General features: G+C 73.2%; 53 protein-coding genes and 2 pseudogenes (1 of these 55 running past the window's edge). 29 read left to right on the forward strand and 26 right to left on the reverse strand.

Going from position 1 to position 55,238, the window contains the following annotated elements; translation table 11 throughout:
* Window positions 1-1,231: NAD-dependent epimerase/dehydratase family protein (locus tag QCN29_RS27655; protein ID WP_279931568.1), on the forward strand; the 1,231-nt coding region annotated here is incomplete at its 5' end.
* A 102-nt stretch (window positions 1,232-1,333) separates the two neighbouring features.
* On the opposite strand, the gene QCN29_RS27660 is transcribed toward QCN29_RS27655, so the two are convergent.
* The gene (locus tag QCN29_RS27660; protein ID WP_279931569.1) at window positions 1,334-1,714 is read right to left on the reverse strand and encodes a winged helix-turn-helix transcriptional regulator; all 381 of its coding nucleotides are present in this window, start codon (window positions 1,712-1,714) and stop codon (window positions 1,334-1,336) included.
* A gap of 109 nt (window positions 1,715-1,823) precedes the next feature.
* Between QCN29_RS27660 and QCN29_RS27665 the strand changes: the two genes are divergently transcribed.
* Both QCN29_RS27665 and QCN29_RS27670 read left to right on the forward strand, forming a co-directional pair.
* The gene (locus tag QCN29_RS27665; RefSeq protein ID WP_279931571.1) at window positions 1,824-2,231 is read left to right on the forward strand and encodes a RidA family protein; all 408 of its coding nucleotides are present in this window, start codon (window positions 1,824-1,826) and stop codon (window positions 2,229-2,231) included.
* A gap of 36 nt (window positions 2,232-2,267) precedes the next feature.
* Complete coding sequence (locus tag QCN29_RS27670) at window positions 2,268-3,392, forward strand: M20 family metallopeptidase (protein WP_279931572.1); 1,125 nt, start codon at window positions 2,268-2,270, stop codon at window positions 3,390-3,392.
* Here the strand turns inward: QCN29_RS27670 and QCN29_RS27675 are convergent.
* Window positions 3,366-4,652 (reverse strand): ankyrin repeat domain-containing protein, encoded by a 1,287-nt coding sequence (locus tag QCN29_RS27675; RefSeq protein WP_279931574.1) that lies wholly within the window; start codon window positions 4,650-4,652, stop codon window positions 3,366-3,368. The genes QCN29_RS27670 and QCN29_RS27675 overlap by 27 nt on opposite strands.
* Window positions 4,653-4,787: 135 nt before the next feature.
* On the opposite strand from QCN29_RS27675, the gene QCN29_RS27680 reads away from it, so the two are divergent.
* Entirely contained in the window at window positions 4,788-5,450 is a 663-nt protein-coding gene (locus QCN29_RS27680; RefSeq protein ID WP_279931576.1) for a lysophospholipid acyltransferase family protein, read from the forward strand.
* 31 nt (window positions 5,451-5,481) lie between these two features.
* Here QCN29_RS27680 and QCN29_RS37205 read toward each other — a convergent pair whose 3' ends face one another.
* Window positions 5,482-5,556, reverse strand: coding sequence for a 50S ribosomal protein bL37 (locus tag QCN29_RS37205; RefSeq protein WP_099048249.1), 75 nt, complete (start codon window positions 5,554-5,556; stop codon window positions 5,482-5,484).
* A gap of 168 nt (window positions 5,557-5,724) precedes the next feature.
* Here QCN29_RS37205 and QCN29_RS27685 point away from each other — a divergent pair, with 168 nt between their 5' ends.
* Window positions 5,725-6,009: a hypothetical protein gene (locus QCN29_RS27685; RefSeq protein ID WP_279931577.1), complete on the forward strand. Its 285-nt coding sequence runs from the start codon at window positions 5,725-5,727 to the stop codon at window positions 6,007-6,009.
* A 21-nt stretch (window positions 6,010-6,030) separates the two neighbouring features.
* Here the strand turns inward: QCN29_RS27685 and QCN29_RS27690 are convergent, their stop codons facing one another.
* Window positions 6,031-7,920, reverse strand: a complete 1,890-nt coding sequence (locus QCN29_RS27690) for a serine/threonine-protein kinase (protein WP_279931578.1) — start codon at window positions 7,918-7,920, stop codon at window positions 6,031-6,033.
* A gap of 68 nt (window positions 7,921-7,988) precedes the next feature.
* Window positions 7,989-8,660 (reverse strand): cyclase, encoded by a 672-nt coding sequence (locus QCN29_RS27695; protein ID WP_279931579.1) that lies wholly within the window; start codon window positions 8,658-8,660, stop codon window positions 7,989-7,991.
* Between the two features lie 172 nt (window positions 8,661-8,832).
* Between QCN29_RS27695 and QCN29_RS27700 the strand changes: the two genes are divergently transcribed.
* The 5 genes from QCN29_RS27700 (at window position 8,833) to QCN29_RS27720 (ending at window position 12,857) form a co-directional block, all read left to right on the forward strand.
* A complete protein-coding gene (locus tag QCN29_RS27700; RefSeq protein ID WP_279931581.1) occupies window positions 8,833-9,324 on the forward strand; it encodes a Gmad2 immunoglobulin-like domain-containing protein in 492 nt (163 codons plus the stop codon).
* A 132-nt stretch (window positions 9,325-9,456) separates the two neighbouring features.
* Window positions 9,457-10,050 (forward strand): exonuclease domain-containing protein, encoded by a 594-nt coding sequence (locus tag QCN29_RS27705; RefSeq protein WP_279931582.1) that lies wholly within the window; start codon window positions 9,457-9,459, stop codon window positions 10,048-10,050.
* 44 nt (window positions 10,051-10,094) lie between these two features.
* Window positions 10,095-10,328, forward strand: a complete 234-nt coding sequence (locus QCN29_RS27710; RefSeq protein ID WP_279931583.1) for a hypothetical protein — start codon at window positions 10,095-10,097, stop codon at window positions 10,326-10,328.
* A 165-nt stretch (window positions 10,329-10,493) separates the two neighbouring features.
* A complete protein-coding gene (locus QCN29_RS27715) occupies window positions 10,494-11,309 on the forward strand; it encodes a class I SAM-dependent methyltransferase (protein ID WP_279931647.1) in 816 nt (271 codons plus the stop codon).
* A 138-nt stretch (window positions 11,310-11,447) separates the two neighbouring features.
* The gene (locus QCN29_RS27720) at window positions 11,448-12,857 is read left to right on the forward strand and encodes a pyridoxal phosphate-dependent decarboxylase family protein (protein ID WP_279931585.1); all 1,410 of its coding nucleotides are present in this window, start codon (window positions 11,448-11,450) and stop codon (window positions 12,855-12,857) included.
* 90 nt (window positions 12,858-12,947) lie between these two features.
* Here the strand turns inward: QCN29_RS27720 and QCN29_RS27725 are convergent, their stop codons facing one another.
* Window positions 12,948-13,121 (reverse strand): hypothetical protein, encoded by a 174-nt coding sequence (locus tag QCN29_RS27725; protein ID WP_279931586.1) that lies wholly within the window; start codon window positions 13,119-13,121, stop codon window positions 12,948-12,950.
* A gap of 369 nt (window positions 13,122-13,490) precedes the next feature.
* Between QCN29_RS27725 and QCN29_RS27730 the strand changes: the two are divergent.
* The 6 genes and pseudogenes from QCN29_RS27730 (at window position 13,491) to QCN29_RS27755 (ending at window position 19,369) form a co-directional block, all read left to right on the forward strand.
* Window positions 13,491-13,563: pseudogene (locus QCN29_RS27730) on the forward strand.
* Window positions 13,564-13,626: 63 nt separating this feature from the next.
* Entirely contained in the window at window positions 13,627-14,766 is a 1,140-nt protein-coding gene (locus QCN29_RS27735) for a leucine-rich repeat domain-containing protein (RefSeq protein ID WP_279931587.1), read from the forward strand.
* A complete protein-coding gene (locus QCN29_RS27740) occupies window positions 14,763-16,556 on the forward strand; it encodes an ankyrin repeat domain-containing protein (protein WP_279931589.1) in 1,794 nt (597 codons plus the stop codon). The genes QCN29_RS27735 and QCN29_RS27740 overlap by 4 nt, the downstream gene beginning before the upstream one ends.
* On the forward strand, window positions 16,553-17,749 hold the full coding sequence (locus QCN29_RS27745; protein WP_279931591.1) for an AAA family ATPase: 1,197 nt from the start codon (window positions 16,553-16,555) through the stop codon (window positions 17,747-17,749). The genes QCN29_RS27740 and QCN29_RS27745 overlap by 4 nt, the downstream gene beginning before the upstream one ends.
* A 101-nt stretch (window positions 17,750-17,850) precedes the next feature.
* Window positions 17,851-19,011 carry a vWA domain-containing protein gene (locus QCN29_RS27750; RefSeq protein WP_279931592.1) on the forward strand — a complete coding sequence of 387 codons (1,161 nt, stop codon included), beginning with the start codon at window positions 17,851-17,853 and terminating at the stop codon, window positions 19,009-19,011.
* 148 nt (window positions 19,012-19,159) lie between these two features.
* A complete protein-coding gene (locus QCN29_RS27755; protein ID WP_279931593.1) occupies window positions 19,160-19,369 on the forward strand; it encodes a DUF2180 family protein in 210 nt (69 codons plus the stop codon).
* Between the two features lie 26 nt (window positions 19,370-19,395).
* Here the strand turns inward: QCN29_RS27755 and QCN29_RS27760 are convergent, their stop codons facing one another.
* Entirely contained in the window at window positions 19,396-20,280 is an 885-nt protein-coding gene (locus QCN29_RS27760; RefSeq protein ID WP_279931594.1) for a LysR family transcriptional regulator, read from the reverse strand.
* An 83-nt stretch (window positions 20,281-20,363) separates the two neighbouring features.
* Between QCN29_RS27760 and QCN29_RS27765 the strand changes: the two genes are divergently transcribed.
* Window positions 20,364-21,338 carry a threonine ammonia-lyase gene (locus QCN29_RS27765; protein ID WP_279931596.1) on the forward strand — a complete coding sequence of 325 codons (975 nt, stop codon included), beginning with the start codon at window positions 20,364-20,366 and terminating at the stop codon, window positions 21,336-21,338.
* A gap of 9 nt (window positions 21,339-21,347) precedes the next feature.
* Here the strand turns inward: QCN29_RS27765 and QCN29_RS27770 are convergent, their stop codons facing one another.
* Window positions 21,348-21,764, reverse strand: a complete 417-nt coding sequence (locus QCN29_RS27770) for a MarR family winged helix-turn-helix transcriptional regulator (RefSeq protein ID WP_279931597.1) — start codon at window positions 21,762-21,764, stop codon at window positions 21,348-21,350.
* Window positions 21,765-21,919: 155 nt separating this feature from the next.
* Between QCN29_RS27770 and QCN29_RS27775 the strand changes: the two genes are divergently transcribed.
* Together QCN29_RS27775 and QCN29_RS27780 are read left to right on the forward strand one after the other, a co-directional pair.
* Window positions 21,920-23,428, forward strand: coding sequence for an MFS transporter (locus tag QCN29_RS27775; RefSeq protein WP_279931599.1), 1,509 nt, complete (start codon window positions 21,920-21,922; stop codon window positions 23,426-23,428).
* A 77-nt stretch (window positions 23,429-23,505) separates the two neighbouring features.
* Window positions 23,506-23,994 (forward strand): cupin domain-containing protein, encoded by a 489-nt coding sequence (locus tag QCN29_RS27780; protein WP_279931601.1) that lies wholly within the window; start codon window positions 23,506-23,508, stop codon window positions 23,992-23,994.
* Between the two features lie 152 nt (window positions 23,995-24,146).
* Here the strand turns inward: QCN29_RS27780 and QCN29_RS27785 are convergent, their stop codons facing one another.
* From QCN29_RS27785 to QCN29_RS27795, 3 genes are all read right to left on the reverse strand, one after another.
* Window positions 24,147-24,536, reverse strand: a complete 390-nt coding sequence (locus tag QCN29_RS27785) for a DUF2267 domain-containing protein (RefSeq protein WP_398860103.1) — start codon at window positions 24,534-24,536, stop codon at window positions 24,147-24,149.
* A gap of 117 nt (window positions 24,537-24,653) precedes the next feature.
* Entirely contained in the window at window positions 24,654-25,970 is a 1,317-nt protein-coding gene (locus tag QCN29_RS27790) for a chloride channel protein (RefSeq protein ID WP_279931605.1), read from the reverse strand.
* 49 nt (window positions 25,971-26,019) lie between these two features.
* A complete protein-coding gene (locus QCN29_RS27795; protein ID WP_279931606.1) occupies window positions 26,020-28,440 on the reverse strand; it encodes a phosphoketolase family protein in 2,421 nt (806 codons plus the stop codon).
* 160 nt (window positions 28,441-28,600) lie between these two features.
* On the opposite strand from QCN29_RS27795, the gene QCN29_RS27800 reads away from it, so the two are divergent.
* Window positions 28,601-29,581, forward strand: a complete 981-nt coding sequence (locus tag QCN29_RS27800; RefSeq protein ID WP_279931607.1) for a DUF3048 domain-containing protein — start codon at window positions 28,601-28,603, stop codon at window positions 29,579-29,581.
* Window positions 29,582-29,654: 73 nt separating this feature from the next.
* Here QCN29_RS27800 and QCN29_RS27805 read toward each other — a convergent pair whose 3' ends face one another.
* From QCN29_RS27805 to QCN29_RS27815, 3 genes and pseudogenes are all read right to left on the reverse strand, one after another.
* Entirely contained in the window at window positions 29,655-30,341 is a 687-nt protein-coding gene (locus tag QCN29_RS27805; RefSeq protein WP_279931608.1) for a DUF2278 family protein, read from the reverse strand.
* A gap of 382 nt (window positions 30,342-30,723) precedes the next feature.
* A pseudogene (locus QCN29_RS27810) lies at window positions 30,724-32,172 on the reverse strand (APC family permease); the annotation flags it as partial.
* A gap of 630 nt (window positions 32,173-32,802) precedes the next feature.
* Window positions 32,803-33,081: a hypothetical protein gene (locus QCN29_RS27815; RefSeq protein ID WP_279931610.1), complete on the reverse strand. Its 279-nt coding sequence runs from the start codon at window positions 33,079-33,081 to the stop codon at window positions 32,803-32,805.
* Between the two features lie 183 nt (window positions 33,082-33,264).
* On the opposite strand from QCN29_RS27815, the gene QCN29_RS27820 reads away from it, so the two are divergent.
* Window positions 33,265-35,865: an NACHT domain-containing protein gene (locus QCN29_RS27820; RefSeq protein ID WP_279931612.1), complete on the forward strand. Its 2,601-nt coding sequence runs from the start codon at window positions 33,265-33,267 to the stop codon at window positions 35,863-35,865.
* A gap of 17 nt (window positions 35,866-35,882) precedes the next feature.
* On the opposite strand, the gene QCN29_RS27825 is transcribed toward QCN29_RS27820, so the two are convergent.
* From QCN29_RS27825 to QCN29_RS27835, 3 genes are all read right to left on the reverse strand, one after another.
* Entirely contained in the window at window positions 35,883-36,581 is a 699-nt protein-coding gene (locus QCN29_RS27825) for an NADPH-dependent F420 reductase (protein ID WP_279931614.1), read from the reverse strand.
* Window positions 36,582-36,691: 110 nt separating this feature from the next.
* A complete protein-coding gene (locus tag QCN29_RS27830; RefSeq protein ID WP_279931615.1) occupies window positions 36,692-37,267 on the reverse strand; it encodes a YbaK/EbsC family protein in 576 nt (191 codons plus the stop codon).
* Window positions 37,268-37,311: 44 nt separating this feature from the next.
* Window positions 37,312-39,099 carry a hypothetical protein gene (locus QCN29_RS27835; RefSeq protein WP_279931616.1) on the reverse strand — a complete coding sequence of 596 codons (1,788 nt, stop codon included), beginning with the start codon at window positions 39,097-39,099 and terminating at the stop codon, window positions 37,312-37,314.
* Between the two features lie 351 nt (window positions 39,100-39,450).
* Between QCN29_RS27835 and QCN29_RS27840 the strand changes: the two genes are divergently transcribed.
* Window positions 39,451-40,491: an NAD(P)/FAD-dependent oxidoreductase gene (locus QCN29_RS27840; RefSeq protein ID WP_279931618.1), complete on the forward strand. Its 1,041-nt coding sequence runs from the start codon at window positions 39,451-39,453 to the stop codon at window positions 40,489-40,491.
* 121 nt (window positions 40,492-40,612) lie between these two features.
* On the opposite strand, the gene QCN29_RS27845 is transcribed toward QCN29_RS27840, so the two are convergent.
* The 3 genes from QCN29_RS27845 to QCN29_RS27855 all read right to left on the reverse strand — a co-directional run bounded on the left by QCN29_RS27845 (window position 40,613) and on the right by QCN29_RS27855 (window position 43,741).
* A complete protein-coding gene (locus QCN29_RS27845; protein WP_279931619.1) occupies window positions 40,613-41,419 on the reverse strand; it encodes a slipin family protein in 807 nt (268 codons plus the stop codon).
* A complete protein-coding gene (locus QCN29_RS27850) occupies window positions 41,416-42,795 on the reverse strand; it encodes an NfeD family protein (protein ID WP_279931620.1) in 1,380 nt (459 codons plus the stop codon). The genes QCN29_RS27845 and QCN29_RS27850 overlap by 4 nt, the downstream gene beginning before the upstream one ends.
* Window positions 42,796-42,997: 202 nt before the next feature.
* On the reverse strand, window positions 42,998-43,741 hold the full coding sequence (locus tag QCN29_RS27855) for a YoaK family protein (RefSeq protein WP_279931621.1): 744 nt from the start codon (window positions 43,739-43,741) through the stop codon (window positions 42,998-43,000).
* Window positions 43,742-43,847: 106 nt separating this feature from the next.
* On the opposite strand from QCN29_RS27855, the gene QCN29_RS27860 reads away from it, so the two are divergent.
* The 4 genes from QCN29_RS27860 (at window position 43,848) to QCN29_RS27875 (ending at window position 46,966) form a co-directional block, all read left to right on the forward strand.
* Window positions 43,848-44,579 (forward strand): class E sortase, encoded by a 732-nt coding sequence (locus tag QCN29_RS27860; protein WP_279931622.1) that lies wholly within the window; start codon window positions 43,848-43,850, stop codon window positions 44,577-44,579.
* Window positions 44,580-44,588: 9 nt separating this feature from the next.
* A complete protein-coding gene (locus tag QCN29_RS27865) occupies window positions 44,589-45,746 on the forward strand; it encodes a CapA family protein (protein ID WP_279931623.1) in 1,158 nt (385 codons plus the stop codon).
* A 51-nt stretch (window positions 45,747-45,797) separates the two neighbouring features.
* Window positions 45,798-46,196 (forward strand): hypothetical protein, encoded by a 399-nt coding sequence (locus QCN29_RS27870; RefSeq protein ID WP_279931624.1) that lies wholly within the window; start codon window positions 45,798-45,800, stop codon window positions 46,194-46,196.
* A 71-nt stretch (window positions 46,197-46,267) separates the two neighbouring features.
* The gene (locus QCN29_RS27875) at window positions 46,268-46,966 is read left to right on the forward strand and encodes an ester cyclase (RefSeq protein ID WP_279931625.1); all 699 of its coding nucleotides are present in this window, start codon (window positions 46,268-46,270) and stop codon (window positions 46,964-46,966) included.
* Window positions 46,967-47,338: 372 nt separating this feature from the next.
* On the opposite strand, the gene QCN29_RS27880 is transcribed toward QCN29_RS27875, so the two are convergent.
* Both QCN29_RS27880 and QCN29_RS27885 read right to left on the reverse strand, forming a co-directional pair.
* Window positions 47,339-48,262: a MurR/RpiR family transcriptional regulator gene (locus tag QCN29_RS27880; protein WP_279931627.1), complete on the reverse strand. Its 924-nt coding sequence runs from the start codon at window positions 48,260-48,262 to the stop codon at window positions 47,339-47,341.
* Window positions 48,263-48,581: 319 nt separating this feature from the next.
* A complete protein-coding gene (locus QCN29_RS27885; RefSeq protein WP_279931628.1) occupies window positions 48,582-49,010 on the reverse strand; it encodes an SPW repeat protein in 429 nt (142 codons plus the stop codon).
* Between the two features lie 189 nt (window positions 49,011-49,199).
* On the opposite strand from QCN29_RS27885, the gene QCN29_RS27890 reads away from it, so the two are divergent.
* A complete protein-coding gene (locus tag QCN29_RS27890; protein WP_279931629.1) occupies window positions 49,200-50,156 on the forward strand; it encodes an endonuclease/exonuclease/phosphatase family protein in 957 nt (318 codons plus the stop codon).
* A 1-nt stretch (window position 50,157) separates the two neighbouring features.
* Here QCN29_RS27890 and QCN29_RS27895 read toward each other — a convergent pair whose 3' ends face one another.
* Window positions 50,158-50,607 (reverse strand): DUF6224 family protein, encoded by a 450-nt coding sequence (locus tag QCN29_RS27895; protein ID WP_279931630.1) that lies wholly within the window; start codon window positions 50,605-50,607, stop codon window positions 50,158-50,160.
* Between the two features lie 156 nt (window positions 50,608-50,763).
* On the opposite strand from QCN29_RS27895, the gene QCN29_RS27900 reads away from it, so the two are divergent.
* Together QCN29_RS27900 and QCN29_RS27905 are read left to right on the forward strand one after the other, a co-directional pair.
* Window positions 50,764-50,919, forward strand: coding sequence for a hypothetical protein (locus QCN29_RS27900; RefSeq protein WP_398860095.1), 156 nt, complete (start codon window positions 50,764-50,766; stop codon window positions 50,917-50,919).
* Window positions 50,920-51,318: 399 nt separating this feature from the next.
* Entirely contained in the window at window positions 51,319-51,750 is a 432-nt protein-coding gene (locus tag QCN29_RS27905) for a subtilase-type protease inhibitor (RefSeq protein WP_279931632.1), read from the forward strand.
* Between the two features lie 211 nt (window positions 51,751-51,961).
* Here the strand turns inward: QCN29_RS27905 and QCN29_RS27910 are convergent, their stop codons facing one another.
* From QCN29_RS27910 to QCN29_RS27920, 3 genes are all read right to left on the reverse strand, one after another.
* A complete protein-coding gene (locus QCN29_RS27910) occupies window positions 51,962-52,993 on the reverse strand; it encodes a DUF4037 domain-containing protein (RefSeq protein ID WP_279931634.1) in 1,032 nt (343 codons plus the stop codon).
* 686 nt (window positions 52,994-53,679) lie between these two features.
* Window positions 53,680-54,594, reverse strand: a complete 915-nt coding sequence (locus QCN29_RS27915) for a LysR family transcriptional regulator (protein ID WP_279931636.1) — start codon at window positions 54,592-54,594, stop codon at window positions 53,680-53,682.
* Window positions 54,595-54,630: 36 nt separating this feature from the next.
* Window positions 54,631-55,238: the 3' portion of a glycine C-acetyltransferase gene (locus QCN29_RS27920; protein ID WP_279931637.1), read on the reverse strand. Its footprint extends 586 nt past the window's final position; the window shows 608 of its 1,194 coding nt (coding positions 587-1,194); its start codon lies off the right edge, out of view; its stop codon occupies window positions 54,631-54,633.

Raw genomic sequence — 55,238 nt, forward strand, 5'->3', positions numbered from 1 at the left:
CGGGCGGGCCGGGCAGGCCCGGCAGCCCGGTCCGGCCGGGGCGGCGGACCCGGCCGCGCGGCCGGACGGCGGGCGGACGGCCGCGGTGCAGGCGGTCTTCGGCGAGCTGCTGGGCGAGCGGACGGGCCCCGACGGGGACTTCTTCGTCCTCGGCGGGCACTCCCTGCTGGCCGTCCGGCTCGCCGAGACGCTGCGTGAGCGACTGCGGCTGCCGCTGACCGGCCTGGATGTGATGGAGCACCGCACGCCCCGTGCGCTGGCGGCGCTGCTGGACCAGCGGGCACGACAGCGCACGGCCACGGGCACGGCCACGGCCACGGCGCCCGCGCCGACACGGCGGGCCGCCGCACGCCCTGGCGGCGCGGTCCTGGTCACCGGAGGCACCGGCGGCGTCGGGGCGTTCGTGATGAAGGAGCTGGCCGCGCGAGGCCGCCCGGTGCGCGCGCTGGCCCGCCCGGAGTCGGCGCACCTGGTCGCGGCCGAGGGGGTCGAGGTGGTGGAGGGCGATCTAGCCGACCCCGACAGCCTGCGCGCGGCCGCCGAGGGCACCGCAGGAATCATCCACGCCGCCTGCACCTTCACCGCTCCGGATGTGGACCGCGCCGCGATGCAGGCGCTCCTCGACGGCTGGCGGCGGGGGAACTTCGTCTTCGTCAGCAGCATCGACGCATACGGACGGCCGACGGTCGAGGAGGTCGCCGAGGGCGCCGTGTCGCAGGAGCCGCTGAGCCCGTACGGCAGGGGGAAGCTGGACTGCGAGCGGATGCTGGCCCAGGCGGCGGGCGCAGGGGGGCGCGGCGGTGCGAGCTCCGTGCGGGCGCCCGTGGTGTGGGGCGCGCACGACCGGCTGCGTGACCAGCTGCGCTGGGGTGCGACCGGTGAGCTGTTCCAGGCGGCGCGGGCGGGCGAGCCGATCCCGCTTCCGCAGGGCGGCTGGTACGGGACTCCATGGGTGCATGCCGCCGCCCTGGCCCGCACCCTGGTCACCTGCGCGGAGACCCCGGCGCACGGAGTGGTCAACGCCATCGGCGGCCATGTGAGCTGGGCGGAGGCGGCGACCGAGCTGGCCCGGCTGCTGGGGGGCGCGGGCCGCGTCGTCCCCGCGGCGGACCCCGCCTCCTCGCCGTTCCGCCAGCGCTGGCGCTACCGGGCCGAGGCCCTGGCCGAGGAGCTGGTGGAGCGGCCGGGCGAAGACTGGCGCTCGGTGCTGGCGGCGATGCTCGCCGGCTGAGAGCGCGCGATCCCGTCCGGCGGTCCGGCCGGGCGGGATCGGGCGCTCTCCTCGGGCCGGCCGTTCATTCACCGTCCCCTCAAGGGGCGGGCGGTCTGCCCGTCAGTCGTCGAAGCGGCTGCGGGAGGCCTCGATGTGGCCCAGGTAGCGGTGGGTCCAGTCGCACAGCCCGTCGATCGTCGCCCGCAGCGCCCGGCCCGGCTCGGTGAGGGTGTACTCGACCCGTGGCGGCACGGTGGGGTGCACGGTTCGCCCGACGAGGCCGTTGCGCTCCAGCATGCGCAGGTTCTGGGTGAGCATCTTGTGGCTGATGCCCCCGATCTCGTTCCGCAGTTCGCTGAAGCGCAGGGTGCGCTCACCGAGGAACTCGATGATCAGGAGCGCCCACTTGTTGGCGACGTCCGAGAAGATCTCCCGCGCCAGCGAGTCCGCGCGCATCAGGTCCGCGTCGTCGGGCGAGCCGCTGAACTGCTTGGTCACCATTGGGTTCCCCAGTCACTGAAAAGTGCGTTCTTCCATGTCAGCGTTCACTCTCCTACGGTTTCCGAGTAACCACAAGAGAGCGACTCTGATCGCAACGGAGGCGGACAGCATGGCCATCACCCTGATCAACCCCAGCGGACTCCCGGAAGTCGACGCATACCGGCAGGTGTCGGTCGCGACCGGTTCAAAGCTGGTCTTCATCGCCGGGCAGGTCTCCTGGGGCGCCAACGGCGTCACGATCGGCAAAGGCGACCTCGCCGCCCAGGTCGAGCAGTGCTACCTCAACATCGGCACCGCCCTCGCAGCGGCCGGCGCTTCCTTCGAGGACGTGGCGAAACTGAACGTCCACGTCGTCGACTGGACCCCGGACAAGATGCCTCTGCTGATGGAGGGGATCACCCGGGCGGTCGCGAAGCTGGGCGTGACCCCGGTGCCGCCGGCCACGCTGCTGGGCGTCGCGGCACTGGACGTACCCGACCACCTGGTGGAGGTGGAGGCCATCGCGGTCCTCGACTGACCGGGCTCCGCCGCGGCAGGCCGGTACGGTTGCGGCATGACCATGGACACGGCCGTCGCCGTGAGCGTCGACGCGATGCTCGAGGACCTCAGGACGCTGGTGGAGATCGAGTCTCCCTCGCGGGAACTCGACGCTCTGACGGCATCGGCCAAAGCCGTCGCCGCCGTCATGGAGAGCCGCCTCGGCGGGCAGGCCGTCCTCGTGGAGAGCGAGGCCGGGCCGCACGTCCACTGGTCGGCCGGCGGCGATCCCAAAGTGCTGATCCTCGGTCACCATGACACCGTTTTCCCCCTCGGCACCCTGGAACGCCGTCCGTTCACGGTCGAGGACGGGCATGCGACCGGCCCCGGGGTCTTCGACATGCTCGGCGGTCTGGTCCAGGCCGTTCACGGTGTGGCGGCCCTCGACGACCGGTCGGGCGTCGAGATCCTGGTGACCGCCGACGAGGAGGTCGGCTCCCGATCCTCACGGGCCCTCATCGAGGAACGGGCCCTCGCCTGCGGCGCTGTGCTGGTGTGCGAGGGGGCCGCTGACGGCGGAGCGCTGAAGACCGGCCGCAAAGGCTGCGGGACGTTCCGCGTGACCGTCGCGGGCCGGGCGTCGCACGCGGGCCTGGAGCCCGCAGCCGGGGTCAACGCCCTGATCGAGGCGGCGCATCAGGTGTTGGACATCGCGGCGCTGGCCCGCCCCGACGCTGGCACGACCGTCACGCCGACGGTCGCCTCTGCGGGAACTCTGGACAACGTCGTTCCAGCGGAGGCGACGGTCGTCGTCGACGTCCGGGTCGAGTCGGCCGACGAGAAGGAGCGCGTCGAGTCCGCCTTCGCGTCGCTGGCCCCGCATCTCGACGACGCGGAGGTCGCCGTCGAGGGAGCCGTCGGCCGGCCCCCGATGCCCGAGTCGGCATCGGCCGGGCTCTTCGCGGCGGCACGGCGACTCCTGCCCGGCATCGGGGGCAAGGCGGTCGGCGGCGGCAGCGACGGCAACTTCACGGCCGCTCTGGGGGTGCCGACGCTCGACGGCCTGGGAGCGGTCGGGGGCGGCGCCCACGCCGACCACGAGTACCTGGTGGTCGGCGCCATGGCCGAGCGGGCGGAACTCGTGGCCGGACTGGTGAACGCGATTCGGCGGGGGTCAGTGCCCACCCACGCCCGTCGGTGACGCTCCGTCGCCCGGCGCGGAGGGGCGTGCCGTTGCGAGCAGCGCGCGGATCTGCTCCGCCCGTGCGCCCTTGGCGTACTGCTGCGCAGTGCGGCCGCCGCGGACCGCGGTCGGATCGGCGCCGGCCTCGAGCAGGGCCCGCACCATCGCCGTCAGCCCTCGGCCGGCCGCCCTCATCAGCGGTGTGGGGCCGGATCCCGTGCCGCCCGCATCGGCGCCGGCGGCGAGCAGCCTGCGGACGACGGCGGCGGAGCCCTCCACACAGGCGGTCTGCAGGGCCGCGTCGGCGTCGCGCTGGGCGCCCGCGGCGAGCAGCAGGTCGACGATCTCCACCCGGCCGCCCCGTACGGCCGATTGGAGCACGCACCGGCGTGTGACGGTCTCGGTGCCGTCCGCGAGCACCACCGGGGCGCTGTTCCACTGTGCCAGCGGGTCCGCACCGGCCCGGAGGAGCGCCCGCACCGTCTCCGCATGCCCGTTGGCGGCGGCGTTGGACAACGGCGGCTGCCCGTACTGGTCTACGGCGTTCACCGGAGCGCCGCGGCGGAGGAGGTCCTCGACCACGTCGGTGCAGCCGAAGAAGGCGGCCCACCCCAGTGCCGACTGGCCTCCGGTCGCACGGCGGGCCTTTGCGTCGGCCCCTGCCTGGAGCAGCGCGAGAGCGACCGCGGCCTGGCCGCTTCTGAGCGCGACGAGCAGCAACGGGTCTGAGTCGTGCGTGATGTGCGGGCTCACCCCTCCGGCCAGGAGTCGCCGGACGTCCTCCAGTCGGCCGGTCTTCGCGGCTTCTGCCAGCGCGGCTTCGGGGTCCTCCGGCAGCGGGTGCGCCGCAGCGGGCAGTCCGGCCTCCGGCTGCGGCTGCGGCTGCGGCTGCGCGTCGAGGCTGAGCCCGAGCCGGGCGAGCGTCTCCTCCACGGCGCGGTGCAGGGCCTCCCGGTCGCTGAAGTAGCGGGACTGCCGATCCGCGTGCTCCTCGTCCAGGTGGCCGAGAGCCCCGATCTTCACTATGTCGATCCAGTCGTCCTTCCAGTGTCCGGTCAGCGGAGCGCGCAGCACGTCCCGCAGCACCTCGTCCGCCGCAGGGTGGCTCCGGCCCGCGAGGAGGTCGGCCACCAGCACCCTGGAGATCCAGTCCGGCAGCGTCCAGTAGAGCCCGGCCAGCTGGGGCACATGGTCGGGGCCCACCTCGCTGCGGGCCGACTCGATGCCGGCCATGTCATGGGCACGCGCCAAACGTTCGAATTCCGCCATCGTTGACATGCCCTGCAGCGTAGGGGCGGGGTCTGACAGCGCCCCGCGCGGAAGCCGGTACGAGGTGAGTACGCGCACTCAGGCCGAACCCGCCGTCTGCCGCGACGATATGGATCACCACGTCGCCGATCTCCGGGGTCCGCCATGCTCAGCCGTATCGCCGCCACCGCCGTCCCCGCACTGGGGCGGCTGACCGTCAGCTCCGACTACCGGGCGGCGCCCGGTCCGGGAACGGTCATCGTCGCCAACCACACATCCCTGACCGACCCCGGCGTCGTCCTGGCCGCCCTGCGCCGGGTGGGCATCGAGCCGGTCGTCCTCGCCACGGCGGGGCTGTGGCGCATTCCCGTGCTGCGGGCGCTGCTGACCCGTGAGGGGCATGTGCCCGTGCACCGCAGGACCAGCCGGGCCGCCGAGGCGCTGGACGCCGCGGCGAGCGCTCTCGCCGCCGGGCGGCATGTGCTCGTCTACGGCGAGGGCCGCCTCCCGAGCCGCAGAGACGCCGCCGAGGCCGCTCCCGAGGCGTTCCGCAGCGGACCGGCCAGGCTCGCGGCCGCGGCCGGGACGCAGATCGTCCCTCTCGGCCAGGCCGGCGCCCGGCGGATCACGTCCGGCAGCGGCCTCAAGCAGATCGCCGGACTCGTCACCGCTCCGGTGCGGCGGCCCCGTCTCCATGTCCACCTCGGCGCGCCGCTGCGACTCCCCGACGACGTGCCGGCCGCGACCGCGGCCGCCCACCGGGCGGTCACCGCTGCCTGGCGCACTGCCGCGCGGCGTCTCGGCGAGCCCGCCGGACTCCACGGCTGAGCGCCGGCGCGGTCACCCGCTCATCGGCCGATCAGGCGTTGGGGCGCTTGCCGTGGTTGGCCTTCTTTCCCTTGCGGGCGCGCCGCTTGTTTCCACGCTTGGACATTTTCTGTCCCCCTTTGCAGGGATATGGATGTGCTGCTCAGTCTAGATCGCTTGCTTCGCGGGCGCACCGTCCGTCTACGGCCCGGCGGGGGGGGCGTCGCCGATCGACCGGATCGCCGCACTACCGGCCTGACCTGCGGACTCCGCGGGGCTCGACACCATCGCGGTCGTGCGGCCCGTCGACTGTGCTCAGCCCCATGACCTGCGGGTGTTCGCTCAGACGTCGGTGGACCGGACGTTCCCGGGAAGGAAGGAGGTGGACAACGGGGGCGACTACGCGGAGGAGGAGTGCGGACGCGCGTACGCCCGGGCGCCGGAGGAGTGGCTGCGCGACGGCCGTCCGAAGGGGTCGTTCATGTCCACCGGACCGACGGAAGTGGTCTACTCCGTGGGCGTCGGGAAGTCAAAGACGTCCGTCAGCGGTGCGTACACCTGCTACGTCGTCACCTCCTGATCCGTACTCGACGCCCCGGCGTCAGTCCGCAGGGTAGCTCTCCACCACCTTTCCGTCGGCGTCGGCGGCGAGATAGCCGACCGCGCTGTACTCGTTGATGAGGTAGAAGCGCAGGGTGGGGCGGTCGGAGTTGAAGGTCCAGCGGTCGACCATCGCGTACCGCATCGTCGGGTTCTCCACGTTGAGTTCCCGCTCACCGCGTGCGATCAGCCCGGGGAGGCCGTCCCAGTTCATCGCGCCGGGTTCAAAGGGCTGCTCGTCGGCCTCATCGCGGTCGATGGTGCCGCCGGGGCCGGTGCGCCGGGCGACGCCGCCGCGGAACTCGTACTTGTCGTAGGTCTTCGCCCCCGCCTTCGTGAGGATCGAGGCGACGGCGTAGTCCTCGTAGACGATCAGCTCGCGGAACTCGGCCACGCCGCTCGCTTCGCGGAAGGCCTCGATGACCGTGCGGGTGTTCTCCGGCGTGAGCAGGCTGCCCTGGGGCCGGGGCGCAGTGCTGTCCGCGTCCGACTTCGGAGAGCCGGCGGCGGCAGTCGCAGGGCCGGTGGGGGCGCCGCTGCGCTTCGCGTCGGGCGTCGGGGAGGCGGAGGCCCCCGCGGCCTTCGTCCTGTCGCGCGTGCCGTCGCCGGGCAGGGCGTAGAACAGTCCGGCCCCTCCGGCCGTGAGCGCCGCGGCCAGCACGAGGGGCACGACGACGCCGCTGCGGCGCGGCGGCCGGGGGACGGCCCCCGGGGCCGCTGGCACTGGTGCAGGCGCAGGCGCAGGCGCAGGCGCGGGTGCAGGCGCGGGCGCTGGTGCAGGCGCGGGTGCTGGTGCAGGCGCGGGTGCTGGTGCAGGCGCGGGTGCTGGTGCAGGCGCGGGTGCTGGTGCAGGCGCGGGCGGGCCGAACGTCCCCTGGGCCGGGGTGGTGCGGGGGGCGGCGGCCGGCGTCCCGGGCGGGTGCCCGGGCCGGCTCCAGGCGGCATACGAAGGCGTGGCGGCGGGCGGCGGTTGCGCGGCAGCCGGGGGGCGGGAGGACGGCTGCGTCCTGCCCGGCGCGGTGTCCTGCAGCTCGGCCGCGTCGGACGCGGTCTCGTGCGCGGTGCGCAGGAGCTGCTCCAGCTGCGCCGCGTCGGGGCGCTGTGCGGGGTCGCGGACCAGCAGCCGCGTCAGGACGGGCGTCAGTGCGCCGGACCTGGCCGGAGCGGGGATCGGGTCCTCCAGGACCGCCATCACGGTCGCCAGGCTGGTGGCCCGGCGCAGTGGATGGCGTCCCTCGGCCGCCACGTACAGCAGCATGCCCAGCGACCACAGGTCGGAGGCGGGGTTGCCCTCCTCGCCGCGCACCCGCTCGGGTGCGATGTACTCCGGGGAGCCGATCAGGTCCCCGGTGGAGGTGAGGCGGGAGGTCGACTCGCGCAGTACGGCGATGCCGAAGTCGGTGAGCACGGCGCTGCCGTCGGGCCGCAGCAGCACGTTCGCGGGCTTGACGTCGCGGTGCTGGATTCCGGCGCGGTGGGCGGCGCACAGGGCGGAGAGCACTTCGAGGCCGAGTCTGGTCGTCTCGTGCACGGGCATCGGGCCCTGCGCGAGCCGGTCGTACACCGAGCGCCCCTCGACCAGTTCCATCACGATCCAGGGGTGCGTGCCGTCGGAGGGGTCGACGATGTGGTGGATCGTCACCACGTGGGGATTCGACAGCCGTGCCAGCGCCTTGGCCTCGCGCACGGCGCGTTCCCGCACCTGGGCGGCGAGGCCCGGCGTGGCCTCCTCGAGGGCGGGATCGGGCGGGCGGACCTCCTTGAGCGCCACTTCGCGGTCCAGGGCGATGTCACGGGCCCGCCAGACGGTGCCCATGCCGCCGCTGCCCAGTCGGGAGATCAGTTCGAAACGCCCGTCGACCAGGGGTCTGCCGGACTCGCTCGTGCTCATGGCCGGTCATCGTATGGGGCGCCGCCGACACACGGACCGGCGGGCGGGTCCCGCCGGTCCGCGGGGGGTCAGTCGATGGCCGTGGAGCTGAGGACGGGGTTCGGTGAGGGGTAGCACGCCGTCGGCACGCTGACGGTGACGAAGACGACGGGCACGCGGGCGGTGAACGTGAGGCCGGGGCTGTCGTAGCCGGTGCCCGAGAGGCGGGTCTCGACGGTGTTGCCGGCTGCGCCGGCCGTCAGATCCAGCGTCAGCACAGGGAGGGTGAAGGTGCGGCCGCCGCTGATCGGGCCGGGGACCGTCATCACGATCTCGTCCGAGTCGACGGTCACTTCCGGGGTCCCGGAGCCGATGCCGGACCCGCCGGAGAGATGTGTGCCGGTGAGCGTCGCGTGGGCGGGGATCGGCGCCCTGAGGGTGATGTCCTTGATCGATTTGACCGTGTAGCCGCTGACGGAGGTGGGCACGGTCATCGGGTCGGTGGCCAGGGCCACGGTGAAGGCGTGGCCGGACGGGACGGTGTCCGGCGCGGTGGCGTCGACTCCTGCGCCGAGGTCGAACGTCTGCGCCGAGCCGACCGGCGGGGTGGCCCGGCAGTCCAGGTTGAGGGCGGTTCCGGCGGCCGATGCCGGCCCCAGGGCGAGGCCGAGCAGGGCCATGGCGCCGGCGGCCGCCATGGGCAGGCGTAAGAACAGGGACTTGGGGTTCATGCCGTCCTCCTCGACGTTCTGACGCAGCATGCGATGTCGTGTACATGGCAGCACTCGACGCGTGCGATGTACAGGGGCGCGACGGCGCTCGGAGCCGGTTTCCGGACGGCAGGGGCCCGCCGGGTCCGGCGAAACGGTTGACCGGGGCCGCGCCCCGGGCGGACAGTGAGGGTACGTCGGATACGTCGGCAGGGGAGGCTTCGTGACCATCCGCATCGACCAGCCGCGTGAGTTGGACCTGGTCGGCAACCCAGTCCTGGCGGCGGGCGTCGGCGTCGGATTCGAGGCCACGCTCAACTACCGGATCGGTGACGGACATGACGAGGTCACCGGACACTTCATGGTCGGCGGCGGGTCCGGAGAGCACGGGCAGTTCCAGCTCCAGGCGGACGTCGGCGGCGCTTCGTTCCGGCTGGACCGGCTGCTGGTGCAGGTCTTCGAGATCAGCGCCGAGGACGGCAGCGAGATCAACACGGTGACCGTCCCGGTTCTCTACGGCCCGCGCATCGTGCCCGGCTACATCGGATACCGGGAGCACACGGTGGCGCGCGGGGAGACGCTCTCGGCGATCTCCGCGCTGCACTACGGCGACCCGACGCTCTACCAGCGGATCGTCCGGGCGAATCCGTCGCAGATCAGCGATCCGGATCTGATCTTCCCCGGACAGGTGCTGCGCGTGCCCATCGGCGTCTGACGCCGGACGCCGTCGGCCGAGCCCCGGAGTGGGCTGGGCCGGGGCCCCGGCGCCCCGCGCCGGCGCGGGGCGGAGTCCGCCGCGGGCAAATCAGGATGAGATCCCGGCCGCGGGCCTCTAGGGTCTGCGGCCATGGAAGAGGAGTTCGGACGCCTGCTCAACGTGGTCGACGTGGAGGCCACCTGCTGGGAGGGCCGGCCGCCGCCGGGACAGATGAGCGAGATCATCGAGATCGGGCTCTGCGTCGTCGACACGGTCGCCGGTGAGCGCGTGGCCAGGCGGCGGATCCTGGTGCGCCCGGACAGGTCCCGGGTCAGCGGGTTCTGCACGGAACTGACCGGACTCACCCAGTCCGAGGTGGACACCGGCGTGACCTTCGCCGAGGCCTGCGCCATCCTCGCACGGGAGCAGCGGGCCGGATCTCGCGCCTGGGCGAGTTGGGGCGACTACGACCGCAAGCAGTTCGCCCTCCAGTGCGAACGCGGGAACGCGCGCTACCCGTTCTCACAGCGGCACATCAACGCCAAGGCCGAGTTCACCCGTTCGCACGGGCTCAGAAAGCGGCCGGGCATGGCCCGCGCGCTGCAGGTGGCGGGCCTGCCCCTGGCGGGACGCCATCACAGCGGCGTGGACGACGCCTGGAACATCGCAGCGCTCGTGCTGGATGTGATGCGGCGGGGCGACTGGCCGGGCGCGGCCGACGCGGGACCGTGTTTGGAGGGCTGAAACCCGGCTACCCGTCGTTGGAGCCCAGAGAACGAGGTGATGACATGGCCCTTCTGGGAATCCTGCTCGTCGCAGCCGCCGCCGCGTTCATCGGGCTCCTGATCGCGTACAACCTCGACGGCGGCCCCGACTACACGGTCACCCTGTTCGGCAACGACGTGGTGACGATCAGCACGCTCGGCGCCTTCCTCAGCGGAGTCGCGCTGACCCTGATCCTGGCGTTCGGCGTCTGGCTGCTGCGCCGGGGGACGGCGCCCGGCCACGGCAGACACAGATAGCGCGCCCAGGTGCCCGGACGGTGTGTCCGGGGCGGCGGGGCGGTCTCGTCTGGCTACGATCGGTGATCGTCACGTTGCGGCGGGGCGGAGTGCCGGAAACCCCGCAGCGGGTCCCCGGACCGTCACGCCGGACGCCGATGCGTGGACGACGACCGGGAGACCGTCATGCCGCACAACGCCGCCTCACGCCTGTCGGCGAACCGTTCCAGCCTGCGGCACAAACTGCGCTACGCCCTGGGCCATCCCGGGCGAGTGCTGCCGTACCTGCGGCGGGCGGGGCGCGACGGTCTGCTGCGCGTCCGGCACCGCGGGAACCATGTGGGCTACTACCGTGCGGTGATGGCGTCGGACACGGCCAGGAGCCCCGAGGCCGCGGTCGGCGGCTCGCCGTCGCATGCACGGTGGCTGGAGATCGGCCGGATGCAGTTCGACTATCTCGTCGGGCACGGGCTGACGCCGCGGGACCGGATGCTGGAGATCGGCTGCGGCAATCTGCGGGCCGGGTGGCGCTTCATCGAGCATCTGGAACCCGGCCACTACTACGGGGTCGACATCTCGCCCGACATCCTCGTCGAGGCGAAGAAGACCGTGGTCCGGTACGGACTGCAGGGCAGGATGCCGTATCTGACGCCGGTGCAGGACCTGACGTTCGACTTCCTCCCCGACGCGTGGTTCACGGTGGTGCACGCGCACAGTGTGTTCTCGCACTCGCCCCTGGGGGTCGTCGACGAGTGCCTCGCGCACGTCGGACGCATTCTGGCCCCCGGGGGGAAGTTCGACTTCACCTTCGACCGCACGGAGGGGGCCGAGCACCAGGTGCTGCATGAGGACTTCTACTACCGCACGGAGACGCTGATCCGGCTGGCGGAGCGGCATGGACTCGCCGCGCGATTCCAGGACGACTGGGAGCGGCTGCCGCACGGGCAGTCGAAGATCCGGGTCACTCACCGGCGCCCCCGGGAAGCGGACGCGGGCGGCTGAGGTGTGCCGCACCGGACGCGGGCGGCTGAGGTGTGCCGCGCGCCGGCCGATCCGGGGCCAGCCGCCCGGGATTGGCCATGGAGGCTCCTTGCCGCGGGCGTTTAGTTTCGGGTCGACCGCCACGAACGGAGTGCGCCCGTGCATCCTCAGCTCGCCCATGATCGCGACCGTCTCGGCAGCCTGCTGGAGAGCGTGCGGCTGCACGCCGCCCGAATCCTCGACGAGCTGGATGAACGGGCGGTTCTCCCGTCGGCCCCGCCGCCGGAGGCGGGGCCGCTGCCGGACCGCGGTCCAGGGCTGGCGGGGGCGCTGGAGGCCTTCGCCGAGCGGTGGGAGCCGGCGCTCTCGGCCAGTGCGGGACCGCGCTATCTGGGGTTCGTCACCGGGGGCGCCACTCCGGCCGCCCTGGCCGGCGACTGGCTGACCGCGCTGTGGGACCAGAACTCCGTCACGTCCCTGGACGGCGCGGGACAGGAACTGGAGCGGCAGACCGTCGGCTGGCTGCGTGAGCTGCTCGGTCTCGGACAAGGACACTCCGGCGCGTTCGTCAGCGGAGCGACCCTGTCCAATACCGTCGGTCTGGCCGTGGCCCGCGAATGGCTCGGGGAGCAGAAGGGGGTCGAGGTGGCCGAGGCCGGGGCGGCGGCTCTCGGGCCGGTCCGGGTGCTGTCCGCCGGCGCGCATTCCAGCATCCCGAAGGCGTTGGCGACGCTGGGGCTGGGCCGGGGCTGTCTGGTGCCCGTCGCCGCGCTGCCCGGCCGCGAGGCGGTCGATCCGGCGGCCCTGGAGCGGGAGCTCGCCGCCGCGGACGGGCCGTGCGTCGTGGTGGCCAACGCCGGCACGGTCAACACCGGCGACTTCGACGATCTGCGCGCCGTTGCGGCGCTGAAGCGGCGATACCGGTTCTGGCTGCACGCGGACGCCGCGTTCGGCGCGTTCGCGGCCCTCTCTGCGGGGCATGCCGCGCTGGTCGAGGGTCTGGACACCGCCGACTCGGTCTGCGTCGACCTGCACAAGTGGCTCAATGTGCCCTACGACAGCGCGGTGCAGTTCACCCGCCGCCCGGATCTGCAGGCGCGTGTCTTCCGCAACTCGGCCGCCTACCTTTCGTCGGCGGCCGGAACGCCCGACCTCGTCCACCTCACGCCGGACAACTCCCGCAGGCTGCGCGCGCTGGCGGCCTGGTTCACGCTGGCCGCCTACGGACGCGAGGGGCACCGGGAGATCGTCGAGCGGTGCATGGGCCTGGCACGCGCCCTGGGAGAGACCGTAGAAGCGATGCCCGGGCTGCGCCTGCTGGCCCCCGTGCGTCTCAACGTCGTCTGCTTCACCCTGACGGAGGACCCCACCCCGGAGCGTCTTGCCGCGCTCGCCGACGCCTGCCGCCAGGAGGTGTTCATGACACCCACGGTCTATGCCGGCACTCCCGCGCTGCGCGCGGCGTTCAGCAACTGGCGTACGGCCGACGCCGATGTGCCGCGCATCGCCGCGGCCCTGCGTGCGGCGACGCCTGCCGGGGCCCAGCCCGGCCGGGCGGGTCAGACCTAGCCGGCGGGCGAGCCGTGGTGCTCCGCTGCGGCGGTGCCGAGCGCGCCGCCGCAGGCTTCTGTGCGCCCCCCGGGTGACTCGGCCGGCGGCCTATGCGAGGGATCCGCCCGCGGAGCTGAAGTCGACGGCACGGTCGACCTCTTCCATGGTCTGCTCGGCCGTCCGGCGCACCTGTGCGGGGATGTCGCCGAGTTCCCGGATGAGGCTCGAGTAGATCGGGGCGTCGGCCGTATCCGCGGTTCTGTCGGCGGAGGGCTGGTTCACGAGTGGGTCCTTTCCCCATGTGGTGTGCAAACGGGGGCCGAGTGTACGGGGCGGCTGAGACATCGTCTGTGCCGGACGTCTCACGCGGCTCATCGTGATATGGGGCCGCGCGCGCCGGACGGAACGCCGTACGGCGCCCGGCGGCACGACTCCTTCAGAGCCGTGGGCGACGGCTACGGTCGGGCGGCCCGCCGCAGAGAAGACGACCGTCGTGCTGGAGTCGGCTCGGGCCCGGTCGCCGACCGCCGACGCCGTCGCGCCGTTCACACTGCGGGTCAGCGCCATCGCCCTTCGGCAGGCGCGCGCGGCAGGGAAGGCATGCGAACTGGTGCACGAACAACGGCCGGATGAGGCTATGATCACCGCGGCAAGGCCGTAGCGCAGAGGTCGTCGCGCCCACGCACCGAGCTGGAGGACGCCGGTTCGAATCCGGTCGGTCTTGCCGCCTTTCTTCTATGAGGATCTCGAACGCCGGGCGCCGGCGACGCAGACCGGTGGAGTGGTGATGACACAGCCGACGCCCGTACGCTGCCCCGCGATCGAGCACCCCGACCTCCCACGCGTCGATCCGGCGGCGCTCGGTCCGCTGCTGGCGCGGCTGGCGTCGCCCCGTCCGGTACGCGCCGACGCCGTCTTCCCCGTCGGCGCCCTGCGCGCCGACCGGCGGGTCGATCTGTGCAAGCAGGGGCTCGGTCCGCAGGGCGCGGCCCGGCTGATGCCGGCCGCGGCCGCATCCGCCCATGCGGAGCACGTTCTGCTCGGCACCAACGCCATCGGCGACGACGGAGCCCGTACGGTCGCCCGGTCGCTGACGCCGGGTCATGGGCTGCGCACCGTCTATCTGGGCTGCAACCGCATCGGGCCCGAGGGGGCCGCCGCCCTCTCCGAAGCGCTGGCTTCGGACGAGACGGTCCGCGCCCTGTGGCTGAAGCGAAACCCCGTGGGCGACGAGGGCGTACGGGCGCTGGCGGCCATGCTCGGGCACAACACGGCGCTGCGCACCCTGGACCTGGTCAACACCGGTGTCACCGCTCGGGGGTTGCGGGCTCTGACGGCCGTCCTGGCCGAGCGGCAGCGGCCGGTGGAGCGGCTCTTCCTCGGCGGCAACGGCCTGGGAGCCGACGCCGCTCCGCTGCTGGCCGCCCTGATCCGTGACGCGGGCGTGCGGGAGCTGTATCTGCCCGCCAACCATCTGGGGGACGACGGCGTCGCCGTGCTCGCCGACGCGGCCGCGGGGCTGGCGGACCGACCGGTGCGGCTCGGGCTCGGCGGCAACGGCATCGGGCCGTCCGGCGCACAGGCACTGGCTGCGGCGCTCGACGGCATCGAGGCGCTCGATCTGGGCAGGCCGCCCTCGGAGCGCAGCCTGAACGCTCCCGCGAACACCAACGGCGACGCGGGCGCCGACGCACTGGCCGGGGCCATCCCGGCGAGCCCGCTGCGACGGCTGGAGCTGCGCCACACCGGTCTGACCGGCCGGGGGGCCAAGCAGCTGCTCGCGGCGGTGCCGGACGACTCGCCGCTGGAGTACGTGGGACTGGGGCCGGGGCTGCCCCGCAAGGTCAAGCGGTCGTTCACCCGGCGGCTGCGGCCTCTCTCCCCGGCCCATCCCGATCTGCGCGCGATAGGAAGTGTCTACCGGTGACGGCGCTGCCTCCCCATGCGGTGGCGGCGTGGGGGCGCATCCGCCGCCACGCCGTGCCGCGGTGGATGATCGAGCGGACGGCCGAGCGCCGCGCGGCCGGTGACTGGCAGGGCGCGTGCGCCGCGGCCGCCATGGACGTCGCCTTCGGCCCCGCGGACGTCGCCGCGCGGTACGGGACCGAAGCCGCCGCGGCCCTCGAGGACGACCTGCGGCACTTCGCTCCGGACCTGCTGCGCTGGCACCTCCCCCGGGGGCTCGGCGGCCGCACCACCCTGGCGCCCGGCCGGACCGTCCTGCTCGCGGGGTACGGCGCGCCGGGTTCGGACCCCGCGGACGTGCCGTATCTGCAGGTCGTCCTGCCCCCGATGACAGAGGGGCCGCAGCGCCTCACACTGCGGTTCGCAGCCCTCGGCCACGAGGACGACTCCCCCCGCTCGACGGTCGAGAACTGGACGACGGCGCGCTTCCTGTGGGACGTCCGGCGCACAGCCGAACTGCGGGAGCGGTGCGGCGGCGGCGCGGACAGAGCTCCGTTCTGCCGTGCGAACGGCACCCTGCTGCCTCCCGACGACCTGCCTGCGGCCGACCCCGGGGGCGGCGACACGGCGGCACGCACCGAGTGGATCACCCTGCTGCACGAGCGGGGCGAGGTCGAGGCGGCCTTCGACGCCGTCGGCATCGAGATGGACCTCACTCCTCCGAACGCACGGCGGTACTGGGGCAGCCACACTCCCAGAGACGTGTTCGCGCGGCTTCCGCTCGCTCTCACTCGGCTGGCGCCCGAGGTCCGCCGGCTCGAGGAAGCGGGGGCCGGCGGCCGGTTCCGGATCAACCGCGACTGGTCCGGCGCCATGCTGCTGGAATCGGCCGGGCCCGGCCCCTCGGACGGGCTGCGGGTCCGCGTCCTCGACTGGAAGAACGCCGCGGACGTGCCCCTGCTGCCCGACGCGCTGTGGCAGCGGCTTGTCGACATCGAGCTGCTGCGGACCGGCGCGATCGACCCCGTACGGCTGCATCCGCTGGTCGCCGGCGCCCTGTTCCCCTCCCGTGCCGCCGATGACGGGCCCCCGGGGCCGCCGGGGCCCGCTGCGCCGCGGCCGGTCCGGGTGCGCTGCCGCGGCGAGTGGCATGAACTGGCCTCCGGCGGCGGGGGCCTCGCCATGCGCCGGCACAGCGAGGAGGAGCAGCGGCGGGAGCAGGCGCTGCGCGCCTTCGGGGGCGATGTGTCGGGCTGTTTCGCCGTCCAGGCGGCGTGGACGTCGGGCGCCGGGCGACTGCCGAAGGCGCTGCGTGCGGAGCGGCGGGAGTTCTTCCTGCGCGTCCAGCACGGCGACACTCCGGGAGTGCTGGAGCTGCTGGACGCGGGCGTCGATCCGCGCATACGGGACGCCGCCGGGCGGAGCCTGCTGCATGTGCTGCACCTGCTGGACCATGAGCCGCTGCTGCGGCGGCTGCTGGCGGCTGGGCTCGATCTGGAGGCCGTGGACCGGCAGGGCCTTACGCCGCTGTGCACGGCGGTCGGCGAGCGCGGCTCGAAGAGCCTGGTCGAGGCGCTGGTGGCGGCCGGGGCCAGGATCGATGTGACCGATCCGCTGGGGCTGTCGCTGGCCCAGGTCATCCGCCGCTACGGGCGGACCGACCTGCGGTTCCTCTGGGCGCGGGTGCGGCGGGAGCATCCCGGCATCGGCGCCGACTGGTGGGAGGAGTGGCACGCCGGGAGAGGCAAGGGCGCGGACTGGAACATGGACGAGGACGGGGACGCGGACTGGAACATGGACGGGGACGCATGAGCACGGACGGACGGACGCCGGGGCCGCTGGCCGCCGCCGACGCCCTCGATCTGCAGCTGCGCACCACGCGTACGGAGCCTGCGGCCAGCGCCCAACTGGAGGCGCTGGCGCTCGCGGTGACCGCCAATCAGCCCGTGCTGCTGTGGGGTGAGCCCGGCATCGGCAAGTCGGCCGGTCTGGGGCAGCTCGCCGAAGGCCTCGGCCTGCACCTGGAGACCGTCATCGCCAGTGTGCACGAGCCGTCCGACTTCGCCGGGCTGCCGGTCGTCGGTGACGACCCGGCCGTGTCGGGTGTGCCGATGGCGCCGCCCGAGTGGGCGGTCCGGCTCGCCCGCACCGGGCACGGGCTGCTGTTCTTCGACGAGTTGTCGTCCGCTCCCCCGGCCGTGCAGGCAGCGCTGCTGCGCGTGGTGCTGGAGCGCCGGGTGGGCAGCCTCGCCCTGCCCGAGCCGGTGCGTATCGTCGCCGCGGCCAATCCGCCGTCCAGTGCCGCGGACGGATGGCATCTCAGCCCGCCGCTGGCGAACCGGTTCGTCCATCTCGAGTGGACGCACGACCCGCGCACGGTGGCGCGCGGCCTGGCCGGCACCTGGCCGGAGGTGACGGTCCCCGTCGTGGACCCCGGAAGGACGTCCGGGGCGGTCGCCCGCGCCCGCGGGGCGATATCCGGTTTCCTCACGGCGCGGCCGGGCCTGGTCCACTCCCTGCCCGGAGACGCGGAGAGCCGGGGGCGGGCGTGGCCGTCGCCCCGGACCTGGGAGATGGCGCTGCGGCTGCTCGCCGCGAGCTACGCCACGGGGGCGGGTCGCGAGGCGACGGCCGCCGCGCTCACGGGAGCGGTCGGGGACGGCGCGGGCATCGAGCTGCTGTCGTATCTGGAGCATCTCGATCTGCCGGACCCCGACCGGGTGCTGGCGGATCCCGAGGCGTTCGCCCTGCCCGAACGCGGAGACCGGCGGCTGGCGTTCCTGATCGCGGTGGTCTCCGCCGTGCGGAGCGAACCGACCCGGCCCCGCTGGGAGGCCGGGTGGGCGGTGCTGGCCAAGGCCGTCGACGCGGGCGCACCGGACGTGGCGGCGCAGGCGGCCATGGATCTGGCCGCGATGCGCGAGGCGGACTGGCCGGTGCCGCCGGGCATCGACGCCTTCGTGGAGCTGCTCGCCGCGTCCGGTGCGCTGCCGGGCGGCCGCTGAGCGACGGCAGGCACGGCCGGGGCGCGCGGGACAGGGGGCGTGAGGGCATGGCGGCGATGGCGGCGGGGGACGCGACGGGGTCCGGCGGCACACCGATGGATATGACGAAGCTGCTCGCCGCCCGCTACCGGGCGGCGAACGACCGGCCGTATCTGGCGGCGGCGCTGTTCGCGATGACCGTCGTGGTCTGCAGGGACGTGCCGACGATGGGCGTGGACCGGCACTGGCGGTGCTATGTGTCGCCGCTGTTCGTCGCGGAGACGCCGGTGGCGGAGCTGGCGGCCGTCTGGGTGCATGAGGCGGCGCATCTGCTGCGCGACCACCACGGCCGCGCCATGCGGCTGCCGGCGGAGCAGCAGCGTGACCGGTACCGGGTGAATGTGGCCCAGGACTGCGAGATCAACGACGATCTGCTGGCCGACGGGCTGCCGCTGCCGGCGGGCCGGCTGGAGCCGCGACTGTTCGGCCTGCCGGACGGGCAGCTGTTCGAGGCCTACGTCGGGGCGCTGCCGTCCGAGGTGGGCGCGCCCGACTGCGGGTCGGGCGCGCACGGGCGGCCGGCGCCCTGGGAGCACGACGGGCCGGGCGGGCCGGCGCGGCTCGGGCCGGTCGAGGCGGATGCGCTCAGGCGTCATACGGCGGAGGCGATGCGCGCGCACCAGCGGGGCCGGGGCAGTCTGCCGGCCGGGTGGCGGCGCTGGGCGGAGCAGGTCCTCGAGCCTGCCGTCGACTGGCGGCGGGTGCTGCGCGGAGCGGTGCGGGAGGCCGTGGCGTGGGCCGGCGGCGCGGTCGACTACACGTATCGCAGGCCGTCCCGCCGCACGTCCGCGATGCGCGGCGTCGTACTGCCCAGCCTGCGTCGGCCGCTGCCGCGGGCGGCGGTCGTCGTCGACACCTCCGGTTCGATGGGGGACGACGAACTGGCCGCGGCGATGGCGGAGATCACCGGGGTGCTGCGGGAGGTCGGGGTGGGCGGCAACCGGGTGTCGGTGCTGGCCTGCGACGCCGATGTGCAGGCCGTGTCCCGGGTGGTCGCCGCCGAGCAGGTCACTCTGAGCGGCGGCGGCGGAACCGATATGCGCGTGGGCATCGCGGCCGCGCTGGGGGTGCGGGAGCGGCCCGATGTGGTGATCGTCCTCACCGACGGGCTGACGCCGTGGCCGCAGGAGGCGCCGTCGTCGTGCCGTGTGGTCGCGGCATTGATCGGGTCGGGAGCGCCTGCGGCCCCGGGGTGGGCTCAGACGGTGCGGATCCCGGTGTAGCGGCTGTCGCCGCCGGGCGGGGTTTTCCTTCCGGTGGGGGCGGGTACCCGGCGCGCTGCCGGGAGAGCCGCCTTCGCTGCGGTGGGCGGCGGCCGGTGCGGGAAGTGCTGATGTGGCAGCGGCGGCGGTGCGGCAACGGAGGTCGAGCATGAACTGCTATGAGTGCCGGCGGGTGTCCGGGACGACGAATCCCGCCGAGGCGGTCTGCTCCCAGTGCGGTGCGGGGTTGTGCTCCGCGCATGTCCGCATCGAGAAGCGCGAGGTGCATCAGCCTCACGGGCTGGGCAAGAGCAGCGCGGACCTGCCGGGCCGGCGGATCGTCTGTCCCGTCTGCGAGCGGGCCGAACACAGCGAGTAGCCGCTGTCGACGGCGGGCTGCGGCGGTCATGGGACGCGGGCCGCCGCCGCGGCGTGTGTGAGGTGTTCCAGGAGCGCGGTGGTCGCGGGCGGGTCGGGCGCGTCACCGTGGACGGCTGCGCTGACGGCCCGTTCGCAGCCGGGCAGGCGCACCGCCCGCACCGACGGGTTGCGCTGGGCGGCCAGGGCCAGGGCCGGCAGGGTGGTGACGCCCAGTCCGGCGGCAACGAGCGCCTGTACTGCGACGTAGTCGTCGGTGGTGAAGGCGATGTCGGGGGTGAAGCCGGCGGCGGCGCAGGAGCGCAGCAGATGCCGTCGGCAGCGCTCGCAGCCGGTGATCCACCGGCGGTCGGCGTGGTCGGCGAGGGTGTCGCCGGGCAGGCCGGCGGGGGTGACGAGGCAGATCGGCTCGGTGAGCAGCGGGGTGCGGCGCAGCGCGTCGTCCGGGGTCAGGGCGTCCGGGTAGCTGAAGAGCAGGGCGACGTCGACCTCGCCCGCGCGCAGCAGCCGTACGGCGTCGGGCGGTTCGGCTTCGGTGAAGCGCAGTTCGACGCCGGGGTGGGCGACGGTGAAGGCGGCGGCGGCCGGTGGGACGAAGGTGCCGAGCGCCGAGGGGAAGGCTGCCAGTCGCACGCGGCCGGCGCGCAGCCCGGTGTGCGCGGCGAGTTCGGCCTCTGCCGCGTCGAGGCGGCCCAGGATCTCCTCCGCACGCTCGGCCAGCAGCCGTCCCGCGTCGGTGAGCCGGATGCCGCGGCCCACGCGCTGGACGAGGCGGCTTCCGGTCTCGGTCTCCAGCCTCGCCAGATGGTGGCTGACCGCAGGCTGGGAGTAGTTCAGCTCCCGCGCCGCGGCGGTGACCGAGCCGTGCCGGGCGACCGCCGCGAGCACGCGGAGCCGGTTGGTGTCGAGCATCCCCCGAATCTATCAATCTGGTTGATGGGTGAGTGTGAGAAATGGCATTGGACCTATGAGACGGCGGCCGAGACGATGACGGCATGGAATGCGAACCCACCTATGCCGATGTGCTGGCCGCCCGGGAGTTGCTGGCGGCCCGGCTGCCCGTGACGCCGATGTGGTCCTATCCCGCGCTGGACCATGCGACCGGAGCGACGGTCTTCGTGAAACACGAGAACGTCCAGCCGATCGGGGCGTTCAAGGTCCGCGGCGGGCTGACCCTGCTCGCCGGGATGACCCCCGCGCAGCGGGCCGAGGGGCTGGTCACCTACTCCACGGGCAACCATGCGCAGTCGCTGGCGTACGCCTGTGCCGCGTACGGCGCCCCCTGCACGGTGGTGATGCCCTCCTCGGCCAGTGCGGAGAAGGTGCGTGCGGTGCGCGCGCTGGGGGCGTCCGCGGTGCTGCACGGCGCGGACATGGCCGAGGCGCAGGAACGGGCCGAGAAGCTCGCCGCCGACGGCGGCTGCCGGCTGGTCAGCCCCGGGGACACGCCTGCTCTGCTGGCCGGGGTCGGCACCGCCTATGTGGAGATCTTCGAGGCCCGGCGCGGGCTCGACGCCGTCGTGGTGCCGGTCGGCAGCGGCACCGGGGCCGCGGCGGCGGGCATCGTGGCCGCGGAACTCGCGCCCGGCTGCCGGGTGATCGCCGTCCAGTCGTCCGCCGCGCCCGCGGCGCACGATTCATGGCGGGCCGGCGGCTGTGTGGAGCGGCCGGACAGGACCGCGGCAGAGGGGCTGGCCACGGGGCGGGGGTTCGTGCTGCCGCAGCGGCTGCTGCGCACGCATCTCGCCGAGTTCCGGCTGGTCTCCGACGAGCAGATCTTCGCTGCGCAGCGGCTGCTGGCCAGCCATGCGCACACTCTGGCGGAGGGGGCGGGGGCGGCCGGACTGGCGGCCGTGCTGGCCGACCCGGAGGGATTCGCGGGGCAGCGGGTGGCGGTGGTGTGCACGGGCGGCAACGCGTCGGCCGCGGAGATCGCCGCACTGGGCGGCGGGGCCGGGCCGGTGCGCTGACTCCGCGTATCAGTGCGGGAAGACGACCGTCAGCAGGCGGAAGAGTTCGGTGCGCTCCTCGTCGGACAGCTGGTCAAGGCCGGTCTGCGTCCGTTCCATCCGCTCGCGGATCGTGTCGATCACCTTCTCCCCCGCCTCGGTGAGGGCGACGTTCTTCACCCGGCGGTCGGTGGCGCTGACCTCGCGGCGGACCAGGTCGCGCTTTTCGAGCCGGTCGATGATCCCGGTCATGTTCGACGCGTCGCAGGCGAGGGTGTCCGCGAGCGAGCGCATCGACGCGGGTGCGCGGCGCAGGACCGTCAGGGTCTTCGCCTGACTGGAGGTAAGGCCCGTGTCGGCGGCGGCGGCCGTGAAGTCGGCGTAGTGCGTACTGACCGAATGGGCGAGCAGTTCCATGAGCTGCGCCTTGGACGGGATGGGCGGCATAGGCCGAGGGTACCGCAAACACTTGATGCCCTCAACCTTTGACATCCGCCAGCTCTCATTGTTTGATGTCCTCAAGCATCGAGCTTCTCAATGGTTTGACTCCTCGACCATAGATGCGTCCATCCTTCGGGCAACCCTCCACCGGAAAGAAGACCGTGAAGTCCTCCCTTGCCGCCGCGCCGGATCGCCGCACCGGCAGCCTCAGCCTCGTCCTGGTGCTGGGCCTCGCCGCCATGGTCGTGTCGATGATGCAGACCCTGGTCATCCCGATCCTCGGCGTCATCCAGAACGACCTCGGCGCCACCACTGCCCAGGTCAGCTGGGTCACGACCGCCACGCTGCTGTCGGCCGCGGTCTTCACGCCGCTCCTGGGCCGTTTCGGCGACCAGCACGGCACGAAGCCGACCCTGCTCGGTGTGCTGGTGGTGATGGTCGCCGGATCCGTGCTCGCCGCGACCACGAGTTCCATGCTGTGGCTCATCGTGGCCCGCGTGATGCAGGGCGCCGCCACCGCGATCTTCCCGCTCGCGCTGTCCGTGCTGCGCGCGGAGGTCGAACCCGCGCGGCTGCCCGGCGCCATGGCCCTGGTCAGCGGAACGCTCGGGTTCGGCAGCGGCCTCGCGCTGGTGAGCGCCGGACTCCTAAGCCAGGGTGCGCACCCCGACTACCACCAGGTCTTCTGGCTGGCCGCGGCGCTCGCCACCGCCGCGCTCATCGCGGTCGCGGTCGCAGTGCCCGCGCCCCGCGCCCGGACGGGCGGGCGGACCGACTGGCTCGGCGCAGCCGGTCTCGCCCTGCTGCTCGTCCTGTTCCTGCTGCCCGTCTCGCAGGGCCACAGCTGGGGCTGGACCTCGGCCCGCACGCTCGCACTCTTCGCCGCCGCGGCCGTCACGACCGTCATCTGGGTCGTCGTCGAGCGCAGGGTCCACGACCCCCTGGTCGACATGAAGATGTTCGTCCACCGCCCGGTGCTGTTCACCAACCTCGCCGGACTGCTCGTCGGGTTCGCCATGCTCTCCCAGTTCATCGGCGTCTCCTATCTCGTCCAGACCCCCGCCGAGATCGCCGGCTACGGCTTCGGCGCCTCCGTCCTGCGCGCCTCCGTCGTCTACCTGCTGCCCTCCGCCCTCGTCTCGCTCGTCGCCGCCCAGCTCGGAGGCGTGCTGGTACGCCGCATCGGCGCGCGTTCCACCCTCGCCGCCGGCGGCGTCTTCGGCGTGGTCGGTTTCGCCTGGCTGACCCTCGCCCACGACACCACCGCGTCGGTGATCCTGGCCGGCATGGTCGTCGGCGTCGCCATCAGCTTCGGCTACGCCGCGATGCCCGCCCTGATCGTGGCCGGCGTCCCCCACCACCAGACCGGCATCGCCAACGGCATCAACTCCATCTCCCGCTCCACCGGCAGCGCGATCGGCAGCGCGGTCATCACCTCGCTGCTCGCCTCCAGAACGCTCGACAACCTGCCCCCCGGGGTCCCCGCGCTGCCCTCCGAGAGCCAGTACACCCTGAGCTTCGCCCTGGCCGGTATGGCGTTCGCGCTGGTCATCGGCGTGGCCATGGTCGGCCTGGCGATCCGCCGCACGTCCCCCTCGTCCACCACCGACACGCCCGCCCCGACGGGCGACGGCGAAACCGAGCCCGCTCGCACGGCCGTCACCGCCTGACCGCGCCAACCGCACGGCCGCGACTCTCGTACGGGCGGGAGGAGCGGCCGGCCCGACGCTAGGCTTCGTGGCGGGACGTGACACCGGGAAGGGCGGCGGGCGCGGTGCGGGACTGGAGGCGGGAGCTGGGGCTGGAGCCGCACCCCGAAGGGGGCTACTACCGGCGGATCTACACCAGTTCCCGGACGGTCGCCGTGCCGGGCGGAGAACGGCCGCTCGCCACGTCCATCCACTATCTGCTCACCCGGGAGCGGCCGTGCGGGCGGCTGCACCGCAACCGCAGCGACATCCTTCACTTCCTCATCGACGGCGGGCCTGCCGAGTATCTGACCCTGACCGGCGAGGGCTGCGCCGAGCGGGTCGTCCTCGACGCGGCCGGGTGTACGTTCCTGCTTGTCCCGGGAGGGGTGTGGAAGGGGTCCCGCCTGGTCGACGGCGCGTCGCACGCGCTGGTCGCGGAGGTGGTCACACCCGGATTTGACTACGCCGACCATGAGTTCGCCTCATGGGAGGACATACGGAATCTGGCGCATCTGCACGAGCGGCTGCGGCCGTTTCTGCCGTGATCCGCCGCTGCCGGCCGCCGGCGTCCAGCCGCCGTCGCCGCGCCGGAGCACCAGCGCCTCGGGGACGGGCCGGGTGACGGACGCCCTCAGCGCACCGGACAAGGCTCCCCGGGCACCCCTTACCTGAGGTGACGGTGAGGCGGGCTGGGCGGTCAGGATGCCTGCGGACGGCCGAACAGCAGGTCGTATCCCGGAGGGAGCTGGATGAGGACGCGGCTCGTCAGATCGTCCCCGGCCGTGTCCGCCACCACGCTGAGTACGGCGCCGACGTCCCAGGTCGCCGTCTGCTCGCTGGCCCCCTCGATCCAGGCCGCGGTGGCTCTGATGAACCGCTCGGCGGACAGCGGCTCGTGCGCCTGGAGAGGGTTGAGCAGCACGATCGCGAGCGTCTCCGGGAGACGGCCCGCCAGTTCGTTGCGCACCTCCCCCACCAGATGTGCGCCCAGCAGCCCGAGCACCACGCGGGTCGCGCGCTCGGCCTCGTCCCGCGAGGGGTACTCGCCGCGTTCCTGTACGGCCTTCAGGAACTCATCCCAGTGCATGCGCATGGCGTCGCTCCCTGGATGGACTCGAGGCGGCCCTGGCGGCCCCGGGGCGAGCCGGCCGCCTTCGGTGCGCCCAGTGCCGAGGATATCGCCGTACCGGGGGCCGGCGACCGGTCAGCGCTTCGCGGCGCGCCGCGGAGCGTGCAACAGTTCGACGGCGACCAGCGCGGTCACGGCGGCCAGGATCACCACCGGGATCATCTCCGCGCTGCCCAGCAGCAGCACCACGAGGATGCTGCTGCTGACCGGCAGGCGCAGCACGGCCGCCGCCGTGGCGGCCATGCCCGCCGCCATGCCCGGCACAACGCCCAGGCCGGGCAGCGGCGCGCACAGCACGCCGGCGGCGGCGCCCAGGAACAGCGCCGGGAAGACCGGACCGCCCCTGAGGGCCCCCAGGCTGAGCACATACGCGGCGGTCTTGAACGCCAGCACGGCCACCAGTGCTCCCACGCTCCAGGCATGCGGGTCGGCGGCCAGCTCGGACATCGTCGCCTGCCCGGACGAGGCGACCTCCACGGGTGTGCGATCGGTGATCAGCGTGTAGAGGGCCGCGCAGCCTCCGGCCGCCAGCGCGCAGGCGGCGGACCGTGCGGGCAACTGTGCGGAGACGAACGCCGCCACCGGCCGGGCGACGGCGAACACCCCGTGGACCACGGCGCCGATGGCCACGGCGAGCAGGAACGACCACAGCACGTCCCCGGCGTCGAGCCGGGGCGCCTGGGAGGACAGGTTCAGCGACAGGCTGCCCGTGTTGAGACCGGTCCACCGGCCGAAGCCGGTGAACACGAGGTAGCCGATGCCGCTGGAGAGCAGCGCGGGCAGCATCACGGCGACCAGCTGCGGCCCCGCCACCCCCGCGATCTCGATCAGCAGCACGCCGCCGATGAGCGGGTTGCCGAAGATCGCGGAGATCGCGGAGGCCGAGCCGGCCGCGCCCAGCAGCGCCGTGCTGCGCGGAGTCTCCGGCGCCCGCGCCAGGCGTCCGGCCAGGACGGCCAGTCCCCCGCCGAGTGCGATCAGCGGGGCCTCCGGGCCCAGGACCGCCCCGAACGGCAGGCTCGCGAACGCGGCGAGCACCACTCCGGGGAGCGCTCGGTGCGACGCGCCCCCCACTTTCAGGCCCTCCGCCGGAACGTGCCCGCCGCCGCCGTACAACCGGGCCGCCGTCACCCCGACGACGGCGCCGGCGATCGTCAGCAGCGGCAGCGGCCACCACCACGGCGGCGTCTCGTAGCCGAGCGCCTCGGGCAGGTCGCTCCACAGCACGCCCTCGAGTTCGTGCAGCCCGACCAGGAACCAGAAGGCGGCCAGCGAGACCGGCACTCCGATCAGGGCGCAGAGTGCCAGGGCCTTGAGATAGCCGCGGCTGCGCAGCATCTCGTACAGCCGGTCCGCGCCCTCCTCCCGCTCCTCCTGCGTCGGGTCCGTCATCGTCGGGTGCCCTCCCGTGGCCTTCCGGGCGGATGCCCGGGCCGGGCGGTCAGCCGGTCCAGGACCAGTCCAGGACCTCGGGAAGATCCTGGCCGTGCTCGCGGATCCAAGCGTGGTGCCGGGTGCGGGCGTCCTCCATGTGCTGTCGTACGGCGGCGGCGCGCACCGCGAGCCCCGGCACACGGTCGACGACGTCCATGACGAGCCGGAAGCGGTCGAGGTCGTTGCCGACGACCATGTCGAAGGGGGTCGTCGTGGTGCCGATCTCCTTGTATCCCCGGACATGGAGCTGGGGGTGCCCGACACGCCGGTAGGCCAGGCGGTGAATCAGCCACGGATAGCCGTGGTAGGCGAAGATGACCGGCTTCTCGCGGGTGAACAGCGCGTCGTACTCGGCGTCGGTCATGCCGTGGGGGTGTTCCTCGCGGGGCAGCAGCCGGGCCAGGTCGACGACGTTGACGACGCGCACGGCGAGGTCCGGCAGATGGCGGCGCAGCAGCAGGGCGCAGGCCAGGACCTCCTGGGTGGGGACGTCCCCGGCGCAGGCCAGCACCACGTCGGGGTCGCGGTGGCCGTCCTCGGTGCCCGCCCAGTGCCAGATGCCGACGCCGCGTGCGCAGTGGGCGCGGGCCTGTTCGGGCGTCAGCCAGTCGAAGCAGGGCTGTTTTCCGGCGACCACGACGTTGACGCGGTCGCGGCTGCGCAGCACGCGGTCGGCGACGCAGAGCAGGGTGTTGGCGTCGGGCGGGAGGTAGACGCGGACGACTTCCGGGGCCTTGTTGAGGACGTGGTCGATGAATCCGGGGTCCTGGTGGGAGAAGCCGTTGTGGTCCTGCCTCCACACATGCGAGGTGAGCAGATAGTTGAGGGACGCGATCGGGCGCCGCCAGGGCAGCCGGCGGGTCACCCGCAGCCACTTGATGTGCTGGTTGACCATCGAGTCGACGAGGTGGACGAAGGCCTCGTAGCAGGAGAACAGTCCATGGCGGCCGGTGAGGAGGTAGCCCTCCAGCCAGCCCTGGCAGGTGTGTTCGGACAGGATCTCCATCACCCGACCGTGCCGGTCGAGGTGTTCGTCGACCGGGCGGACGGCGGCCTGCCAGGCCTTCCCGGTCGCCCCGTAGACGGCCTGGAGGCGGTTGGAGGCGGTCTCGTCGGGGCCGACGAGGCGGAAGTCGCGGCGGCCTGCGGTCGCGGCCATCAGCTCTTCGAGATAGTTCCCGAGGACGGCGGTCGGCTCGTGGCGGGTGGCTCCGGGTTTGTCGACGGGCGCCGCGTACCGCTCCAACGGCGGCAGCGGCAGCTCGCGCAGCAGCAGGCCGCCGTTGGCGTACGGGGTGGCGCCCAGCCGCCGGTCGCCGTCGGGGACGCAGGCCAGTACGTCGGGCCGGGGGCGGCCTTCGGCGTCGAACAGCTCCTCGGGGCGGTAGGAGCGCAGCCATTCCTCCAGCTGCCGCAGATGGTCCGCGTTCTCGCGGACCCCGGCCAGGGGCACCTGGTGGGAGCGCCAGGTGCCTTCGACGGGCAGCCCGTCGACTTCGGCGGGGCCGGTCCACCCCTTGGGGGTGCGCAGCACGATCAACGGCCAGCGGGGCCGTTCGACGCCGCCTTCGGCGCGGGCGGTGCGCTGGATCCGCTCGATGAGCTCCAGCGACCGGTCGAGGGCCGCCGCCAGGGCGCGGTGCACGGCGAGCGGTTCGTCTCCGCTGACGTGGATCGGGAGGTGCCCGCAGCCGCGCAGCAGTTCGTCCAGCTCGGTTTCGGGCAGCCGGGCGAGCACGGCGGGGTTGGCGATCTTGTATCCGTTGAGGTGGAGGATCGGCAGCACCGCTCCGTCGTGGACGGGGTCGAGGAACTTGTTGGAGTGCCAGGAGGCGGCCAGCGGGCCGGTCTCCGCCTCCCCGTCGCCGATGACGCAGGCGACCAGGAGATCGGGGTTGTCCAGTGCGGCGCCGTAGGCGTGGGAGAGGGCGTAGCCCAGTTCGCCGCCTTCGTGGATGGAGCCGGGCGTCTCGGGGGCGACATGGCTGGGCACCCCGCCGGGGAAGGAGAACTGCCGGAAGAGCCGCGCCATGCCGGCGGCGTCCCGGGTCACGTCGGGGTACGTCCGGGTGTAGGAGCCGTCCAGCCAGCTGCCGGCGAGGACGGCGGGGCCGCCGTGGCCGGGCCCCCAGATGCACAGCACGTCCCGGCAGTTTGTGCGGATCACCCGGTTGAGGTGGGTGTGGATCAGGTTCAGGCCGGGCGAGGTGCCCCAGTGGCCGAGCAGCCGGGGCTTGACGTGTTCGGGCCGCAGCGGCTGCTCCAGCAGCGGATTGTCCATCAGATAGATCTGACCGGCGGCCAGGTAGTTGGCCGCACGCCAGTGGGCGTTCAGGGCGTTGAGCTCGTCGTCGGGCAGGGCGTCGGCCGGGGGCGGGGCATCGGACGCGCCCGGTGCGGCTGCGGACGGTGCGGCGGTCTCGCGCATGCATGCCTCCGAGAGGGTGGGCTGACCGGTGCGGAGCAGGTGCTGTCAGCCTTCCTCCGCGGGAGCCCGTGCACCAGGGCCTTATGGGTCGGCCCGGCGTCCGCAGGGCCCGAGTGCCGACGGTGTGGTCCACTGGATTATCGGACAGGGAGTTGGGCCGATGGGCACGAGGACACGCAGGGGGCGCCGGAGCGGCGGTGTGAAGTCGGCCGTGGCGGCGTGCGTGGTCGCCTGTGCGGCGCTTTTCGGCTGCACGGCGGGCGACCCGGACCCCAAGCCCTCCGAGCAGCCGGTCGTGTCCCCGTTCACCGGGGTGACGGCGGAGCCGGGTCCGGTGCTCGCCGTCAAGATCGACAATGTGCAGGCGGCGCGGCCGCAGACCGGGCTGGCCGCCGCGGACATCGTGTACGTGGAGCAGGTCGAGGCGGGGCTGAGCCGCCTGCTGGCCGTGTACTCCTCCGAGCAGCCGCCCTCGGTGGGACCGGTGCGCAGCGCGCGGGAGTCGGACATCGAACTGCTGCGGCAGTTCGGCCGCCCGGCGCTGGCGTACTCCGGCGCCCAGTCGGCCCTGCTGCCCCTGATCGGGGACGCTCCGCTGTACCCGGTGACGCCTCAGGATGCGCCGGGGGCGTTCGTACGGGACGGCGACCGGGCGGCGCCGCACAACCTGTATGTGCGACCGGAGCAGGCGCTGGAGGCGGCGCCGGAGGCGGATCAGCCGCGGGACATCGGCTTCCGGTTCGGTCCCGCCCCTGAGGGAGGGCGGCCGCTCGACGAGCACACGGTGGAGTTCCCGTCGGCGCGTTTCACCTTCACCTGGTCGGCGGAGGACGAGCGCTGGCTGGTGTCGATGGACGGGGCTCCGGCGCGGGACGCCGACGGCGCCCGGCTCGGCGCGCCGACCGTGGTGGTGCAGTACGTGGAGGTCAGGGGCTCGGAGTTCCAGGACCGGTCCGGCAGCGTCTCGCCGTATACGGAGACGGTGGGGTCCGGGAACGCGCTGGTGCTGCGGGACGGCCGCGGCCATGACGCCCGGTGGAGCCGGCCGGCCGCCGACGGCGGCACGGCGTTCACCACGCCTTCGGGGGACCGGCTGAACTTCGCCCGCGGGCCGGTGTGGGTGGTGCTCGCGGCACGGTGAGACGGGCGCTGCACGGGACGGGCCGTCGCTGCGCCGGGCACCCGGGGGTTGCCGCCGCGCCGGGTGGCCGCCGCTACACCGGGTGACCGTCGTCGTCGGTGCGGTCGGCCTGGGTCGAGAACTTGGACAGGAACACGTCGTACCTGCCGTCGTCCCTGCGGGTGAGGGTCGCGCCGTCCTGCCAGACGCCGTTCTCGTCCCACCACTGGCTGCCGTGCGGGTCGCCCTGGTTCTGGTGGATGTTGTGCATGCCGAGGCCGCGGTCGAAGGGCTCTCCGTAGACGAGGACGGTCCGGCCCGGCACGAGGATCGGTTCGAGGGCGCGGGCGGCGTCCAGGTTGGAGCCGGAGGCCCAGCGCCGCCGGGGGGTGAGCCCGTCGGCGAGCCCGAGGAGCCTGAGGAGTCTGAGGAGCCCGGGCGACCAGGAGGGTGGGCGGCCGGGAGCGGTGCAGCCGCGACGGCCCGAGAGCGCGGGATGCCGTACGAAGTCGAGGGCGCCGGACTCCGCGGTGCGCGCGAGGTCGTGGTAGCCGGGCGGCAGGGCGGCCACGGGGCCGGGCGCCGGGGCGGGCAGGGTGAGGGTCCGCCACTGCACACCGGTGGCGGACTGCTTGCTGTCGACGTCGACGGCGCACCGGTAGCGGCCGGAGGGCGCGTCGACCTCCAGGTTGACGTGGAACCAGCGGCCCTGGGTGTCGGGCTGGTCGCGGAAGTGGCGGTGAAGCGTTCCGGACAGTACGCCGTAGCGGTCGAGGGGCACGGCGCTCAGTCAAACACCGGGGGCCGGCGGCCTGGGTGAGGCGCACCGGGGTGACGGGCGGCGCGCGGAGGCGGCGGGGTGGGTGTGCGGCGGCACGCGGAGCCGAGTGGGGCCGAGTGGGGCCGAGTGGGGCCGGGGCGGTCACCGTGCCGGGTGGGCGGCGGGCGGTGGGGGTGCGGCGGCGCGGTGAGGGTGCGGCGGCGCGGTGAGGGTGCGGCGGCGCGGTGAGGGTGCGGCGGCGCGGTCACGGCGCCGGGCTGGCGTCCAGGAGCCGGGGGTCGGCCGTCTCCCGGCGCTCCGCCCAGAACGAGGGCGCCGTCAGCCGCCACACCACCATGACGACCACGCCGACGGCGGCGATTCCCACGCCGATGACCAGCGNCCAGAACGAGGGCGCCGTCAGCCGCCACACCACCATGACGACCACGCCGACGGCGGCGATTCCCACGCCGATGACCAGCGGCGGGCCGAGGCCGAACCAGGACACGCCGCTGTAGGAGTTGGCGGCGTCGGACATGTCGATGACGGACTCCACGAGGAGCCAGGCGAGGAGCGCCGCGCCGATCAGCGGGCCGAGGCCGACGAGGACGAAGATGCGCGGGCTGCGGGTGAGGAGCCTGCGGTAGTAGACCGCGCAGGCCACACCGGTGAGGGCGTAGTAGAACGCGATCAGCAGGGACAGTGCGGTGAGCGAGTCGAAGGCGGCGTTCTCGCTGATCTGGTTGACCGCGAGATACCACGCGACGGCGATGGCGGCCACCCACCAGGTGCTGACGTCCGGGGTGTGGAAGCGGTGGTGGATATGAGCGAACTGAGCGGGCAGCGCGTACCGGCGGGCCATGGACAGGGCCGTGCGGGATGCGGGGATGATCGTCGTCTGGGTGGAGGCCAGGGCGGAGGTGGAGACGGCGATCAGCAGGACCCAGTCCCAGCCGCCCATCACCTCGCCCGCCAGCAGGGCGAAGAGCGTCTCTTCCTCGTCGGCGTTCTCGGAGAGGTAGTCGACGCCCGCGTAGGCGACGACCGCGAAGCCGGTGGACAGATAGGTCGCCAGCAGGATGACCGTGGACCAGATGCCTGCCTTGCCGGGGGCGCTGGCGGAGTTCTCGGTCTCCTCGGTGAGGTTCACCGCCGACTCCCACCCCCAGTAGATGAACACGCCCAGCAGCAGTCCGCCGGTCAGCGCCGCTCCCCCGGCGCCGAAGGGGTTCAGCCACGAAAGCTCCGGCTCGGTGGAGCCGAGTGAGCCGGTGCCCGCGTAGACGCGGTAGAGGGCGACGACCGCGAACACCAGCAGCAGGACGACCTGCGCCGCGATCAGCAGGTCCTGCACACGGGCGGACACTTCGGTGCCGATCACGCAGACGGCGGTCATCACCACGATGAGGACGACGGAGAGCGTCTGGCGTACGGCCTCACTGCCGGCCCAGCCGTCCAGGCCCAAGGCGAGCAGGGCGAAGCGGACGGCGACGTCGGCGAGCGAGCCGATCACCAGGACGCCGGTCATGGTGATGGCCCAGCCGCCGAACCAGCCGGCCCAGGGTCCCATCGCCCGGGTGACCCAGGAGAAGGTGGTGCCGCAGTCCTGGTCGGCCTTGTTGAGGTAGAAGAACGCGGAGGCGATGAGGACCATCGGGACGAACGAGGCGAGCATCACCCCGGGCGCGTAGACGCCGACGAGTGCCACGACCGGGCCGATGACGGCGGCCAGCGAGTAGGCCGGGGAGGTGGAGTTCAAGCCGATGACCAGGGCCTCGGCGAATCCGATGGCATCGGCCTGGAGCCGGTCGGGCGCGGGCGGGCTGGCGCCCGTGGCCTCCTGTTCGGACACGTTCCCTCGCTTCGGTCAGGCGGCGGGTCCCATGGAACCGCGTCGGCCGCCGGGGCCCTGTCAGCGACGCGCGGGACGGGTGCGCGTGCGCAGGCCTTGTTGCCCGGGGCGGAGCCCCGGCGTGACGCCGGGGCTCCGCCCCGGGCCCCGTGCGGGGGGCTCCGCCCCCCGACCCCCGCGCCTCAAACGCCGGCGAGGCTTGATTGTGCTGCCACCCGCGCCTCAGACACCGGCAAGGCTCGACTGCGCTGCCCCAAGCGCCTCAGACACCGGCAAGGCTCGATTGTGCTGCCACCCGCGCCTCAGACGCCGACGAGGCTGGAATTCGGCGCAGCCTTCCAGCCCCGTTGAGGGCGTCTCCGTGGGGGGCGTCACCCGGGCGGCGCGCCTCTGGGGGTGCCGCCGGGCGGGGTCCGGAGGCGGTAGCCGAGGGAGGTGTCCGGGGGCGGCAACCGGGGCGGTTGAGGACACCGCCTCCAGGCCGTACGGGGTCCGGGGCGGAGCCAGGAGTTCGGGGAGGGGCGGGGGGAAAGACCGGCAGACAGCACCTGGACCCCGGGCATGGCAGGCACGCGGGCAGCCCCCCGGGGCCGGGATGGCTGGGGGCGCCGCCCTGGCGGGGCGTGGGGGTCACCACACGGTCGGGACCGTCGCGCCGTCGCCGCGGCGGACGGCCGCGACCACGGCGTCATGCAGCCGACGGCTCTGCTCCGCTGTGTCGCAGGGGACGGGGCTGCCCGCCATGGTGAACCAGTCCGTCGCCCCGCTGTACTGCACAGCGATCTGCGCCTCGCCCTTCGACCAGGTGGTATGCACGGTGACATCGCCGGTCAGCAGGCCGGCCTCGTCGGTGCGGACCCCTCCGGCTCCCGCGTACAGTCCCGTCGTCGTCCACGATTCCCAGCTCATCAGTGCACCTCGCGCAGCCGCGGACCGAAGATCTTGTCTCCAGTCTCGCACCTCGACGCCGCTGTGCGGGTTCACGCGCCGGGCGGGGCGGCCTGTGGCGATCATCGCCCGGGGCCGCGCGGGGGCGGACTACCCTCGGGACCGGAATGTGATGGGGCACCAGTTCTACGGGGGGTTATGCGGATGGATCCCGCACTTGTGGTCGGGCGGCTGTCCCAGCCGGTGGTCGCACATCTCGTCAAGAAGCTCTTCGCCGGCGGCGGTCCGGGGGCGGGGCTGGTCGGCCGACCCGTGCGGATCGCGCGGCTGCTCTCCTTCCGGGGCGAGAAGAGCACCCTGACGGAAGCCGATCTCGATCGGCTGGCCGCCGAGCTGGTGCGCCGTGCCGTCGAGGGCCCCGGAGAGCGGCCGGTCGCGCCGGACGAGGAGCCTGCCGTGGCCGATGCCGTGGCCCGGACCCTGCGGGCGATGGGCGAGATCGAGATGAGCGATGTGCAGGCCGTCGGGCTGCGGCCCGAGGAGTTCGCCCGGCGGCTGCGCTCAGCGACGCCCGGCGCCGGGCGGGAGCTCAGCGCCGACGGGACGCTGCTGTACGGGCTGCTGATCGAGGTGGCGTCCCGCCATGTGCTGGAGTTCTTCAGCAGCCGCTCCCAGTTCACGGCGCGGACGCTGGTGGAGCACGGGCGGTTCCTGGCCGAACTGGAGGAGCGGTACCGGCGGCTGGCGGAGCGCGTTCCGTCGCCCGCCGGGGCGGACGCCGCGTTCGAGGAGCGGTTCGCCAGGGACACCGCGGTGCTCCACAACCATCTGACGATCTTCGGGATCGATCTGGCGCACTCCCCCGACACCTGGCCGCTGAGCTCCGCCTATCTCGGTCTGCGCTGCGAGAGCGAGCCTGCCGGGGACGATGAGCCGCAGGAGGCGGGCACGGCGGTCCCGGCCGCTCAGGCGCTGTCCGGGCTGACGCGGATTCTGCTGCGGGGCGTTGCGGGTTCCGGCAAGACGACCCTGATGCAGTGGCTGGCGGTGTCCACCGCGCTGGGCGAGCTGCCCGAGCCGCTGGCCGGACTGCACGGCAGGGTGCCTTTCATGCTGCCGGTGCGGCGGTTCGTGCGGGACGGCTTTCCCACGCCCGGAGACTTTCTGCGCGCCGTCGGCTACCCGGGGGCGGAGGCGCAGCCGGCGGGCTGGGCGGACCGGGTGCTGTCGGCCGGGCGGGGGCTGCTGCTGATCGACGGCGTCGACGAGGCCCCGGAGAGCCAGCGTGAGCAGCTGCGGCACCGGCTGCGCGAGTGGACGGCGCTGTATCCCGGGAATGTCTGGCTGGTGACCTCGCGCCCGTCCGCGGTGCGGGAGGACTGGCTGGCGGCCGAGGGCTTCACGGAGCTGCGGCTCGCACCCATGAGCCGGGACGACGTCGTCGCGTTCATACAGCGCTGGCACCATGCCGCCCGGCAGGCGCCCAGCGCCGACGCGGAGCGCCTGGAACGCTATGAGCAGACGCTGATCAGCGCGGTGCGCATCACCCGCGACCTGGGGCGGCTGGCCACCAATCCGCTGATGTGCGGGCTGCTGTGCGCACTGCACCGGGAACGGCGCGGCTATCTGCCCAAGGGCCGCAAGGATCTGTACGACGCCGCGCTGTCGATGCTGCTGGAGCGCAGGGACCGGGAGCGTGCGGTGCTGGTGCCGACCGACGGGATCGATCTGCCGCGCCAGCCGAAGATCCAGCTGCTGCAGAAGCTGGCGCACTGGATGCTGATCAACGGGAGATCGGAGATGGACCGCGACGTGGCCGTGGACATCCTGGCGCAGCATCTGCCGGCGGTGCCGGACGCCGCCCGGCAGGGCGACGCCGAGCAGATCTACCGTCATCTGCTCAACCGGACCGGGCTGCTGCGCGAACCCGCGCCGGGCGCGGTCGACTTCATCCACCGTACGTTCCAGGACTATCTGGCGGCGGATGCGACGGTGCAGCGGCATGACTTCGGACTGCTGCTCAACCATGCGCATCTGACGGAGTGGGAGGATGTGTTCCGGATGGCCGTGTCGCTGTCGCGGCCCGACGAGTGCGCGGATCTGCTGACCCGGCTGCTGGCCCCGCAGCCGGGGCTGCGGGCCTCCGCCTCCCGCCACCGCAAGCTGCTCGCCGCCGCCTGCCTGGAGCATGTGAGCGAGATCGACCCGGAGGTGCGGGAACGGGTGCACCGCTTCACCCGCGACATCGTCCGGCCCACCACTCCGGCCGCGGCGCGGGCGCTGGGCTGGATCGGCCCGATCGTGCTGGAGATGCTGCCCGATCCGGCGACGGTCGGCGACGACGAGGCCCATATCCTCGCGATCACGGCCAGTTCGGTCGCGGACGACATGGCCATCGACTATCTCGCCGGGCTGCGTGACCGCGAGCGCCTGGAGACACGGGCTCAGCTGGCGCACGCCTGGCGGCGGTTCGACACGGCTCGCTACGCCAAGGAGATCATCGCTCATCTGGACGAGCGCGATCTGTACTTCACGGTCACCGACCAGGAGGAGCTGCGCGCCCTGGCGTCGCTCGGCGGCCGCAGCCGGGTGCATATCGCCGGGCCGCTCTCCCCGGAGGAACTGACCGGGACGCTGCCGCGGGAGCGGGTGACGCATCTGTGGCTCGGCTATGACCTGGGCGGCTCGCTCGCGTGGCTGTCGGCCTTTCCGCGGCTGGGCACCCTGCGGGTCAGCCCGTCGTCCGTGCCCCGGGTGAGCGGCGTGCCGGAGGGCGTCGAGGTGGTCCAGACTGCCCGGGGGTGACGGGCGGGCGCCTCGGATCAGCCGCGGGCGCGGGCCCCTTGGATGTGGAAGTTGAAGTCGGTGTGTCCCAGCGCGCCCCACAGGCGCAGCCACATCGGCAGCAGCATTTCGGGGCCGCGGGCGGTGCTGATGTCTCCGAGGTCGATGACGCCGTCCCGGGGCCAGCCGAAGGCGACGAGCAGCTCGACGGCGGCCGCTTTGGCGTCGGCGTCGTCGCCGGAGACGAAGACATGGTGCTCACCCGGGACGCGGGCCGGTTCGGTCATGACGGCGCTGTTCATGGTGTTGAGGGTCTTCACGACGCGGGCGCCGGGGAAGGTGCGCTGGATCCGTTCGCCCAGGCTGTCGGTGTTGACCGGGTCGAGGGTGGGCGGCATGCCGTGGGTGAAGTCCAGCGGGTTGGCGACGTCCAGCAGGATCTTGCCGTTCAGCTGCCGGGCGCCGGCTGCTTCGAGGGCGCTGAGGCTGGCGGCGCCGGCCGTGGCGTTGAGGATCCGCTCACCGTGGGCGGCGGCGTCGCCGAAGGTCTGGAGGCGGATCAGCGGATGGTTCACCGCCCACTGGGCGAACGGCGCATTGCCCATGGCGTCGGGTTCGGTGCGGGCGAGGGTGGTCTCGGGGTCGCGGGTGCCGATGACGACCTCGTGGCCGAGCGAGCTGAGGGCGGCGGCGAGGGTACGGCCCGCGGTTCCGGTGCCGAGAACGGCGTAGCGCATGGGTTCAGGGAACCAGATGCCGCGCCCGCGACGGGTCGGTGCGCCGCCGGGTCCTTCGGCTTCACCCGGTCGCCTCAGAGCAGTGCCCCTCCCGCCGCCCTGACAGGGGATCAGTCGGCGGCCGGCACTCCCAGTCCGGGCAGGACCTCGGCTCCGGGGAGCTGGGCCAGTGCGCTTCCGGGGAGGATGAGCTTGCCTCTGCGGCGTCCGCTGCCGACGAGGACCCAGTCGACGGCGGTCACCGCGTCGTCGATGAGCAGCCGCCAGCCGGCGGGCAGCCCGACGGGGGTGATGCCGCCGTACTCCATGCCGGTCTCGGCGACCGCCGTGTCACGCGGGGCGAAGGAGGCCTTGCGCGCCTCGAGGCGGTGCCGGACGGCGTTGTTCACGTCGACGCGGCTGTGGGCGAGGGCGAGGCAGGCGGCGAGGGTGGTGACGCCGCCGCGCTTCGCGGCGACCACGACGCAGTTGGCGGAGGTTCCGGGCGACACGTCGTATGTCTCGCAGAAGACGGCCGTGTCGGCCTTGTCGGGGTCGGTGTCCACATACAGCACGGATGCGGCCGCTTCTCGCTTGTCCCAGGTGCGCAGCGCCTCGGCCACGGGGCCTGCGAGGAGTCCGGCGGCGTCCAGGGCGGGGCGGACGGCGGTGAAGTTCCCGAACGGGGCGCGCAGGCTGTCGCTCATGGAGGGACTTTAGCCCGTGTGCGACGCGGCCGGCGGATGCTCGGTCAGAGGCCGAGGTAGGGGGCGTAGAGCCGGTAGCGGCCTGCCCGCGGCGCGGTCAGCCGGGTCCACTCGCCGTCGGCCCGGACGGCTGCGCCGTTGTCCGCGCGCAGCCAGGGGGAATGGCGGACGCGTACGGTGACGGGGCCGGGGCGGTCGACGGTGAGGACCACTTCGGCGGGTGCGGCGCGGACGATGCGACCGGGCCCGTCGGCCAGCGGCGTCGCGCCGTCGACGGCGAAGACGGTCCAGTGGTCGTCCTGCCAGACCTGCCGCAGCCAGGGCGGGCGGGAGGCGATGAGCACGGCTTCGGCGACGGCGGGGCCGTCGGGCCGCCCGGTGTGCAGGACGACATGGCTGACGGCCCAGCGGTCCAGCCAGGCGCGGTAGGTGCGGGCGTCGAGGGTGCCGTCGTAGAAGAGCCGTGCGCGTTCCACGTCGAGCTGGCGGTTCCAGCCCCGTGCGAGCTGGAAGCGGCGGGCGAACAGCCAGGCCTCTCGGTGGTCGCGGGCGGGCACGACCTCGATGCGGGAGCGGTCTGCGCCCAGACGGCGCAGCTGCTCCGTCACCTCCTCGGCGTGGCCTGCCCAGGCCGGGACGTGCACGGAGTGGCGCAGGTCGTCGGCGCATCTGCCGAGCGTCCACGCCGAGGCGGCCAGGACGGCGGCGAGGACCACGGCCGTGCGCGCCGTGCGACGTGCGGGGCGCGGGCCCGGCCCGGCACCGCGGTCGCGGCCGCGGTGGAGGTCCGATGCGGTGCGGAGGGTCGGGGCCGGTGCGGCGCCCACGTCGGGGTCCGGCGCGGTGAGCAGGGCTGCCAGCAGCAGGGGCGGGCCTGCGACGAGCGCGAGCCGGTCGACGTTCGAGCCGACGGGCGTGGTGAGGAGCAGGGCGAGGACAACGCCTGCGGCGTAGAGGGCCGCGCCGGTCCGCACGGCCGTCCAGGAGCGGGGCACGGCGTGGGCCGTCGCGGCGCAGAGAAGGAGCGGGAGGGCCGCGGTACGCAGGTCCATCGGCTGCTCCCCCCAGTACGGGAAGGCGAGGGCGACGCAGAGCTGAACCAGTGCCACGGGGAGCAGCAGGGACGCGGCGGCGCGCGGGCGGCGCAGCAGCAGCTGGGCCGCGCCGACGACCAGCAGGAACAGTCCGGCCACCGGGCTGGAGGCGGCGGTGAGCGCCGCGGCCGCCGCACAGGGAAGGGGCCTGCGCAGCAGCAGGCAGGCCCAGCAGGCGGCGGCCAGGCCCACGGCGAACGTGGTGCGGCCGGAGGCGACGTTGCACCACACGGTGACCGCGCCCAGGAGGGAGGGCCACAGGGGCGCGGTGAGCCGCGGCACACGGCGGATCAGGCAGGTCAGGGCCCAGGTGGCGGCCAGGCCCGCGCAGACGGACACCGCCCGCACACCCACGAGGGCCATCAGATGGGGGGTCAGCAGGCTGTAGTTGGCCGGGTGCATGCCCCCGTACCACGACAGGTTGTACGCGCCGCCCGGATGGTGTTCGGCGAACGAGGACCAGGCGACCTGCGCCGCCAGGTCCCCGGCGCCCGTGGCCAGCCACCCGGCCCACAGCGCGTACAGCGGCACGGATGCCGCGGTGACCGACAGCGGCAGCCGGGCGGCGGCGAGGCGGGAGGGCAGGAGGCCGCGGGGCGGAAGGCGGGGACCTGGCAGGCGGGCGATGTCCGCCGTGTGGGGTGCGCCGGTGGGGGGTGCGCCGGTGGGGGCGTCGGCCGAACCGCTTTTGCCGGCGGCGGTTTCGCCGGCGGGCGCGGCGGCGGGCTGGATGAGCACGGGCCGACTGTAGGGGCGGCTCCGGCAGCGCCCGCGCCATCCGCGCCCGGAGCGGGATGCCGCCCCTCCAACGGATGAACGGGCTTGCCCGCGGCCGTACTCGTGGGTGCCGCACGGACGGATGGCGACGGTTGTGACTGTCGGTCCTCAACCGCCCCGTGGCGCCGTCGTGGCATCTCCGGGAAGGGCGCCGAGATGTGTTCGCCCGGGTGGGGGAGCGGGTTTTGACCCTGGACCGGTTTGCAGGATCGGCAAAGAACATTGCTTGACCCGGGAGGGTGGGCGCAGTATCTCCGCATCTCCGGAAACGGAGGTAACGCCGCATGATGGGACGGAGAGGGAGCAATGACGATGAACACCTCACAGGATGGCGAGCAGCGCTACGACGTGGTGGTGGTGGGCGGCGGCGCGGCAGGGCTGAGCGGGGCGCTGACGCTGGGGCGGGCGCGGCGCTCCGCCGTGGTGGTGGACGCGGGCGAGCCGCGCAACGCGCCGGCCGAGGGCGTGCACGGCCATCTGGGCCGGGAGGGTGTCGACCCGCGTGAGCTGCTGGCCGTCGGACGCTCCGAGGTGCGCCGCTACGGCGGGGAGTTCCGGGATGCGTTGGCCATGGCCGTGGAGCGCTGCGACGACGGAGGGTTCCGGGTCGTCCTGGACGACGGCGGCGCGGTGCGCGGCGGGCGGCTGTTGGTGGCCACGGGCCTCGCGGACGAGCTGCCCGAGGTGCCGGGGCTGGCCGCGCTGTGGGGCAGGGATGTGCTGCACTGCCCGTACTGCCATGGCTGGGAGGTGCGGGACCAGCCGATCGGGGTGCTGGCGACGGGGCCGCTCGCGGTGCGGCAGGCGCTGCTGTGGCGTCAGTGGAGCGACGATGTCACCTACTTCCGGCACACCGGGCCGGAACCGGACGAGGAGCAGTGGGAGCAGCTCGCCGCGCGGGGCGTCGCCGTCGTGGAGGGGGAGGTGACGGCCCTGGAGACGACGGCCGACGGCCGGCTGAGCGGCGTACGGACGGCGGGCGGAACGGCCGTGCGGTGCCGGGCGCTTGCGGTCGCCCCGCGCTTCACCGCCCGGGTCGGTTTCCTCGCCCCGCTCGGGCTGGAGCCGGCCGAGCAGGAGATGGGCGGCCATGTCATCGGCAGCGCCCTGGCCGTCGACGCCTCGGGCGCGACGTCCGTCCCGGGAGTGTGGGCCGCCGGCAATGCCGTTCAGCTCACCGAGCAGGTGGTGGGCGCCGCCGCGGCGGGGGCCCGGGCCGCCGCGGCCGTCAACGCGGACCTGGTCGCGGAGGAGACCCGCCGGGCCGTGGCCGCGCGCCGCGGTCCGTTCTCCCCGGAAAGCGAACGGGCCGTGTGCGAGCGGGTCCTCGGGGCCCGGCGACACGGCTTGTGAGCACGCGCGGCCGCCGGCGGGACCGGGATGTGTCAGGAGGCGGCGGGTGTGGCTCGGTCGCCGAGGCCGACGCGGCCGGCGATGTCCGTGCGATGTCCCCGCTTCCGCCCCTCCCTTCGCACTACGTTTCGTCGGCCTGCCGCTCCGCCGCTAGCTTGGCGGGGCGGTCGCCGCTCTGGCTCAGCATGTCGACCAGGCGGAGGACCTCCATCGGGAGCGGGAAGATGAGGGTGGAGTTCCGCTCGCTGGAGATCTCGGTCATGGTGGACAGGATGCGCAGGTGCATCGCGGCCGGGTGGCCTTCGAGGCGCAGGGCCGCGTCCGCCAGGGTCTCGGCGGCCTCGAACTCGCCCTTGGCGTGGATGACCTTGGCGCGCCGGTCGCGCTCCGCCTCGGCCTGACGGGCCATGGCGCGGCGCATGGCCTCGGGCAGTTCGACGTCCTTGACCTCGACCAGGGTGACCTTGACGCCCCAGGGGTTGGTGACGTCGTCGATGATCTGCTGGAGCCGCTGGTTGATCTCGTCGCGGTTGACCAGCAGCTCGTCCAGGTCGACCTGGCCGAGAATGCTGCGCAGCGTGGTCTGGGCGATCTGCGAGGTGCCTTTGACATGGTCTTCTATGGCCACGACGGAGCGGTTGGGGTCGACGACGTTGAAGTAGGTCACGGCGTTGACGCGCACGGTGACGTTGTCCTTGGTGATGATGTCCTGCGGCGGGATGTCCATGGTGACCGTGCGCAGGGAGACCCGTACGAGCCGGTCGACGACGGGGATGATGAAGAACAGCCCCGGGCCTTTCGCCCCGATGATCCGGCCGAGACGGAAGATCACTCCGCGCTCGTACTCGGGCACGATCTTCACGGACAGCATCAGCAGAAGCAGCACGATGAGGGCCGCGACGGCGATGCCGGTCCAGGCGGCGTTCATGACGGACTCTCCTTCGGGTGTGGCGGACTCGGGCCGGGAGGAGGCACGGGTTCGACGACGAGGTCCAGGTCCTCGCGGTCGACGACGCGCACCCGGGCGCCGTTCGCCAGGGCGCTGCCGTCACGGCTGCGGACCGTCCACCAGGCCCCTTCGAGCAGCACCTGGGCGCGGTCGCCCCGCGCGGCGGCGACCGTCGCCTCCTGGCCGATCAGCAGTTCCCCGCCGCTGGTGACGGGGGCGCGCCGGGCCCGCCAGGCGAGACGTCCCGCGAGGACGGAGCCCCCGCCGACGACGAGGGCCGTCGGCCACAGGACGGCGGGGTCGACGCCCGTCTCGCCGCGGAAGAGGAAGACTCCGGAGAGCACCAGGGCGACGGTTCCCCCGGCGGCGAACACTCCGACGCCCGGTGTCAGCACCTCGCCCGCGAAGAGGGCCGCGGCCAGGCCCAGCAGGAGGAGGCCGGCCGCGTTGAACGGCAGCACGCTCAGGGCGACGAAGCCGAGGATGAGCAGGATCGCCCCGATGATGCCGCCGAACCCCATGCCGGGGCTGGCCAGTTCGTAGATCACGGCGAGGGTGCCGAGCGACAGGAAGAGGAAGGCCAGTTCGGGGCTGGCGAGGAGCTGCCGCACCTCGCCGAAGAAGCCGAGGCCGTACTCGTCGATCTGTGCGCCCGCCGTGTCCAGCACGGTCTGCTGCCCCTGCGCGAGGGTCACGGTCCGCCCGTCGGCGGCGGCGAGCAGCTCGGTGCGGGAGGCGGCGGTGATGTCGGTGACGCCTCGCCGCAGCGCCTCCCGGTCGGAGACGGAGATCCCGTCGCGGACCATGTCGTCGGCGAACTCGACGTTCCGGCCGCGCTGCTCGGCGATCGCCACGGCGAACGCCGCGGAGTCGTTCACCACCTTCTCGCTGGCGGTCTCGCCCTCGCCGGTGACGGGAGTTCCCGCGCCGATGTGCGTGCCGGGCGCCATGGCCGCGATATGGGCGGCCATGGTGATGTACGCGCCCGCCGACGCGGCGCGCGCGCCGGAGGGGGCGACGTACACGATCACAGGGACGTCGGAGGCGAAGAACCCCTGGACGATCTCCCGGGTCGAGGTGAGGAGTCCGCCGGGGGTGTTCAGCTCGACGAGGAGCGCCGCGTGGCCCTCGCGCCCCGCCTCGCGTATGCCGTCCTCGATGTGGGCGGCGATGACCGGGGTGACGGTGTCGTCGACGCGGGTGGCCAGGACGGTGGGGCGGTCCTGCGGCTGGGCGGGGCGGTCGGCGGCGGCGGGCAGGGCGAGCAGGCACACGAGCAGCGCAAGCAGCGCCCGTACGGACAGCCGCAGGGCTGCCGGCGTGAGGCGCGCCGGGCCCGGGCGTTGCTGCTGCACGGGCGCCCACCGTCCCTCTGACTGGCCGGCCCTGGATCGGCGGGCAGGCTCGTGATCGCTGGGGATGGGCGGGTACCCGTGGCGGCCGTCCGCATGCGGACGGTGTCGTACGGGTGGGCGGTGCGTGTGCCCGCGTTGCGGGGGCGGCGGCAGACAGACGGGCGTTCGTCCAGTGCGCGTGGCAGCGGCGCACGAGGGCGGGTCAGTCCGGCGCGGGGGTCGGTCCGGCAGGTCGGTCCGGCCGCGGGGGGCGGCGATGGGGGACGTAACCGTAGCCGAGCCCGACGGCCAGCACTCCCCCTGCCGCCGCGAGCAGCACGGCGCCCGGGCTGACGCTCAGGTGCAGCAGCCCCGCCCCCAGCCATGCGCCGGTGAGCATCGCGCCGAAGGCGGCCGCCCGCCGCCCCTGGTGCCGAGGACCCGAAGGTGTGTTCGCCGCGGGCGGGGCGAGTGGCGGAACGCTCAGAAGCACGACGAGGGTGCGGGTGACCACCACCGTGGGGACGTCCGGCACCCGGGCCCTCATGGCCGCGACCGCCTGCAGGCCCATGGCGCCGGCGACGGTCGCGGTCACCGCGTAGTGCCGGGCGGTCGGCGTCCGGCCGACCGCCTCGATGCCCCAGCCCGCCAGCCCCGCGACGCCCAGCAGGGCGGCCTCCGCGCACAGTGCGCCGACCAGCCAGCGGTGTCCGCGGGCCTTGATGCGCTCCGTGAAGTGGGTGCCGAGGACCACGCCCGTCGCGAACCCGCCGAGCGAGGCGGCGGAGGCCGCCGGGGACAGGCCGTCCCCGCCGCCGAACGCGATGCCGAGCAGGAGCAGATTGCCCGTCTGCACGGCGGTGAACACGGGGCCCAGCACAAGGAAGCTGACGGCCTCGACGACGCCGGTGGTCAGGGTGAGCGCCACCATGGCCGAGGTGAGGGCGACGCCGGGCTGCGGCCTCATACCGCGGAATCTACGGCCGGTGGTCCATCGCGGCCAGTCGTGATCCCCTGACCGTCGGTGACTCCGCTGGACTTCGGCGTGCCGTTCCTCTCAGCATGGAAGAGTCATGAGCCTGTACCGAGCTGTCGCCGCCTCTCTAGCGAGCGCGCTGGTCGTCGCCCTCGCGGCGTGTTCCGGCGGCCGCCCCGGGGACGCCGGAGCCGCCGCCCCGGCCCCTGTCGCCTCCGCCTCGCCTGCTGCCGGGCCTACCGTCGCGCCGCCTGCGGTTCCGGCCGCCGCGGCCGTCCCGGACCAGAAGCCCTCCCCCGAGCCGAGCGACTCCGCCGACCCGCGCAGCCGGGCCGCGTCGCTGTCGATGCCCGCGATCGGGGTGAAGGACCTGCGGGTCGTCCCGTACGAGGGCACGACGGACGACTGGCCGGGCACCCGGATCCAGGACCGGGGCGTGGCCGCGAGCCCGTACGGCGACGAGGGCGGCGTCGGCCCCGGCGAGAGGGGCAACTACCTCGTCACGGCCCACCGGCTGTCGGCGGGCGGTCCGCTGCGCGATCTGCCGTCCCTCGACGAGGGCGACATGGTGTACGTCGAGTTCGACGGCACGGTCTACGCCTACGAGATCATCGAGACCCGTACGACGTCGTTCCGGTCGGAGCGGTCGCTGGCCGAGCAGCGGGCCGCCGTGCCCGGCTCCCCCGGCGAGAAGCCCACCGAGGCGATGATCACCATCTCCACCTGTGCGACGCCGGAGGACGACGCGGCGGGCAACTTCTGGCGGGACGCCAAGGGCAACCCCGAACACCGCATCGACAAGATCGGCGTGCTGCGTGGGAAGGCCTAGGCTGGGAGCATGGCCAAAGGGCTGGTCAGGCTGTTTCTCTGCGGCGATGTGATGCTGGGCCGCGGGGTCGATCAGATCCTGCCGCATCCCGGCGATCCCGAACTGCACGAGCCCTACATGGATGACGCACGCGCGTATGTGGGTCTCGCGGAGCGTGCGAACGGGCCGATTCCGTGTCCAGTGGGCTTCACCTGGCCGTGGGGCGAGGCGCTGGACGTGCTGGACGCCGCCGGCGTCGACGTCCGGATCGTCAATCTGGAGACCTCGGTCACCACGAGCGACACGTTCGCGCCGGGCAAGGGCATCCACTACCGGATGCACCCCGCCAACCTGCCCTCGCTGGCCGCAGCCCGCCCCGACGTCTGCGTGCTGGCCAACAATCATGTGCTCGACTTCGGGCGGAGCGGCCTGGCGCAGACCCTGGCCTCCCTGGAGGGCGCGGGGCTGGCGACCGCGGGGGCCGGCCGGGCCCTCGGGGCGGCGCAGAAGCCGGCGGTCGCCCCCTACGGATCGGGCGAGCGCGCCGGCCGGGTGCTGGTCTTCTCCTTCGCCATGCCGACCAGCGGCGTCCCGAGCGGCTGGGCCGCGGGGCAGGACCGCAGCGGCGTCGACTGGGTGGCGGAGCCCTCGCAGGACGCCGCCGCCGAGATCGCCGACCGGGTCCGCCGGGCGCGGCGGCCGGGCGATGTGACGGTGGCCTCGGTCCACTGGGGGCCCAACTGGGGCTACCGCGTGGCGCGCGAGGAGGTGCGGTTCGCGCACGCACTCCTCGACGGGGGCGTCGACATCGTGCACGGCCACTCGTCGCATCACCCCCGCCCGGTCGAGGCGTACGGCCGCGGGTTGGTCCTCTACGGCTGCGGCGATCTGGTCGACGACTACGAGGGCATCAGCGGGCACGACGCCTACCGGGACGACCTGCGGCTGCTGTACCTGGTGTCGGTGGACGCGGCCGCCCCCGACGGGGCCGTCGTCCGCGAGGTGCGGATGGTTCCGCTGCAGGCGCGGCGGATGCGGCTGGAACACGCCTCTCGCGAGGACGGGGCCTGGCTGCGGACGGTCCTCGACCGGGTCAGCCGCCCGTTCGGATCCCATGTCGAGCTCACCCCGGAAGGCGTGCTGGCCCTCTCCGGGGAGCGCCCCGACAGGCCGGATGCGTACGCTTGACACAGACGCACCGCTGACACAGACGCACCGTCCGGGTCCGGGAGGCTTCTCATGGCCCGCGTTCACCGCTATCACCTCGACCGCAACGGTCACTCGGTGACCGTGAGGCCCGGAGTTGCGACTCGGGACATCGAGCTTCTGGTGGACGGCAAGGTCGTCGGCTACGGACGGGGCTCCGCCAAGGGGCCCGTCGTGGTGGCGGCGGAGCTGCCGGGCGAACCGCCGCGGCCCTTCACCGTCACGATCGACCCTCCCTCGCCGTCCGGGAACGTCCCCGTGTGCGCCATGCACATCGACGGCCAGGTTCTCCGCGTCCCTCCCGTGCCCCCCGGGCCGCCGCCCGGCGCCGCCCAGCATGTGCCGCGCTCCGCCGGCGGGCCGTTCGGGCCGGTGCGCTGGGCGCGAAGACTCCTGCGCCGCCGGCTCCGGCACGGCCTCCACCGCCTCTAGCGCGGGTGGGCGCGCCGGCGGCCTGCCGAACAGCACACAACACAGCCACATGCTTCACGACAGGAGGAGCCATGACCTTCGTCCAGATCATCGACTGCAAGACCAGCAGGCTGGATGAGCTGAACAGCCTGATGGACAGCTGGGTCCAGGCGACCCAGGGCAAGCGGACCGCCACCCACTCGATCGTCGGGCAGGACCGCTCCGACGCCACGCACGTCCTGGAGATCGTGGAGTTCCCCTCGTACGAGGAGGCGATGAGGAATTCCAACCTGCCCGAGACCGACCGGATCTTCCGGGAGCTGGTGGCGCTCTGTGACGAGATGCCGTCGTTCACGGACCTCGACGTCGTCCGGGACGAGCAGCTCAACAAGATCGCCGTGAGCACCTTCGTGGAGGAAGTGATCAACAAGGGCAATGTCGACGCGGCAGACGGGCTGTGCGCCGACGGCTACCGCGAGCACGACCCCTCCCTGTCGTCGTACGACGTGGACCTCGCCCGGGCCAAGGAGGAGAACCGGGAGATCATGGAGGCGTTCCAGCCCAGCGCCACCGTCGAAAGCATGATCGCCGAGGGCGACACGGTGTGCTTGCGGTTCTCGTTCAAGGGCCGCCATGTGGGCGCGTACAAGGGCATCGAGGCGACGGACCGCGAGGTGTCGGGAACCGGCCATGCGACGTTCCGCTGTGAGGGCGGCAAGCTCAAGGAGAGCTGGTGGAACGTGGACGACCTCGGCCTGATGCGGCAGCTGGGCGTCGTGGAAGCGCCATGACACCGCGCTTGTGAAGAGGACCACCGGACGACGGCCACGGGAGTGGTCAGGCGGCTGCCGGCGGCCCGGCCCAGGGGTTGGCCGGGGCCGCCGGGGGCATCCGTGGGGTGTGCGGTGCCCGAACTGAACACCCTGGGGCGGCGAGGAGGAGGCCGTCCCACGGTGCTCTGTCCACCTGACCCTTGGACTCCGTCGCATGTGCTGTTCCGGCTCAGCTGCTCCGGAGCCCTGGGCTCCACCACGCAGTAAATATATTTACTGCCAAGTAGGCAAGGGCATGAAAAATTTCATGCACCTGCTGGCCTGAAAATATCCTCCCCGGCCCGCCGAGGAGGCTTCTTGCGCCCCTGAGTCAGTGCCCGGTCGGCACGGTCAGTGCTCGAGGAAGAAGTCGTGCTGCTCCGCCGCCTGTTCGTACTTCTCCAGGCGGAGCTGGGTGCGTTCGGGGTCGGCGTCGGCCATGGCCTGGAGGATCGCCGCGGTCAGCACGCCCGGCGCCGCGTAGGAGTCGAAGACGAGCCGCGATCCGGTCCCGGCGGTGAACGCGATGTCGGCTTCCTCGACCAGCGGCCCCAGCGTCAGGTCCGTTATCAGCGCCACACGCAGCCCGGTGCTGCGCGCGGCACGCATCGCCGCCAGGGTCTCGTTGGCGTGGCGGGGCATCGCGAAGGCCAGCACCCAGCTGCCCCCCGCCTCGCGGGACTGCAGCAGCGCGTCATTGGCCACGCTGCCGCCGCGTGAGACGAGCCGCACGTCGGGGTGGATGCGGCGCGCAGCGTAGGCGAAGTACTCGGCGAGGGAGACGGAGATCCGCAGGCCCAGCACGGTCAGCGGCACGGAGCGCGCCAGCTCGCGTCCCACGTCGAGGACCTGGTCGGTGTCGGCGAAGACCCGGCGCAGGCTCTCCAGATTGGCGATCTCCACGTCCACGGCCGCCTGGAGCTCGTTGCGGCGGTCCTCCCTGCGCATGTCCGGAGTGCCGGCCACGGCGCTCAGGGCGATGGGCTGGAGCGCCTCGCGCAGCGCGGGGAAGCCGCTGAAGCCGAGGGAGGTCGCGAAACGGGTCACCGACGGCTGGCTGACGCCCACGCGCTCTGCGAGCTCCGTGATCGACAGAAACGCCGCCTCGGTGAGGTGGTCGGTGATGTACTGCGCGATGCGCCGCTGCGCGGGCGAAAGCCGATGGCCCCCGAAGAGGGTGCGAACGGTCTGAGCGGGGGTCGGCTCCTCGCCCGGGTAGTGCCGCCCCGGAGTGATCGCGGACGCCTGCGCGCGTTCCTGTTGCCCTGATGGCACCGGTGTGCCTCCTTCTCATCCCACTTTTGCTCAACATAGCTCAGGCACCGCGGTCGTCAGCAGGGCCGAAGTCATCGGCTCGGACGTCCGCTGGTGAGCCGTGCCATGTCGGCGCGACGAACTCCCGTCGGCGCCGATGGGAGCACGGGGCGCGGGGGGCTTGACGGAACCCGAAGCGCCGTCATCCCGATCCGGGGAACGCGTTTCCCGACCGCGGGAGGGGACGAGAGGGCCCCGGCCGGAGTCCGGCCGGGGCTGGGGTGCGTGGACGCGGTGTGCGTGCGTCCCGCAGGTCGACGCCGGGCGCCCGCGAGGGGCGCTAGGCGCGTTCTCGGCGACGCCCCGCCACCGCGGTCATCGCCAGGCCGAGGACCACAGCCACGCCGCCGACGATGACGTTGTTGACGATGGTGCGGGTGGTGTCCACGGCGCCGGACACGACCCACGGAGCGATGATCGTCCATACGCCGATGGCGACGGCGCAGTAGGCCATGGCATGGGTCTGCTCGTACGCCGAGCGGAACCCTCCCATGCACAGGGCGTAGGCGACGCCGACGATCAGGTTGCTCACAGCCAGTGTGGTGAGGCCGTTGAAGCCGACGATCCACGGCGATGCCGCCAGGTACAGACCTGTGAGCAGAGCCAGGGCCTCAACACCCTGGGCGATGGGGGTGCTCGTCGCCCGTTCGAAACGGGAGCGCATCTCTGCCAGGTCGGGGTGATGCTCAATGCTCGGGTGGGTGGTCATTGCGGGCCGCCTCCTGTTGAGAAGCCTTTATGTGACCTTTAAGTCCTATATACGCTTATTCGCCCCTTAAGGTCAACGGTCCACAGGTCCCTCTCTTCCGCCGATCGGCACGGGAACCCTCTGTGCACTCCACCGCGTCGCAGTACACACGGACGAACATGATCGAACAGATGGGCGGGACAGGAGCCGATGAGACCGGGCAGCGGCGGCACACGATGGCGATGGGCGCATGGAAGGCCCACGGCGGCGGCCTCGGCATGTGTGGCGCTGCTGCTCGCCTGGCCGTCCGCAGTGCCGAACACGCCAGGCCGCCTGGGCAGCCTCCTGGAGACGTTTCTGCCCTGGCTCGGGCTGGCGACGCCCGTCCTGCTCGGCCTGGCGCTGCTGCGCCGGTCGGCGACCGCGCTGCTCGCGGCCGTCCTGGCCGTCGCCGTCTGGCTCGCCGTCTTCGGACGGCTGCTGCTGCCCGCCGGCGGCGACGGCGGGCGGTACGAGTTGACGGCGGTACAGCACAACGTCAGCGACGAGAACAGCGATCCGCGCGGCGCCGCCCGGGCGCTGCGCTCCGCAGGGCCGCAGCTCGTAGCCCTGGAAGAGGTGACGCCCGCCGCCCGGCCGGTCTACGAGGCGGAGCTCGGCCCGGACCTCCCCCACCATGCGGTGATCGGCACGGTCGGCCTCTGGTCGGCGTACGAGCTGACCGACGTACGCCCCCTGGACATCAAACCGGACGGCATCGGGGACGGCTGGCAGCGGGGACTGCGGGCGACGGCACGCACCCCTCGGGGGGACGTCGCCGTGTTCGTCGCCCATCTGCCGTCGGTGCGCGTGGGACTGGGGGACGGCTTCGCCTCCGCCTGGCGGGATGAGAGCGCGGTCCTGCTCGCGGAGGCCGTGGCGGCGGAGCGGCTGGACCGGGTGATCCTCCTCGGAGACCTCAACGGCACGCTCGACGACCGGGGCCTCGGGCCGGTGCTCGCGGAGACAGCCGCGCCCGCGACGGGGTTCGCGCTCAGCTGGCCCGCGGGCTTCCCGGTGGCGCGGATCGACCAGGTCCTCGCCCGGTCGGCGACCGTGGCGGAGGTCTGGACGCTGCCGGCGACCGGAAGCGATCATCTGCCGGTGGCAGCCCGGGTGCGCCTGTGAGTCAGGCGGTCATCGAACGGAGCGTCCGCTCCCGTACCACGTCGAGGAAGTCGGGCACCTCGTCCATGTCCTTGCCGACGCAGCGCACGATCAGGCCCATCACATCGCCCACGGACATCGCGCCGACCACCGGGTGGACATGGGCCAGTTCGATCCGCTGCTCGATCCGCTCCACCATGAGCAGCGCGAGCCGGAGCTCGGGGACGTTGTTGGTGTTGCCAAAACTGAGACCCTTCTTGATGACCCACATCTCCGGGATGACCGCCCCGAAGACGAGCAGATGGGCCAGCGCGTACATGGCGCGGGTGATCTCCCTGGCCGCCTCCTCGTCCTCCTCCTCGCCGTGCAGGGCGGCGAGCGCGTCGGTGTCCTCCTTCAGATGCGCCTGCATGAGCGCGATGCCGTGGAGCACTTCTTCTCTGGTGTACGGCCGGTCCGCTTCGCCGGGCATGGCCAACTTCCCCTCCGGGTACGGTCATCAAGGCTCACACAGTGTGACAGGCAGGCCCGAGCCGCCGCGACGTTTTGTGAGAGAGAGCGCACGGATCGTGATGCCCACCCGCCATCGCGAGGGAAGAGGCCGCTCGGCCGCCTCGTGCTGCCCTCGGTGAGCGAACTACAGAGGGACGCCGTACGGTTCTCGCTCGCCGCCGACCGCCGCCGCTTCCGGCTCGGCGGCGCGCACGGACCGCTGCCGGGGGCCCTGGTGGACCGGCTCGCCGCCGCCCACCTCGGCACGCCGGTCACCACACAGACCTCCTGACGCTCCATCCGGACCCTCCCGAAGGGCGGGCCCCGGCCGTCGACGGCCGGGGCCCGTTCTCCGTGTCCGCCCTATGTCCGGGCGGTGAACCGGGCCTGAACGCAGGCCCGCTCCGTATACGAGAGGCGATGCTTTCCAGTCGAAGCAGGCGGCCTCCAGGTTTCGGCCATGCCGCCGTCTCCCCAGTTCAGACGGTTGTTTCCGGTTGGACCACCCACGGTTGTCCATATGCCGGACACCCGGGCGCACACTCGCACATGCGTTCTGAGCTGCCCGAATGATCATTCGGCCACCACAGAAGGCGAACAGTCGTCCGGAAATGCGAGCCCCAGTATGCGATCACTCTGTGCGTCGACAAGACTCCCCACCGCAATGAGCCGGAAACAAAGGAGAGTTCACGTGCGTCACATTCGCAAGACGATCGGCGTGGCCGCCGCTGCGGCCGTCTGCGCTCTGACCGCCTCCACGGGCACGGCGCAGGCTCAGCCGGACAGCCTGTACGCCCCGTCGTCCCTGGTGCTCACGCATGGCTGGGGCGAGGAGGCGATGACCGCCGTCGTCGACCGTGCCGTGACCCTGAACTGCGCGCCCGCGCCCAGCGGGAGCCACCCCGCCGCGGAGGGCGCGTGTTCGGAACTGAGGGCTGTGAACGCGGAGTTCGCGGCGTTGTCCGACCCCGACCCGGGCGTCTTCTGCACACGTGAGTACAACCCGGTCGTGGTGACCGCGGACGGCGTCTGGGAAGGCCGGAGGGTGAGCTGGTCGCAGACGTTCGGCAACCCGTGCGAGATGCGTGCGAGCCTGGGGGACACGGCCGCGTTCGCCTTCTGACGCGTCGGCTCACGGCCTGCGTCCGCGCCCAGCCCGCGCCTTGTGTGCCCGCCGACGGCTGTGTCGCGCGGGACGGTTCCGCGGCGTCGGCGCATGGCGCGCGTACGGCCGAGGACGTATACGGCGACCGGGTGGAGAAACGATCCGCCCGGTCGCCGTGCCGCGTCCGGAGCGGCCGCCGCCCCGCAGGCAAGGCCCGTACGGCGCGGGCTCACAACCCCAGAACGGGGGCCAGCGCACGGCAGCTCGGCGGGTCCATCAGGATCTCGGCGCTGTCCACCGCCTGGTCGACCGCGCCCGGCAGCCGCCCGACCGCGCCGTCGTGACGCGGCCCCAGCCTCTCCACCAGGGCCCGCACCTCGGGGTCGGCGATCCGGGCAACCAGTGCGTTGGTCAGTCGGGCCGCGTCCAGCACCTGGATGTCGCGGGCGTGGAACTGCCGCGGAGCCGGGTCGACCTCCTCCGCCAGCCCCAGCCGGTTGGTCGCCGCGGCCAGGGCTCCGGCCGCGGCGTTGAGGGCCGCCTCCCGCGCCCGCCAGGCACGGGCGTGGAGCGCGGCGTGCAGATGCGGCGCGACGCGCGGGGCCACCGGCAGCCGCGCGAACGCCGTGCCCAGCCACTTCCCGTACGGCGCCCAGCGGCGCTCCACCAGAAACGCCAGCCGCATCAGATCACGCGCCACGCGGGCGCTCGCGACCGTGCTGCCCAGTGCGTCGCCCAGCATGCCCGTGCGCCCGACGAAGGCCTCCTCCCGGGCGATGCGCAGCCAGCCCGCGGCCAGCACATAGCGCCAGACGTCCGGCGGATACCAGCGCAGCGCCGCCCGCCTGCCCTCGAGCAGTTGGGCACGGTCCTGGAAGACCGGCCCCTCCACCAGGGTCGCCAGCCGCTGGGTGGGCGCGAGCAGCCAGTCCGCGAGGCTCATGCCGTCCGCCGGGTCCACACCGATCCGCTCGGTGAAGTACGCGGGCGCCGACACCACCTCCACCAGGCGGCGCTCGACCGGGAAGCCCTTGAAGGACTCGGGCAGGGCGTCCAGCGCCTCGTGGACCGGGGACGGATCGACGCTCTGGGGAAGGAACAGCGTAAGGCGCGCCCCGAAGTCGTAGTCCGTCGAGACGTCGTCGTCAAACCCCAGCACCTCGGAGCCGTCGCCGAGCAGGGCGGCGGAGTGCGGAACGCCGTCCACGAGGGGAGCGACGAGGTGTTCGTAGAAGCTCCGGGACAGCTCACGACCGCGCATGCCACCATGGTACGGAGCGGGCAGCGGCCGGTGGGGCAGCTCGGCGAGCCTGTCACGGCCGGCCCAGGGTCGCCGGTCTGGTTCCGGGCCGCTGCGCAGGGGGTGACGTTCCGTCGGCCGCACTCCACCTAAGCCTGACCGCGTCTGACGGATAGTGCGGGGGCTTCGTGGGGCGGTGACCATGCAAGAGCGCTTGCGTCCGCACGGTGTGTCCCTCGTGTTCCTCCGTGTTCCTCCGTGTTCCTCCATGCCTTCTTCGCGGGACGGCTACGCCCTGTGCCGCTCGCCGTGTGGGCCGTGCAGTACGGCGCCGGGGCGCCCCGCGCGCGGAGACACAGCCCGCGGCCGTGTCCTCGAACACCGGGACGGGCCGCGCGGGGCAGCCCGTCCCGGCCTTGACAGCCGGGGGCGGCAGACAAGGCCGCTTCGACGGTCGAGGTGCCGAAGTCCGGGGCCCAGGCGCGGAATCGGCCCTGTCGGCGATCGGGGCAAGCCGGTCAGGGGTCGGGGTCCGGAACCCCGGCGCCGGCTGATGCGCCGCCGGCCGTCGAGAGGCAGAGGACCGACGGCGGACAGCTCACACCGGTCGCTCGGGGTCAACACGCAGGAAGGCACTGCCGGAGGCCCGAAAGCATGCCCCTCCGGCGGTAGAGAAGCGGGGGCTCGGGGCCGAGCACCGGCGGGGGTCAGGCCGCGGAGAGGCCGGAGGCCGCTTGGGCGAGGGCGTCGAGGACGGGGCGGAACAGCGGATGGGGCTCCGCGCCCCGACGCACCGCGGCGAAGACGCGCCTGGTGGCGGCCGGGCCCGCCACCGGGCGGACCACGGCGTCCCTCAGCTCCATGCCGCGCAGCGCGGACCGCGGCACGAGCGCCACACCCGCACCGGCCGAGGCCAGCGCCACAACCGCGCGGAAGTCGTCGGACGTGTGCAGCAGACGCGGCTGGAACCCAGCGAGTTCGCAGGCGAAGAGGACCATGTCATGGCAGGGGTTGCCGGGGTACTGGCCAATCCAGTCGTCGTCCGCGAGGTCGGCGAGTTCGATCCGCTCCCGGGCGCAGAGCCGGTGGCCCAGCGGCAGGACGGCGTCGAAGGGCTCCGCGTACAGCGGCACCCGAGCCAGTCGCCGGTCGTCCTCCGCCGGTGCTCCCCGGTATTCGACCGCGACGGCCAGATCCGCCTCGCCGTCGAGTACGAGGGGCAGGCTCTCGTCGCCCTCGGCGTCCCGCACCCGTACCCGGATGCCGGGGCAGTCCTTGGCGAGCGCGGCCGTGGCGGGAGCGACGACCTCGGCGATGCCTGTGGCGAAGGCCGCGACGGTGACCTCTCCGGCGACCCCGCCCGCATAGTCCGCCAGCTCCGCCTCCGCACGTTCCAGCTGGGCGAGCACCTCATGGGTGTGGGCCAGCAGGATCTCGCCGGCGGCGGTCAGCCGCACGCCCTTGCCGCTGCGGATCAGCAGGACGTGGCCGGTCTCCTGCTCAAGCGCGTTGAGCTGCTGGGAGACGGCCGAGGGGGTCAGATACAGCGCGGCCGCCGCGGCGGTCACCGTACGGTGGTCCGCCACGGCCCGCAGGATGCGCAGCCGCCGGGGGTCGATCACGAAGCCATTGTGACAGCCGGGCGGCCGCGCACCGGATCAGGCCGTCAGGGCCCGGCGTGCGTCGACGAAGGCGGCGACGACCCGCTCCACGTCCTCGGCGGAGTGCGCGGCGGAGAGCTGGACCCGGATCCGGGCCTGGCCCAGGGGGACGACGGGGTAGGAGAAGCCGATCACATAGACGCCCCGCTCCAGCAGCAGCTCAGCCATCCGGCCGGCCTCGGCGGCGTCGCCGATCATGACGGGGGCGATGGGGTGGTCGCCGGGGAGGATCTCGAAGCCGGCCTCCGTCATCTTCGTCCGGAACCGCGCGGTGTTCGCGGCCAGCTTCTCGCGCAGGTCGGCGGCGGACTCCAGCAGGTCGAGGACCTTGAGGGAGGCGGCGGCGATCACGGGGGCGAGCGAGTTGGAGAACAGGTACGGACGGGACCGCTGCCGCAGCAGCTCGACGATCTCCGCACGGGCGGCCACATAGCCGCCCGACGCGCCGCCGAGGGCCTTGCCCAGGGTGCCGGTGATGATGTCGACACGGTCCATGACGCCGTGCAGTTCGGGGGTGCCGCGCCCGCCGGGGCCGACGAAGCCGACGGCGTGCGAATCGTCGACCATGACCATCGCGTCATAGCGGTCGGCGAGGTCGCAGATCT

Origin of the sequence: Streptomyces chengmaiensis, assembly GCF_029846775.1 — a bacterium.
GTDB classification, from domain to species: domain Bacteria; phylum Actinomycetota; class Actinomycetes; order Streptomycetales; family Streptomycetaceae; genus Streptomyces; species Streptomyces chengmaiensis.

What these genes read in the sequence shown, in the direction of transcription:
- QCN29_RS27910 (WP_279931634.1), bottom strand. Translation starts at nt 52,993, where the DNA reads ATGCGCGGTCGTGAGCTGTCCCGGAGCTTCTACGAACACCTCGTCGCT.
- QCN29_RS27885 (WP_279931628.1), bottom strand. Translation starts at nt 49,010, where the DNA reads ATGACCACCCACCCGAGCATTGAGCATCACCCCGACCTGGCAGAGATG.
- QCN29_RS27690 (WP_279931578.1), bottom strand. Translation starts at nt 7,920, where the DNA reads ATGAGCACGAGCGAGTCCGGCAGACCCCTGGTCGACGGGCGTTTCGAA.
- QCN29_RS27820 (WP_279931612.1), top strand. Translation starts at nt 33,265, where the DNA reads ATGGATCCCGCACTTGTGGTCGGGCGGCTGTCCCAGCCGGTGGTCGCA.
- QCN29_RS27765 (WP_279931596.1), top strand. Translation starts at nt 20,364, where the DNA reads ATGGAATGCGAACCCACCTATGCCGATGTGCTGGCCGCCCGGGAGTTG.
- QCN29_RS27660 (WP_279931569.1), bottom strand. Translation starts at nt 1,714, where the DNA reads ATGGTGACCAAGCAGTTCAGCGGCTCGCCCGACGACGCGGACCTGATG.
- QCN29_RS27695 (WP_279931579.1), bottom strand. Translation starts at nt 8,660, where the DNA reads ATGCTGCGTCAGAACGTCGAGGAGGACGGCATGAACCCCAAGTCCCTG.
- QCN29_RS27860 (WP_279931622.1), top strand. Translation starts at nt 43,848, where the DNA reads ATGAGCCTGTACCGAGCTGTCGCCGCCTCTCTAGCGAGCGCGCTGGTC.
- QCN29_RS27800 (WP_279931607.1), top strand. Translation starts at nt 28,601, where the DNA reads ATGGGCACGAGGACACGCAGGGGGCGCCGGAGCGGCGGTGTGAAGTCG.
- QCN29_RS27735 (WP_279931587.1), top strand. Translation starts at nt 13,627, where the DNA reads ATGACACAGCCGACGCCCGTACGCTGCCCCGCGATCGAGCACCCCGAC.
- QCN29_RS27715 (WP_279931647.1), top strand. Translation starts at nt 10,494, where the DNA reads ATGCCGCACAACGCCGCCTCACGCCTGTCGGCGAACCGTTCCAGCCTG.
- QCN29_RS27680 (WP_279931576.1), top strand. Translation starts at nt 4,788, where the DNA reads ATGCTCAGCCGTATCGCCGCCACCGCCGTCCCCGCACTGGGGCGGCTG.
- QCN29_RS27750 (WP_279931592.1), top strand. Translation starts at nt 17,851, where the DNA reads ATGACGAAGCTGCTCGCCGCCCGCTACCGGGCGGCGAACGACCGGCCG.
- QCN29_RS27785 (WP_398860103.1), bottom strand. Translation starts at nt 24,536, where the DNA reads ATGCACTGGGATGAGTTCCTGAAGGCCGTACAGGAACGCGGCGAGTAC.
- QCN29_RS27865 (WP_279931623.1), top strand. Translation starts at nt 44,589, where the DNA reads ATGGCCAAAGGGCTGGTCAGGCTGTTTCTCTGCGGCGATGTGATGCTG.
- QCN29_RS27675 (WP_279931574.1), bottom strand. Translation starts at nt 4,652, where the DNA reads ATGTCAACGATGGCGGAATTCGAACGTTTGGCGCGTGCCCATGACATG.
- QCN29_RS27825 (WP_279931614.1), bottom strand. Translation starts at nt 36,581, where the DNA reads ATGCGCTACGCCGTTCTCGGCACCGGAACCGCGGGCCGTACCCTCGCC.
- QCN29_RS27845 (WP_279931619.1), bottom strand. Translation starts at nt 41,419, where the DNA reads ATGAACGCCGCCTGGACCGGCATCGCCGTCGCGGCCCTCATCGTGCTG.
- QCN29_RS27855 (WP_279931621.1), bottom strand. Translation starts at nt 43,741, where the DNA reads ATGAGGCCGCAGCCCGGCGTCGCCCTCACCTCGGCCATGGTGGCGCTC.
- QCN29_RS27755 (WP_279931593.1), top strand. Translation starts at nt 19,160, where the DNA reads ATGAACTGCTATGAGTGCCGGCGGGTGTCCGGGACGACGAATCCCGCC.
- QCN29_RS27830 (WP_279931615.1), bottom strand. Translation starts at nt 37,267, where the DNA reads ATGAGCGACAGCCTGCGCGCCCCGTTCGGGAACTTCACCGCCGTCCGC.
- QCN29_RS27760 (WP_279931594.1), bottom strand. Translation starts at nt 20,280, where the DNA reads ATGCTCGACACCAACCGGCTCCGCGTGCTCGCGGCGGTCGCCCGGCAC.
- QCN29_RS27745 (WP_279931591.1), top strand. Translation starts at nt 16,553, where the DNA reads ATGAGCACGGACGGACGGACGCCGGGGCCGCTGGCCGCCGCCGACGCC.
- QCN29_RS27790 (WP_279931605.1), bottom strand. Translation starts at nt 25,970, where the DNA reads ATGACGGACCCGACGCAGGAGGAGCGGGAGGAGGGCGCGGACCGGCTG.
- QCN29_RS27870 (WP_279931624.1), top strand. Translation starts at nt 45,798, where the DNA reads ATGGCCCGCGTTCACCGCTATCACCTCGACCGCAACGGTCACTCGGTG.
- QCN29_RS27710 (WP_279931583.1), top strand. Translation starts at nt 10,095, where the DNA reads ATGGCCCTTCTGGGAATCCTGCTCGTCGCAGCCGCCGCCGCGTTCATC.
- QCN29_RS27875 (WP_279931625.1), top strand. Translation starts at nt 46,268, where the DNA reads ATGACCTTCGTCCAGATCATCGACTGCAAGACCAGCAGGCTGGATGAG.
- QCN29_RS27815 (WP_279931610.1), bottom strand. Translation starts at nt 33,081, where the DNA reads ATGAGCTGGGAATCGTGGACGACGACGGGACTGTACGCGGGAGCCGGA.
- QCN29_RS27705 (WP_279931582.1), top strand. Translation starts at nt 9,457, where the DNA reads ATGGAAGAGGAGTTCGGACGCCTGCTCAACGTGGTCGACGTGGAGGCC.
- QCN29_RS27895 (WP_279931630.1), bottom strand. Translation starts at nt 50,607, where the DNA reads ATGCCCGGCGAAGCGGACCGGCCGTACACCAGAGAAGAAGTGCTCCAC.
- QCN29_RS27665 (WP_279931571.1), top strand. Translation starts at nt 1,824, where the DNA reads ATGGCCATCACCCTGATCAACCCCAGCGGACTCCCGGAAGTCGACGCA.
- QCN29_RS27770 (WP_279931597.1), bottom strand. Translation starts at nt 21,764, where the DNA reads ATGCCGCCCATCCCGTCCAAGGCGCAGCTCATGGAACTGCTCGCCCAT.
- QCN29_RS27670 (WP_279931572.1), top strand. Translation starts at nt 2,268, where the DNA reads ATGACCATGGACACGGCCGTCGCCGTGAGCGTCGACGCGATGCTCGAG.
- QCN29_RS27840 (WP_279931618.1), top strand. Translation starts at nt 39,451, where the DNA reads ATGAACACCTCACAGGATGGCGAGCAGCGCTACGACGTGGTGGTGGTG.
- QCN29_RS27795 (WP_279931606.1), bottom strand. Translation starts at nt 28,440, where the DNA reads ATGCGCGAGACCGCCGCACCGTCCGCAGCCGCACCGGGCGCGTCCGAT.
- QCN29_RS27890 (WP_279931629.1), top strand. Translation starts at nt 49,200, where the DNA reads ATGAGACCGGGCAGCGGCGGCACACGATGGCGATGGGCGCATGGAAGG.